Annotated in this window: 57 protein-coding genes and 1 tRNA gene (2 of these 58 cut by a window edge); 27 read left to right on the forward strand and 31 right to left on the reverse strand. The window is 65.1% G+C overall.

Annotated features, from left to right (window positions below):
- Both ACSG06_RS00805 and rdfA read right to left on the reverse strand, forming a co-directional pair.
- Nucleotides 1-1,010, reverse strand: partial view of an archaea-specific SMC-related protein gene (locus ACSG06_RS00805; protein ID WP_440988359.1) — the 5' portion only. It extends 949 nt beyond the left edge of the window; 1,010 of the gene's 1,959 nt are visible here — the first part of the coding sequence; the start codon lies at nt 1,008-1,010; the stop codon falls past the left edge of the window.
- A gap of 156 nt (nt 1,011-1,166) precedes the next feature.
- On the reverse strand, nt 1,167-1,778 hold the full coding sequence (gene rdfA, locus ACSG06_RS00810) for a rod-determining factor RdfA (protein ID WP_440988360.1): 612 nt from the start codon (nt 1,776-1,778) through the stop codon (nt 1,167-1,169).
- Nucleotides 1,779-2,560: 782 nt separating this feature from the next.
- On the opposite strand from rdfA, the gene ACSG06_RS00815 reads away from it, so the two are divergent.
- Both ACSG06_RS00815 and ACSG06_RS00820 read left to right on the forward strand, forming a co-directional pair.
- Complete coding sequence (locus tag ACSG06_RS00815; protein ID WP_440988361.1) at nt 2,561-3,550, forward strand: HNH endonuclease; 990 nt, start codon at nt 2,561-2,563, stop codon at nt 3,548-3,550.
- Nucleotides 3,551-3,608: 58 nt separating this feature from the next.
- Complete coding sequence (locus ACSG06_RS00820) at nt 3,609-4,805, forward strand: hypothetical protein (RefSeq protein ID WP_440988362.1); 1,197 nt, start codon at nt 3,609-3,611, stop codon at nt 4,803-4,805.
- A 35-nt stretch (nt 4,806-4,840) separates the two neighbouring features.
- Here ACSG06_RS00820 and ACSG06_RS00825 read toward each other — a convergent pair whose 3' ends face one another.
- On the reverse strand, nt 4,841-5,299 hold the full coding sequence (locus ACSG06_RS00825) for a hypothetical protein (protein WP_440988363.1): 459 nt from the start codon (nt 5,297-5,299) through the stop codon (nt 4,841-4,843).
- Nucleotides 5,300-5,571: 272 nt separating this feature from the next.
- On the opposite strand from ACSG06_RS00825, the gene ACSG06_RS00830 reads away from it, so the two are divergent.
- Nucleotides 5,572-6,327, forward strand: a complete 756-nt coding sequence (locus tag ACSG06_RS00830; protein ID WP_440988364.1) for a glucose 1-dehydrogenase — start codon at nt 5,572-5,574, stop codon at nt 6,325-6,327.
- A gap of 200 nt (nt 6,328-6,527) precedes the next feature.
- Here the strand turns inward: ACSG06_RS00830 and ACSG06_RS00835 are convergent, their stop codons facing one another.
- From ACSG06_RS00835 to ACSG06_RS00850, 4 genes are all read right to left on the reverse strand, one after another.
- Nucleotides 6,528-7,019 (reverse strand): DUF7995 family protein, encoded by a 492-nt coding sequence (locus tag ACSG06_RS00835; protein ID WP_440988365.1) that lies wholly within the window; start codon nt 7,017-7,019, stop codon nt 6,528-6,530.
- A 110-nt stretch (nt 7,020-7,129) separates the two neighbouring features.
- Entirely contained in the window at nt 7,130-7,477 is a 348-nt protein-coding gene (locus tag ACSG06_RS00840) for an SWIM zinc finger family protein (RefSeq protein WP_440988366.1), read from the reverse strand.
- 339 nt (nt 7,478-7,816) lie between these two features.
- Nucleotides 7,817-8,740, reverse strand: a complete 924-nt coding sequence (locus ACSG06_RS00845) for a transcription initiation factor IIB (protein ID WP_440988367.1) — start codon at nt 8,738-8,740, stop codon at nt 7,817-7,819.
- A gap of 81 nt (nt 8,741-8,821) precedes the next feature.
- Nucleotides 8,822-9,784, reverse strand: a complete 963-nt coding sequence (locus tag ACSG06_RS00850) for a M78 family metallopeptidase domain-containing protein (RefSeq protein WP_440988368.1) — start codon at nt 9,782-9,784, stop codon at nt 8,822-8,824.
- A gap of 670 nt (nt 9,785-10,454) precedes the next feature.
- Between ACSG06_RS00850 and ACSG06_RS00855 the strand changes: the two genes are divergently transcribed.
- The 3 genes from ACSG06_RS00855 (at nt 10,455) to ACSG06_RS00865 (ending at nt 14,993) form a co-directional block, all read left to right on the forward strand.
- Entirely contained in the window at nt 10,455-11,621 is a 1,167-nt protein-coding gene (locus tag ACSG06_RS00855) for a hypothetical protein (protein ID WP_256401027.1), read from the forward strand.
- A gap of 42 nt (nt 11,622-11,663) precedes the next feature.
- Entirely contained in the window at nt 11,664-12,134 is a 471-nt protein-coding gene (locus tag ACSG06_RS00860) for a hypothetical protein (RefSeq protein ID WP_440988369.1), read from the forward strand.
- Nucleotides 12,135-12,746: 612 nt separating this feature from the next.
- Nucleotides 12,747-14,993 carry a TraM recognition domain-containing protein gene (locus ACSG06_RS00865; protein WP_440988370.1) on the forward strand — a complete coding sequence of 749 codons (2,247 nt, stop codon included), beginning with the start codon at nt 12,747-12,749 and terminating at the stop codon, nt 14,991-14,993.
- A 68-nt stretch (nt 14,994-15,061) separates the two neighbouring features.
- Here the strand turns inward: ACSG06_RS00865 and ACSG06_RS00870 are convergent.
- Nucleotides 15,062-15,134, reverse strand: a tRNA-Gln gene (locus ACSG06_RS00870).
- A 114-nt stretch (nt 15,135-15,248) separates the two neighbouring features.
- Nucleotides 15,249-15,839 (reverse strand): homing endonuclease associated repeat-containing protein, encoded by a 591-nt coding sequence (locus ACSG06_RS00875; protein ID WP_440988371.1) that lies wholly within the window; start codon nt 15,837-15,839, stop codon nt 15,249-15,251.
- A 267-nt stretch (nt 15,840-16,106) separates the two neighbouring features.
- Here ACSG06_RS00875 and ACSG06_RS00880 point away from each other — a divergent pair, with 267 nt between their 5' ends.
- A complete protein-coding gene (locus ACSG06_RS00880; RefSeq protein WP_440988372.1) occupies nt 16,107-16,631 on the forward strand; it encodes a hypothetical protein in 525 nt (174 codons plus the stop codon).
- A gap of 1,508 nt (nt 16,632-18,139) precedes the next feature.
- Here ACSG06_RS00880 and ACSG06_RS00885 read toward each other — a convergent pair.
- Together ACSG06_RS00885 and ACSG06_RS00890 are read right to left on the reverse strand one after the other, a co-directional pair.
- Complete coding sequence (locus ACSG06_RS00885; protein ID WP_440988373.1) at nt 18,140-18,442, reverse strand: hypothetical protein; 303 nt, start codon at nt 18,440-18,442, stop codon at nt 18,140-18,142.
- Between the two features lie 237 nt (nt 18,443-18,679).
- Nucleotides 18,680-19,819: a CAP domain-containing protein gene (locus tag ACSG06_RS00890; protein ID WP_440988374.1), complete on the reverse strand. Its 1,140-nt coding sequence runs from the start codon at nt 19,817-19,819 to the stop codon at nt 18,680-18,682.
- Nucleotides 19,820-19,940: 121 nt separating this feature from the next.
- Here ACSG06_RS00890 and ACSG06_RS00895 point away from each other — a divergent pair, with 121 nt between their 5' ends.
- On the forward strand, nt 19,941-20,708 hold the full coding sequence (locus ACSG06_RS00895; RefSeq protein WP_440988375.1) for a DUF429 domain-containing protein: 768 nt from the start codon (nt 19,941-19,943) through the stop codon (nt 20,706-20,708).
- Between the two features lie 459 nt (nt 20,709-21,167).
- Here ACSG06_RS00895 and ACSG06_RS00900 read toward each other — a convergent pair whose 3' ends face one another.
- The gene (locus tag ACSG06_RS00900; protein WP_440988376.1) at nt 21,168-21,374 is read right to left on the reverse strand and encodes a hypothetical protein; all 207 of its coding nucleotides are present in this window, start codon (nt 21,372-21,374) and stop codon (nt 21,168-21,170) included.
- Between the two features lie 123 nt (nt 21,375-21,497).
- A complete protein-coding gene (locus ACSG06_RS00905; protein WP_440988377.1) occupies nt 21,498-21,938 on the reverse strand; it encodes a hypothetical protein in 441 nt (146 codons plus the stop codon).
- 300 nt (nt 21,939-22,238) lie between these two features.
- Here ACSG06_RS00905 and ACSG06_RS00910 point away from each other — a divergent pair, with 300 nt between their 5' ends.
- On the forward strand, nt 22,239-23,048 hold the full coding sequence (locus ACSG06_RS00910; RefSeq protein WP_440988378.1) for a CPBP family intramembrane glutamic endopeptidase: 810 nt from the start codon (nt 22,239-22,241) through the stop codon (nt 23,046-23,048).
- Nucleotides 23,049-24,095: 1,047 nt separating this feature from the next.
- Here the strand turns inward: ACSG06_RS00910 and ACSG06_RS00915 are convergent.
- Entirely contained in the window at nt 24,096-24,512 is a 417-nt protein-coding gene (locus tag ACSG06_RS00915) for a hypothetical protein (RefSeq protein WP_440988379.1), read from the reverse strand.
- Between the two features lie 210 nt (nt 24,513-24,722).
- Entirely contained in the window at nt 24,723-25,976 is a 1,254-nt protein-coding gene (locus ACSG06_RS00920; RefSeq protein WP_440988380.1) for an Aq_097 family APC-type transporter, read from the reverse strand.
- 402 nt (nt 25,977-26,378) lie between these two features.
- Here ACSG06_RS00920 and ACSG06_RS00925 point away from each other — a divergent pair, with 402 nt between their 5' ends.
- From ACSG06_RS00925 to ACSG06_RS00950, 6 genes are all read left to right on the forward strand, one after another.
- The gene (locus ACSG06_RS00925) at nt 26,379-27,017 is read left to right on the forward strand and encodes a hypothetical protein (protein WP_440988381.1); all 639 of its coding nucleotides are present in this window, start codon (nt 26,379-26,381) and stop codon (nt 27,015-27,017) included.
- Nucleotides 27,018-27,023: 6 nt separating this feature from the next.
- A complete protein-coding gene (locus tag ACSG06_RS00930; RefSeq protein WP_440988382.1) occupies nt 27,024-28,016 on the forward strand; it encodes a winged helix-turn-helix domain-containing protein in 993 nt (330 codons plus the stop codon).
- Nucleotides 28,017-28,223: 207 nt separating this feature from the next.
- A complete protein-coding gene (locus ACSG06_RS00935; RefSeq protein WP_440988383.1) occupies nt 28,224-28,829 on the forward strand; it encodes a hypothetical protein in 606 nt (201 codons plus the stop codon).
- Complete coding sequence (locus ACSG06_RS00940; protein WP_440988384.1) at nt 28,826-29,254, forward strand: plastocyanin/azurin family copper-binding protein; 429 nt, start codon at nt 28,826-28,828, stop codon at nt 29,252-29,254. The genes ACSG06_RS00935 and ACSG06_RS00940 overlap by 4 nt, the downstream gene beginning before the upstream one ends.
- Before the next feature lie 318 nt (nt 29,255-29,572).
- Complete coding sequence (locus ACSG06_RS00945; RefSeq protein ID WP_440988385.1) at nt 29,573-30,307, forward strand: cupredoxin domain-containing protein; 735 nt, start codon at nt 29,573-29,575, stop codon at nt 30,305-30,307.
- The gene (locus ACSG06_RS00950; RefSeq protein WP_440988386.1) at nt 30,308-31,468 is read left to right on the forward strand and encodes a VIT1/CCC1 transporter family protein; all 1,161 of its coding nucleotides are present in this window, start codon (nt 30,308-30,310) and stop codon (nt 31,466-31,468) included. It abuts the gene before it with no gap.
- A 145-nt stretch (nt 31,469-31,613) separates the two neighbouring features.
- Here ACSG06_RS00950 and ACSG06_RS00955 read toward each other — a convergent pair whose 3' ends face one another.
- Nucleotides 31,614-32,051 (reverse strand): universal stress protein, encoded by a 438-nt coding sequence (locus ACSG06_RS00955; protein ID WP_440988387.1) that lies wholly within the window; start codon nt 32,049-32,051, stop codon nt 31,614-31,616.
- 314 nt (nt 32,052-32,365) lie between these two features.
- Between ACSG06_RS00955 and ACSG06_RS00960 the strand changes: the two genes are divergently transcribed.
- Nucleotides 32,366-34,579, forward strand: a complete 2,214-nt coding sequence (locus ACSG06_RS00960) for a hypothetical protein (RefSeq protein ID WP_440988388.1) — start codon at nt 32,366-32,368, stop codon at nt 34,577-34,579.
- Between the two features lie 18 nt (nt 34,580-34,597).
- On the opposite strand, the gene ACSG06_RS00965 is transcribed toward ACSG06_RS00960, so the two are convergent.
- Together ACSG06_RS00965 and ACSG06_RS00970 are read right to left on the reverse strand one after the other, a co-directional pair.
- Nucleotides 34,598-34,888, reverse strand: coding sequence for a DUF7521 family protein (locus tag ACSG06_RS00965; protein ID WP_440988389.1), 291 nt, complete (start codon nt 34,886-34,888; stop codon nt 34,598-34,600).
- Nucleotides 34,889-35,248, reverse strand: a complete 360-nt coding sequence (locus ACSG06_RS00970) for a helix-turn-helix domain-containing protein (RefSeq protein ID WP_440988390.1) — start codon at nt 35,246-35,248, stop codon at nt 34,889-34,891. It abuts the gene before it with no gap.
- Between the two features lie 522 nt (nt 35,249-35,770).
- Here ACSG06_RS00970 and ACSG06_RS00975 point away from each other — a divergent pair.
- Nucleotides 35,771-37,507: a carbamoyltransferase family protein gene (locus ACSG06_RS00975; protein ID WP_440988391.1), complete on the forward strand. Its 1,737-nt coding sequence runs from the start codon at nt 35,771-35,773 to the stop codon at nt 37,505-37,507.
- 84 nt (nt 37,508-37,591) lie between these two features.
- Here ACSG06_RS00975 and ACSG06_RS00980 read toward each other — a convergent pair whose 3' ends face one another.
- Both ACSG06_RS00980 and ACSG06_RS00985 read right to left on the reverse strand, forming a co-directional pair.
- The gene (locus tag ACSG06_RS00980; RefSeq protein ID WP_440988392.1) at nt 37,592-38,005 is read right to left on the reverse strand and encodes an OsmC family protein; all 414 of its coding nucleotides are present in this window, start codon (nt 38,003-38,005) and stop codon (nt 37,592-37,594) included.
- A 155-nt stretch (nt 38,006-38,160) separates the two neighbouring features.
- Nucleotides 38,161-38,361: a hypothetical protein gene (locus ACSG06_RS00985; RefSeq protein ID WP_440988393.1), complete on the reverse strand. Its 201-nt coding sequence runs from the start codon at nt 38,359-38,361 to the stop codon at nt 38,161-38,163.
- Nucleotides 38,362-38,585: 224 nt separating this feature from the next.
- Between ACSG06_RS00985 and ACSG06_RS00990 the strand changes: the two genes are divergently transcribed.
- Entirely contained in the window at nt 38,586-39,113 is a 528-nt protein-coding gene (locus ACSG06_RS00990) for a hypothetical protein (protein ID WP_440988394.1), read from the forward strand.
- A 70-nt stretch (nt 39,114-39,183) separates the two neighbouring features.
- Nucleotides 39,184-39,798 carry a phosphoribosyltransferase gene (locus tag ACSG06_RS00995; RefSeq protein ID WP_440988395.1) on the forward strand — a complete coding sequence of 205 codons (615 nt, stop codon included), beginning with the start codon at nt 39,184-39,186 and terminating at the stop codon, nt 39,796-39,798.
- 78 nt (nt 39,799-39,876) lie between these two features.
- On the opposite strand, the gene ACSG06_RS01000 is transcribed toward ACSG06_RS00995, so the two are convergent.
- Complete coding sequence (locus tag ACSG06_RS01000) at nt 39,877-40,857, reverse strand: winged helix-turn-helix domain-containing protein (RefSeq protein WP_440988396.1); 981 nt, start codon at nt 40,855-40,857, stop codon at nt 39,877-39,879.
- A gap of 142 nt (nt 40,858-40,999) precedes the next feature.
- On the opposite strand from ACSG06_RS01000, the gene ACSG06_RS01005 reads away from it, so the two are divergent.
- Complete coding sequence (locus ACSG06_RS01005) at nt 41,000-41,638, forward strand: hypothetical protein (RefSeq protein WP_440988397.1); 639 nt, start codon at nt 41,000-41,002, stop codon at nt 41,636-41,638.
- A 55-nt stretch (nt 41,639-41,693) separates the two neighbouring features.
- On the opposite strand, the gene ACSG06_RS01010 is transcribed toward ACSG06_RS01005, so the two are convergent.
- Together ACSG06_RS01010 and ACSG06_RS01015 are read right to left on the reverse strand one after the other, a co-directional pair.
- Entirely contained in the window at nt 41,694-42,068 is a 375-nt protein-coding gene (locus ACSG06_RS01010) for a rhodanese-like domain-containing protein (RefSeq protein ID WP_440988398.1), read from the reverse strand.
- A gap of 58 nt (nt 42,069-42,126) precedes the next feature.
- A complete protein-coding gene (locus ACSG06_RS01015) occupies nt 42,127-43,509 on the reverse strand; it encodes a hemolysin family protein (RefSeq protein ID WP_440988399.1) in 1,383 nt (460 codons plus the stop codon).
- A gap of 248 nt (nt 43,510-43,757) precedes the next feature.
- Here ACSG06_RS01015 and ACSG06_RS01020 point away from each other — a divergent pair, with 248 nt between their 5' ends.
- Nucleotides 43,758-44,810 carry an NAD(P)-dependent alcohol dehydrogenase gene (locus ACSG06_RS01020; RefSeq protein ID WP_440988400.1) on the forward strand — a complete coding sequence of 351 codons (1,053 nt, stop codon included), beginning with the start codon at nt 43,758-43,760 and terminating at the stop codon, nt 44,808-44,810.
- Between the two features lie 37 nt (nt 44,811-44,847).
- Here the strand turns inward: ACSG06_RS01020 and ACSG06_RS01025 are convergent, their stop codons facing one another.
- The 6 genes from ACSG06_RS01025 to ACSG06_RS01050 all read right to left on the reverse strand — a co-directional run bounded on the left by ACSG06_RS01025 (nt 44,848) and on the right by ACSG06_RS01050 (nt 48,242).
- Nucleotides 44,848-45,867: a S66 family peptidase gene (locus ACSG06_RS01025; protein WP_440988401.1), complete on the reverse strand. Its 1,020-nt coding sequence runs from the start codon at nt 45,865-45,867 to the stop codon at nt 44,848-44,850.
- Nucleotides 45,868-45,980: 113 nt separating this feature from the next.
- The gene (locus ACSG06_RS01030; protein ID WP_440988402.1) at nt 45,981-46,280 is read right to left on the reverse strand and encodes a hypothetical protein; all 300 of its coding nucleotides are present in this window, start codon (nt 46,278-46,280) and stop codon (nt 45,981-45,983) included.
- A 49-nt stretch (nt 46,281-46,329) separates the two neighbouring features.
- The gene (locus tag ACSG06_RS01035) at nt 46,330-46,458 is read right to left on the reverse strand and encodes a hypothetical protein (RefSeq protein WP_440988403.1); all 129 of its coding nucleotides are present in this window, start codon (nt 46,456-46,458) and stop codon (nt 46,330-46,332) included.
- Nucleotides 46,455-47,000 carry a GNAT family N-acetyltransferase gene (locus tag ACSG06_RS01040; RefSeq protein WP_440988404.1) on the reverse strand — a complete coding sequence of 182 codons (546 nt, stop codon included), beginning with the start codon at nt 46,998-47,000 and terminating at the stop codon, nt 46,455-46,457. Before ACSG06_RS01040 ends, ACSG06_RS01035 begins: the two co-directional genes overlap by 4 nt.
- Before the next feature lie 55 nt (nt 47,001-47,055).
- Nucleotides 47,056-47,634: a GNAT family N-acetyltransferase gene (locus ACSG06_RS01045; RefSeq protein WP_440988405.1), complete on the reverse strand. Its 579-nt coding sequence runs from the start codon at nt 47,632-47,634 to the stop codon at nt 47,056-47,058.
- A 62-nt stretch (nt 47,635-47,696) separates the two neighbouring features.
- A complete protein-coding gene (locus tag ACSG06_RS01050; RefSeq protein WP_440990282.1) occupies nt 47,697-48,242 on the reverse strand; it encodes a DedA family protein in 546 nt (181 codons plus the stop codon).
- A gap of 256 nt (nt 48,243-48,498) precedes the next feature.
- On the opposite strand from ACSG06_RS01050, the gene ACSG06_RS01055 reads away from it, so the two are divergent.
- From ACSG06_RS01055 to glnK1, 4 genes are all read left to right on the forward strand, one after another.
- The gene (locus ACSG06_RS01055) at nt 48,499-48,786 is read left to right on the forward strand and encodes a hypothetical protein (protein ID WP_440988406.1); all 288 of its coding nucleotides are present in this window, start codon (nt 48,499-48,501) and stop codon (nt 48,784-48,786) included.
- Nucleotides 48,787-48,869: 83 nt separating this feature from the next.
- Nucleotides 48,870-49,853 carry a porphobilinogen synthase gene (gene hemB / locus ACSG06_RS01060; protein ID WP_440988407.1) on the forward strand — a complete coding sequence of 328 codons (984 nt, stop codon included), beginning with the start codon at nt 48,870-48,872 and terminating at the stop codon, nt 49,851-49,853.
- A 325-nt stretch (nt 49,854-50,178) separates the two neighbouring features.
- Complete coding sequence (locus tag ACSG06_RS01065; RefSeq protein ID WP_440988408.1) at nt 50,179-51,651, forward strand: ammonium transporter; 1,473 nt, start codon at nt 50,179-50,181, stop codon at nt 51,649-51,651.
- The gene (gene glnK1 / locus ACSG06_RS01070; RefSeq protein WP_440988409.1) at nt 51,644-51,997 is read left to right on the forward strand and encodes a nitrogen regulatory protein GlnK1; all 354 of its coding nucleotides are present in this window, start codon (nt 51,644-51,646) and stop codon (nt 51,995-51,997) included. Before ACSG06_RS01065 ends, glnK1 begins: the two co-directional genes overlap by 8 nt.
- 436 nt (nt 51,998-52,433) lie before the next feature.
- Here the strand turns inward: glnK1 and ACSG06_RS01075 are convergent, their stop codons facing one another.
- A complete protein-coding gene (locus ACSG06_RS01075; protein WP_440988410.1) occupies nt 52,434-53,327 on the reverse strand; it encodes a DMT family transporter in 894 nt (297 codons plus the stop codon).
- A 204-nt stretch (nt 53,328-53,531) separates the two neighbouring features.
- Here ACSG06_RS01075 and ACSG06_RS01080 point away from each other — a divergent pair, with 204 nt between their 5' ends.
- Both ACSG06_RS01080 and hemL read left to right on the forward strand, forming a co-directional pair.
- Entirely contained in the window at nt 53,532-54,017 is a 486-nt protein-coding gene (locus ACSG06_RS01080; RefSeq protein ID WP_440988411.1) for a hypothetical protein, read from the forward strand.
- Nucleotides 54,018-54,188: 171 nt separating this feature from the next.
- The gene (hemL, locus tag ACSG06_RS01085; protein WP_440988412.1) at nt 54,189-55,529 is read left to right on the forward strand and encodes a glutamate-1-semialdehyde 2,1-aminomutase; all 1,341 of its coding nucleotides are present in this window, start codon (nt 54,189-54,191) and stop codon (nt 55,527-55,529) included.
- Between the two features lies 1 nt (nt 55,530).
- Here hemL and ACSG06_RS01090 read toward each other — a convergent pair whose 3' ends face one another.
- Nucleotides 55,531-56,111, reverse strand: partial view of a hypothetical protein gene (locus ACSG06_RS01090; protein WP_440988413.1) — the final stretch only. It continues 2,845 nt past the right edge of the window; only the last 581 of its 3,426 coding nucleotides appear in the window; the start codon falls outside the window, past its right edge — the gene reads right to left on this strand; it ends in the stop codon at nt 55,531-55,533.

Here is a 56,111-nt window from a genome sequence, read left to right on the forward strand (position 1 = left end):
CAGCACATCACCGACTCCGATGGCTCGACGAGCTCGTCGGTGACGTTCCCCGACCCCTCGCGCGCCGACGACTCGACGAGGTCTTCGAGGACGCTCTCACCCGCGCCCTCCAGCTGATCCTCGTTGAACTGGATGACGCGCTGGAGCGCGTTCAACTCCGACTGCAGCGACTGCTTCTCCGCGCGGAGATCGTCTATCTGTGCGTCGATCTCCTCGATCTCGCCCGCCGGCGAATCCGGGAGTTCGGACTCGGCTGTCGTCAGTTCGTCGTGGTCAGCCTGCAACGAATCCAGACTCTCCCGCTGGGCCCGTAACTCCTGGCGGACGCTCTCGAGGTCCGACCGGACGTCGCCCAGCTCCGACATCTTCTCGTCGACCGCTCGCTGCTGGCTCCTCGACTCGTCGACCGTCGCCTCCGCGTCCGCCAGCTCCTCGCGTTTGGCTGCCAGCTCCGCTTCGGTCTCTTCGATGCGGTCGGTCAACGTCGCGCGCTCCCCCTCCAGCTTCGGGAGCCGTTGCTGGACCGCCGCCAGTTCCTCCAGCTCCTCGTCGACCCGGAGCTTCTCCTCCTCGGAGGACTCTATCTCGCGCTTGATCGCCGTCGTGTCCACCGGCCGCATGATGATCTCCCGGAGGTCCTGCTCGGTCAGGACTGCCGTTCGTGTCTCGTTCGTCGTGAGCAGGAACGCGAACAGGTCCGCGAGCTCCGGGTCGTCGAGGTAGGGCTCGCCGTCCAGCACGACGCTCCCGTTCACGCGCCGCACCCGTCGCGTGTACGTCTCGCCATCGATATCCAGCTCCACGGAGCCCTCGTCGGCGTCTCGCTTCAGGGAGACGTCGTCGCTCCCGAGTGCAGCCATGATCGCACGAAGCAGCGACGTCCGATTCGTCGCGTTCCGGCCCGAAAGCACGTTCACGCCCCGTTCGAACGTCACCGTCGTCTCGGAGATACCGCCGATGTTCTCGACGGAGAGACGTACTGGCTGTTCCTGCTGCGAAGACTGACTCATACCTCACAACAGCAGGGTTCGCACCTAAAGCCTTCCTACCGACATGTCGACCAGCGTCGAGACCCGATGCCCATCCGATTCCACACTCTCACACCAGTCAGGTGTCCGCTCGCGACGTCCCGACCGGCAGGCCGGCGTGGGTTCGGCGAGCCCCGTTCAGTCCTCGTCCGCGCACCGACAGCCGCCGCGCTCGATGAACGTCGTCACATCGTCGCTCCGACCGCAGTCCTCACAGAGCACCTGGACGTCGTTCAGGACGCTGAACTCCCCGACGTCCACGAGCTCGTTGGCTGCGAGCGACTCCACGGTGCGTTCCGCGACCGCGGTCGTCCGCCCGCGGAGCCGCTGGACGGTCTCGATCGCGTTCTCCACCCGCTCCTCGGCAGATGTCTCGGGTTGTTCCAGCTCGCGATGGTCCTTCAGGTACCGATAGACCGTCTGGTGAGAGACGAAGTCCCCGGTGACTGCGTCCACGTCGACGCCGTGTTGCTCCAGTCGTGACCGCACCAGCGTCGAGTCCCCATCCTCGTCGGTCAACCCGTGGTACAGCTCGTCGACACTCCCCGTGAGCGTGAACGCATCACTCCCGTCCACTGCCGCCGCCAGCACCCGCCTGTTGAAGAACGCCGCCAGCTCGCGGGTGCTTGCCTGGTCACCATCGACCCCGAGCCAGCGCGCCGCCAGTTCGTCCGCGAGACCGTCCAGCCCGTACTTCTCGACGACGCGGTCGACCTTGTTCGACGGCGACCCCGAACCCTCACCAGTCATATGTGTACATCTTCCCGCCCCGAGTTATACCTGTCCACTCCGCCGCTCGACCGCTCCAACCCGGCGAACACAGAAAGATACAGTTCCTGTCTACTTTGGGCTCCAACCAAATTTCTTATCTTTCACCTCCGGCCGAGGTCGAATCGTGTTGATTGACACCTCTCCAACCTCTCACCCGGTAGATACGGGACACTTCCAGCTGCTTCGGGCGGCTCCTGGCCGCCACCGTCGAACCGGCTCGAAGTACGTGGTTTTGGGCCGCTCGCTGTACTCGCGCTACCTCTCCCGTCACCGGCCGCGGTCAGCAAGCACCCCGCGATCGACGGAAACACAGCACGTCGACAGATGCCCCGCCCGCGGGATCGTGTTCCGACGCAGATCGAACGGTGAGGTGTGGCGGTTTCGGATGGTCTATGCCAGCGGACGGCCGCCTCGACGGCTGTATAGACGAGATGGGTTCCGAGTTCGTGGACCGAGAGGCGACACAGCGGCTGCTGATGAAGCCAGGGCTGGTCCGCCGAATAACCAATATACTATATTATCTCAAAGACTGAAACGTTTGCCGTCTGTCGGGTTTGGTCGGCCGTCTACAACTCGGTCTACAGAACCGATGTACAACCCGAAGCTGGACGAGACCCGGATCGAGCTGCGGGCGTATTCTCGGCTTCGACCTCGCACGCTGTCCGTCCGTCAGCATCGTCGACATCGAGTGAGCCGCCCCTGCGTCTGCGAGTGTCCCAGTCGGGCAGAAGGATAATCCGACGCCCGCGTGACCACCCCGTATGCAGGACACGCGCGTCCGCTCCATCGTCCCCATGTTCGGCGGGGCGACCCGGTACGTCGAGACGCTCGACGCCATCCTCGAATTCGTCGACGCCCATACTCCGTCGACCGACGAGCTGGTCGGCTGGCATCGCGGCCAGTTCGCGAACGTGGCGAGCGCTGATTCGATCATGCGCCGTCTCCGGTACCTCCGCAGGGTCGGCTTCCTCGCCGAGGGGCCGGAGGGCTGGAGCCTCGGGCCGAACGGCGAGGCCTACACCGAAGCGCACGACACCGAGACGCTGCTGCGCATCATGTGCGACCGCAACGTCGGCCTCCGCAGCCTCCTCTACGCGCTCGCCGTCGCCCCAATGACCATCCACGAGATCGGCGAGCAGCAGCTCGACACCCACCCCGAACTCGGCTGGGCCCCCGGCGAGACCGACATGCCGAAACAGCGCGCGAACTGGCTCCGCAGCATGGGCCTCGTCGAGAAACGTGGCGAGGAGTACGCGCTCACCGACGACGGTCGGGAGTTCGTCGAGGGTGCCGTCACGGATTGGGCGGGCGCCGACTGGACCGTGGAGGCCGATGAGAGCGATGCGATGACAGCCGGCACGTACGAGACCACTGTCCAGACCCGCTCAGTGGACCCCGAGTTCCGCGCGACCGCGCTGTTCCGGTACGAGCGGACGTGTCCCGTCTCCGGTGTGGACCATCCCGGTCTGCTCGATGTGGCGCACGTCCTCCCCTGGAGCGAGTACCCCGACCACCGTGCCGACCTCTCGAACGTGCTCGTGCTCGATAAGACCCACCACGCCGCCTTCGACCGGAACCTGTTCACACTCGACGAGGAGTACCGGCTCGTCGTCCAGCCCGACTTCGAGACCGAGAGCGAGCTGCTGGAACGGACGATTCTGAACCGCGACGGCGAGCGCGTCGGCGTGCCCGACGGCGCCGTGGATTCGGCGTATCTGCGCTCGCACAACGACGACCTGGCGTGGGTGTGAGCAGGCTGAGGCAGTCTTTTTGGTTCGAGAGGTCGTATCTACTCCTCTGCACTATCCGATGACCGATCCCGTCACCTGTCCCGCCGACGGCTGTTCCTACACCGATCGGCTCGATGCCGTCGTGGACCACGTCGAGACGACCGGCGACGAAAGCCACGACTGGGGAGTGCTGCCGTACGACGACGCCGACGAGTTCAGAGTCGCCCAGCACGTCGAACAGGGAGAACGACTGGCGTCTGCAGGCGTCGAACGAGCGGACAGCGGCCAGTACGAACTGGCTGTCGAACAGCTGGAGGCCGCGCTGGAGCAGTTCCAGCACGCGAGAGCGATTCCATCGTCCGACTCCCGCTCGCTACAGGAGCGCTGTCGCACGGTGCTCGAGACCATCGAACGGGTAGAGGACGAGCGGGCGGCACAGGAACTCGACGACCTGCTGAACGCCGTCGAGAGCCACATCGAGTCCGGGGACGACGACAGGCTGCGTGGCGCGTTCGACTCGGCCGCCGACGAGTACGAGCAGGCAGTCACAGAACTCGAACGCGTCGAGCAGCGTGCGCCAGACGAGCGAGAGGGGGTACACCGTCGTGTAGCCGAACTTCGCGACCGGCTCGAGGGACGACTGGCGAGTCTCGACCCATCGAGCGATCACCGTGAACTGGTGCAGCTGTACGACGAGGCGCTGCAACACCGCGACGCGGGTGACGAGGCGTTCAGGGACTCTGATATCGAGAGGGCCGTCGAAGAGTACCGTACGGCACGTACGGGGTTCGACCAGGTCCTCGAGGCCCTCGACGAATTCACGTTCGACTCTGCGTCGTCGAGCCCGTCCGTCTGTGATATCTGTCGCGAGAAGTTCGACACCGCACTGGAGACTATCGATCTCGACGACAGAACTGAACGGACTGTCTGTCCTTCGTGTACCCTGTTCGCTGCAGACGGGCTCCTTCCGATGCCGCGGACAGTCGCGACCGAACAGCGGTACCTCGCGGAGAACATCGAGAGTCTCGAATCCGGTGACTACGGTCTCACGTGGGCGACGAAACAACGGGCTACGCCCGACGACGACGCGGAACAGACCGGGTCCTTCCCCGACGAACAGCAGTTGCTCGTTCAACTGGTCGGTGTCTACCAGCAAGCCGACGGACTCCCGACCCCTGCGGACCTCGACGAGAAGACCGACTTCGGCTACCTAGCCTACCGTGAGCAGTTCGGGGGTATCGAAGATGCACTTCGCGAAGCCGGGTTCGACGTCTGAGCCCTGTCGTCTGTGCGTGACCCGCGAGAACGTTACTACGAACCCCCCCGCTCAGCGACCGAGAGATAGAGCGCGTAGTTATCGGTCTGCTCCCCAGTGTCTCGGTCTTCCGTCCGTTGGAGATTGATCTCGACCCGCCTGCTGTAGTCCTCCATCTCGACGATCCAGCTGAACAATCCAGCGACAGTCTCGATGAACGAGGGATCGCCCGTGAGTCGAATCGTCGAAATATCCGTGGGGTATGTGCTCCCAGAGAAATCACTCGGCTTCTCGATCACCGATCGCTTGAGCTCTGCTGACGTCGGTCGGTCGAGTTCCTCTAACCACTCCATCGCGTCTGCCTTCTTTACGGCCCCAGAGGATGTCGTGGGGAGTGTCTCTAACTCCGTGTGGGCTGTGGCACTCGTGTTCGTCCCACCATCCGTTACTTCTGCCTTGTCGGCCGAGGAACCGCACTCCGTACACCTGTCTGCACCACGGTCGGGGCTGAGCATCGACCCACATTCACTACAGAACGTCATGTCCAGTAGTCGAAGGTGTCTACTGACAAATATCTAATTGCTATACTCGTCCGTCTGTGACTGGATTCAGACATTCTGGCGGCTATTGCAGGCTGCTTTACGCGCTCGCCGTCGGCCCGATGACGATCCACGATATCGGTCGACCAGCAGTTCCACGATGCCGGCGTCGATGAGCGACGATACACCTATTGCGAGCGGGTGTCAAATGTTACCACGCCGCGCCCAGCTGCGTGGCGATTGATACCATGAAGGGAATACAGGACGGAGTCGCGGTCGTCACTGGTGGCGGCTCGGGTATCGGTCGACAGACATCGCTTCGGTTCGCCGAGGCGGGAGCGAACGTCGTCGTCGCCGATGTCGACGAGGACGGCGGCCACGAGACGGTCGAGATGATCGAAGGTGACGGCGGCGAAGCGACGTTCGTCAGGACAGACGTCACCGACTCCGACGACGTAGACGCGATGGTACAGACGGCACTCGACGAGTACGGCGGGCTGGATTTCGCACACAACAACGCTGGCATCGCGGACGAGGGGACCCGTCTCGCCGACTACGACGAAGCGGCGTGGGACCGGATGATCGACGTGAACCTGAAGGGTGTCTGGCGGTGTCTGCGAGCAGAGATACCTGAGATGATCGAGCGCGGTGGTGGCGCCATCGTCAACACCTCCTCGGTCGCTGGCGTGAGCGCGAACGGGAGTGCACACTACGCCGCCAGCAAACACGGCGTCATCGGACTGACCCGACGGGCCACGGTCGACTACGCCGAAGACGGCATCCGATTCAACGCCGTCTGTCCGGGCGTCATCGACACGCCGATGGTCCAACAGGCCGGTGAGGACAACGCCGAGGAGATGGAACGCATCACCGCGGCCATCCCTGCCGGACGTCTCGGCGACCCCCGGGAGATAGCCAACGCCGTCGTCTGGCTCTGTTCCGAGGAGGCGTCGTACCTCATGGGACAACCGATAATCATCGACGGCGGACTGCTGGCGCAGTAGCAGCGAGCACCAGCACGATTTTCGGTCGGTACTCGCTTCTCGTTACGGATTCGTACGGAGTGTGCCCCTCAGCTGAAATAGGTCGTGGCTGCGCGCGCAGCGAAGCGAGCACGGAGCGGAGGGTGGGGAGGTGGTTGGTGGGTGGTGGACACAAGTGAATAGAGTAACCGCACGAAATCGAATTAGAGGGGGACTTCCCGTCAGTAGTGGACGTCCGCAGGGACGATCCACAGCGAGTCGGCCGAGCTCAGAATTCGGTCAAGATGTGACCGGTTCCTGATCCCGTTTCTGTGGCTGTCGTAGAGGAACAGCGAGGGCCCACGGAACGACCCGATGTTGTTGCAGGCGTGTCGAACGAGCGCCTTGTCGTGCATCATCTCCGCGACGGTCATCTCTTCGAGGGCTTCATCGACTTTCTCGAGGTTACGTTCGAACTCCGCGACGGTCGCATCCCAGCCGCGCTTGAGCAAGCGTGCGCCCTCGTGGGAGTCGACTGGAGCCGCAACCGGGCGCTCACCCCACCGGGACTTCCCGGCGACGGCTGCGTCTTCGTCGTCGAAGGTGACGTAGTAATCGAACACGGGCCGTTCATCCAGCCGTGCGCCGACCAACCGGTCGAACGTCACCGTCGCCTGTTCCAGAGCTTCTTCTTCGGACTCTGCGTCGACGAGCGTGTAGATGATCTGGTGCATGGAATCACACTCGCCAGCGCGTCGACGGGAACTCGGTATCGCGGTGCCCCATCTCGCACGCTGGCACCCCGTTGCCAGCGCGATAAACTGGCTCTGCGCCGAGCCGTCAGTCAGGGAGTGTGCGACGACCGGTCGACCGGGTCAAACGTCGACTCCCCGTCACGGTAGCAGGGCCAGCACGGCACACCGTCGGGAAGCGCTTCGCAATCACAGCCCGGGTCGTCGTCGGTCTCTACGTCCCAACTATCGCCGACTCTGCTCCCGCCGTCCGTCACGACACTGACGTCGACAGCTGCATCGAGGACAGGACTACGAATCGCGACGGCGACGCGGTGTTTGCACGCGCCGTCGAATCGCTCGTCGGCAGGGCAGCTACACGATGCAGGCAGTCCGTCGACGACCCGCACGAGGTACCGGTGCTCGCTCGGGTCGGCGTGGCTGCAGTTGGTCACGAGCACGCCGTCGGGGACGAGTGTGAACTCGAAGGCTTCGTACTCGGCGCGTCGACGGACGCGTTTGGTGAACTTGAGTCTCCGCAGTGGATGTGTTTCGTTGGTAGGAATCAGTTCTCACCTCACCCCTCAGGTGAGCATAAACGAGGGTCGGCAGTCATCGTGAGTGAAGTAACCGGACCCCCTATGACTGGCTGGTGAGCCATCACAACCGATCCGTCTGGCGTGAGTGTCCCGACTGTGGGGAGAAGCAGAAAGTTTCGCAGGGTGGCTGGGCAACCTGTCGTGACTGCGGCACGAGCTTCCACGTATAGCCATCTTCGTCGTTGCTGAGTGTTTGGGCGATTAGAGAACGAACTCAACAAGGGTGTCACGATGGTTCCGCACTGTCGCGGTCGACGTCCCTGCAGCCTCGGCGACCTCGCGCTGCGTCAGCCACTTCGACCGCAGGCCGGCTCTGTACAGACAGGTCGCAGCGAAGCCTGAGGGCTGGACGCCGTTGGTCACACCCGCACGCTCGGCTTCACGAGCGAGTTCGAGCGCACGCTGCTGGAGGCCATCGGGGACCCCCAGTTCGGAGGCAAGTCGGGGAACGAACTCGCTGGGCGTCATCGGCTGCGCTGGGAGTCCGAGCTCAACGTTGAGGGATTTGTACGAATTCTGTACTCGCTCTTGTTCGACACGAGCGACGCTGGCGATCTCGTCGAGCGTCCGGGGCAGGCCGTTACATCGCGCCGAGGCGTAGACACAGGCCGCTGCCATCCCCTCGATGGACCGACCGTGCAGCAGGCCCTCGGACTGCGCCGTCCGGAACAGCGAGCACGCCTGGTCACGGATTGAATCACCGAGCCCGAGAGCGCCAGTGATGCGTCGAATCTCGGTGAAGCCGTACATAAGATTCCGGTCGGCTTTGCTCTCGTACCGCCCTCGGGAGTGCTCGCGACGGAGGCGGTGGAGCTGTCGTCGCTTTCGGTTGGTGAGTCCATTCCCATTACCGTCGCTCCCGTACCCGATCGTCGTCGAGAGGCCTCGGTCGTGTCGTGCCGCCGTCAGTGGTGCTCCCGCCCGTCTCCGCGTGTCCTCGTCGAACGAGCGCCAGTCCGGCCCGCGGTCGAGTCGTTGCTCGGTGACGACGAGCCCGCAGTCCTCGCAGGCACGTTCGGCCGAATCCATGGTGAGTCGGCCATCGCACTCAGGACAAGAGTTCGTGTGTTGGTCGAGTGGGACGTCTTCGTCGAAGGTTCGTGGATAGCTGTTGCTAACTGGCATTTCAGTAGTCCTCCGGAGCGTCGCCGGCTCGACGACACCCCTCACCCCCCAGGGGTCGACAAACTGGCAGGCGGTCTGCACTCAGTCTCGCTCGACTGCGTCGATTATCGCCTGGGCCGTCGTCACGACTCGATTCAACCGTTCTTGGATAGCCTCGGCAGGCTCACCGTCCCACGCGGCGACGTAGAGCGCACTCCGAGACGCATCGAGTCCGAAGTACTGAGAGACGACGTAGGCCGTACTCTCGGCTTCGACCTCTCGCTTCTCGCGTTCGTCCGCGGTGGCGACATCGAAGTGGAGTAGGGCGTGTGCGTACTCGTGCGCGAGGACACTCGCCACCTGGGCCGCGTTGTCGTCGTCCCGAACCTCGATGAATAGCGAATGATCGTCCGCGCCCCGCTCGGTGCAGACACCTGCTGCAGCTCCGTGAGTCCATTCTTCGGGTTCGACGATGTTCACACGAACGCCGAGTTCGGGAGCAGCACCGAGGAGGGCGTCCAGGAGTTCGTCTCCGTCCCCACACGCTGCCGTATCGAGTTCGGGGAGTGGCTCGCCCTCGGTCTGGGAGACGTCGAACACGGGCACAGGCTTGAATCCGACCAGTCCTTTGTCCCACTCCTCGGGTGACGTCTCGTCGTATTCACAGTCGCTACTGGAGTGGTAGGACTGCGAGTTCCCGCAGTCCGGGCACCGTTTCGCGATGATGGGTGCCCAGATCCAGATCGCAGACTCGCCCTCCGTGACGTGTCTGTCGAACTCGTTCTGCCAGGTGTTGTAGCCTGCGACCTTCGTCGCCTCGGGGTACTGGTGTTTGATCAGGAGCGTGTTCCGGTAGGAGTAGTCGTGGAACCGCGACTGAACGTCCAACCACTCCTGGAGTTCTTCGCTGGCTCTCGCTTCGTTCGAGAGTTCGGCGAACTGCTCGACCCACGCTTCGAGCGAATCATGCATCTCGTCGCGACGCGTGTCGGAGTCGTCGAACTGGACCCTCGTCCCGGATCGGTCAGTGTCTGTGCTATCGGTCTGCGTTCTCTGGAACGACATCGAAGTTCTCCGAGGAATTTTCGAATCTCCCTCACCCGACAGGGGAGTGATAAATCAGCTTTCTCAGGGATGCCAGAATATCAGCCCACTACCTTGGTCGTGTGCTGCCGCTGTGCGTCGCTGACGCCTCCAGTATATAACCTACACGCAGGGTTTGTAGGTTAACGTGGGCTCAACCCACCCAACACGCGATGATTCGTTCGCTGAAAGGTCCAACGAGCATCAGAACAAATTAGGTCGGAAGCTGCCACGGCCGTTCGAGGTCGACGGAATCGGTGCCAGCTGGAAGCTCTGAAGCTGGTCGTTCCAGGCGACCCATGATTCCGTCGGCTCGGAAGATTCGAATCTGTTCGTTGCCCGTTGATTGCTGCGCTAATCTCGGTTCGCTTGGTGTGATTAGTTGCGTCCAGATCGGCCGGTATTGGATTTGCTTACCCAGCGAGATACCCAGGAGTATCAAAAGAACGCAAAGAGAGAACTATAATAACAATTCTAGCATTGTTGCTTGAAAATATTTGTTTTCGTTAGGGGCGTACATTAATACACATTTACTGTTTATGTGTTGCCTCTCCAATGCTCTCGTATAATTATTACACTCTATAAAATTGTTGATTTCTAGAATAAAAGTATAAATTATATGCTACGACAAATTTCTGAGTGTACTCAAATTATGACAGAGTACAAGCCAGAAGATGGCGAAGCACAGACCGAAGGAGCAGGTATCGAAACCAATCGACGTGACATTCTGAAAGCCACCAGTGGGACGGTCACTGGAATAGGACTCGTCGCAGGGTCCGGCACTGCTGTCGGCTCGATTCGAGATTCACGGAAGACTGAAATCGTGACTATTCGACAGCGGGACCGGGCAATCGAGACGAAGCGAGTGAGCGAAGACTGGTATCACCAGCTCCAGACCGCCCGTCGTGAGAAGCAACGGATGAGTGAGCTCCTCAAAGACACCAAGGGAAGTTCAATCACGGCGATCGTGCCTGACGGCGATGAGGTCGATGGTCGCTGGAAACCTGTCGTAATGGGGATCGCAGAGGGTCCCAGAGACGATGCCCAGATTGCTGCTGAACGCCACGGTGTCGGTGTTCAGGCTGTCGATCAGATTCCGATCGAGTTCAAAGACTGCTGGCAGCAGGAGTACCAAACGGTACCCGGTGGGGTTGCGCTGAACAGACAGGATATGGTACCGGCAGATTCCTATTACACCGCCACTTGCCGGGTCTATAACAACAGCGACGAGCCCCGGATGTTGACCTGTCGCCATGGCGTTGCACTACCTTGCGACGAGTCGGATCAGGAAGGTACAACCGTAGAGCAATGGGGAGATGACTTCGGGACGGTCGCCGATGCAGACCCGAACCTGGATGCGATGACCATCGAAGTCGGTCAGAACAGTGACCGAGATGGGATATCTAATACGATCGAGGGTCACATCGACGATTATCCAGTTGGGGCATACTATACCCGTGATTCGATCGCCGACGCAGTCAACTCGAGCCCCTGGTCTCAATATGGGTGTTCGACGTGTGACACCAACCCAGAGATTTACGCCCCCGAGGTCGACTTCACGCTTCAATGCCAGGCGCCAGACGGGTCGACTTCCTCGATTCAGATGCAGGACCAAGTCCTACGGGAACAGGTCGCGCAGGGAGGTGACTCGGGTGGTCCCTGGGTTGGAATTTACCCGATTAACATCCCACACACGGTCGTGGCTGGGATGGTGAATGGGAGCACGGTTGTCAATAACACACCAGTGGACTTCGGCACTGCAGCATTCGCAATCCAACGCGATCTTGATGTTAGCTTCGGGCCGTTCAGAGCCCGCTGATTCAGGCATAAAATATTCAGTACTTCGCCACTATTCCTATGTATGGAGCGAAGAACAGTGTTATCGAATTTGGCGGTATTAACTGGTTTAGGTAGTGTTTCTACCGTTTTTCCAGAATCGAATATGGACAACGAGTCAATTAGTGATAATAGTATGAAACAAGAAGGTTTTGTTCGAATCACCGTGTCGAATTCGTTGGGAAGCGACGCACAGACATCACTGACGCTCCGGTCTGGGGATGATGAGTTCCTCTCCGCAGACTTCACCAGCACTCCTGACGAGCCCCAGGACCTCGGAATTCCAGCGCCGACTAATCGAGAGTTTCAACTTCACGTCTCTATCGACGCGACACTCGACGGGCCAGACGAAGTGACGCTCGGACGTGAAACGGTACAGGCCAGCGGTTCGTCATTATCGACCGAAGATAGTCATCGGTTCACCCACAGAGAAACCACAGAGTTGGACGTCTCAATTGGTGATGAACCGCTACTCGACATCGAACAGGTCGACTGAGAAACACCGATACGATAGTAGCGGCCACGTCCAATCACGTTCGCTCTGTTGACCTGACCTCAGAGTTAGTACCCCAGTTCTCTTGGGCGTAGAGGACGCGCCGATTGGTTTAGATCTACGTTCTGGGGGATACAGTAGTGTTTAATCCGCCTCCATCGCACTATGGTGTGTCGTATACTCGTCTAATGCGTTGGCGATACCCTCCAAGCGAGTTCGGGGGAACAGATTCTACACCCGCTGCCCAGTTCTTGATAGACCCGCACACTTACTCACAATCCACCTCAGGAAGATACAATCTGACTTCAAATGAGAAAGGTCGTGGCTGCGCGCACAGCGAGTGAGACGAACGGAGGCACGGAGTGAGTCTCGCGAGCGAGCACGGAGCGGTGGGTGGGGAGGAGGGGACGCGGTGCCAGGGCGACGAAGACCGTCCCAACCGGTTCGATGATGACCCGTCCCCTGACCAGCGAAGCAATGGCAAAAAAAGAGAGCCGTTGGTGGCCAACTGACCCTTCTCGAGCTCAGTCTCTGAGCACGTCCAGCTTCTGTCCCGTTCGCCCACCGCTACACGTCGCGTGGTTCGGGAAGACTGGTTCAGGAAAATCCACAGCGATGACCTCGGCGATCCTCGACAACCATCAGGCCACGGACGGCGCGAGCATCCTCGTCCTCCCGAAGGGCGACGGGATGGCGACGGACTACATGCGGGCGCACTACGCGAAATACGGCCACCTGAACAACGTGCTGTACTTCGACTGCTCGAAAATCCTCCCGGCGTTCTCGTTCTTCGACATCCGCGACCAGCTCGACGCGGGCGTCCCACGAACCACGGCCGTCGAGGACAGCGTCGACCACTACCTCGAGATTCTGGGCCAGGTCATGGGCACGGAACGGTTCGAACGCGCCGTTCGCTCCCCGGACGTGATTCGCTACATGGTGAAGGCGCTCTACGACCCGGTGAACGGCTCCGACGCCTTCTCACATCGAGAGCTACACGCAGCGGTCCGCCAGCTCCACGAACGACAGACTGCACCGGCGGTCTCTGACCCGGACCTCGAACGGATGCTTGCGGGAGTCACGGCGAACCGTGCCCGGTCGTTCGACGAGATCATGCAGGGGGTCGCGAACCGCATCGAGAAGATTCCGATCGACCAGCGACTTGCCGCGATCTTCGACCACGTGCCAGAAGGCGACGACCCACACTTCGACCTTGTCGACTACCTCGACGAGAACGTCGTCATCATCCTGGACACGGGCTCGCTCCGGCCGGCTGCACAGCGCGTGCTCACGCTCGTGATGCTGTCGAACCTCTGGACGGCGCTGAGACGCCGCCTGCGCCGGTCCAACGGCGACCCGCAACTCGCGAACCTCTACATCGAGGAGGCCGCCAGCGTCGCCGACTCCGACCTCCTGCAAGAGTTACTCGCGCAAGCACGCAGCTTCGGCTGCTCGGTCACGCTCGCCATGCAGTTCCCCGCCCAGCTCAAGGAGGACAGACGAACCTACGACGAGATCCTGAACAACGTCTCCACGGTCGTCACGGGCAACGTGCCCCGCGACAGAGAGCTCGCCGCTCGATTAGCCACGGACGACATGGACGCCAGAGACGTGGGAAACCGCCTCCGTGCACTCCAGCGCGGCCAGTGGATGGTGAAACTCCCAGCCGCATACGGTCAACCGGAACCACGGCCGTTCACCGTCGAGTCCGTCGCTCCGCCCGCAGGCCATCCGGCCCACGGCCACAATCCATCCCGGAGAGAGGAGTGGAAGTTCCAGGACGCAAAGCTCGACGTCCACGAACGAACGCTCGAGTCCGCTGGCCTCGTGCTGGACTCGCCCAGTACCACGGTCGAACCGATCACTGACCCCGAACCGGACCCACAACCAGCCGACACCAGCCCCCGTACCGACTCCGCGCTCCCCTACACGAAGCGCATGCCCTCGACCGTCACGTACGACGATTCGATCCACGCCCTCAACTGTACAGAGTGCGAGAACCGCTACGACCCCGACATCAAGGGGATGAAACGCGCCATCGAGTGTTGCTCGTCACTCGACGACACAGACAGGGACGACATCCCCGTCTGCAACCTCAACCTGAAACTCACCGCCGAAGAGCTCACAGACGCCGACTGGAGTATCGAACAGCTGCTGTTCATGCAGGCCGTCTACAACGCACAGCAGTTACGGTACGACCCGCTGGAGTACGACCTGCTCAACGACTCGATGATCCGACTCACGGAGTACGTCGGCATCGATAACGGCGCAGTGCAGGACCTCATCGACGAAGACCTGGTCCGGCACGATACAGACCACCCGCACAGGCTCTATACCGTCTCACCCGAGGGTCGGAAGGTCATCGGCGAGAGCTACCGTCAAGGCGTCGACTACGGCCACGGCGCCGGCGACCTCGAAGAGCCCTCCCTCCACGTGCTCGCCGTCGAGATTGCACGCCGCTACCTCGAACAGGAGTACGTTGCGAACCCCGACTCGCGGGTCACGGAGACCGTTCCGTACCACGACATCGACGAGAAACGCCGGCTCGACCTCGCCGGCGTCGACGACGACGGAGACATCATCGTCGCAGTCGAAGCCGAACGAGTCAATCACGACCTCATCCGCGCCGTCCCGGAGGACTACGACAAGATCGCCGACGCCGACGTTGACGAAGCAATCTGGGTCGTCACGAGCCAGCCCGATGGCCACAAAGTGCTGGCTGCGCTGAACGACCCGCCCGAAGGCGAACCCCGTGTCGAGAAAACCTACGCGACCACGACACCACCACACCAGTTCAGAATCGACACACCTGGACTGACCAAGATGTTCACTGTGAAGAAACTCCGGAGCAAACTGGACTAAGTATATTATTTTGGATAGCTATTGACTATTCCACCAACTACCGTCTAAGGGCTTGAAGGTGTGAAAAGTAGTCCATCCTGGATTCGAACCAGGGTCGTTGCCCCCAGAAGGCAACAGGATTGGCCACTACCCCAATGGACTGACATGTCTCCCGTTCGTCGCTTCGTCCGGGATTACAAAGCATAGTATTGCGCTTGGATATTTGAGTGTTGCGAAACGGTACTGGGCTGGGAGCAACTCACGTACGGCGATTGGTCAGTCGTCCGCGGTCGCCTCGTATCCGTCGGGCACAGCCTCTAGCGGGTCGACGAAGTGCTCTTTGCGGTGGCAGTTTGCGCAGAGGACGTCACATTTGGCGATCTCTTCTTGGAGGGCGTCCATGCCGTAGCCGTAGCTGATGAGCTGGCTGACGTTCATGTCTTTGTCGACGCCGTCGCGGTGGTGGTAGTCGAGGCAGGCGGGGTCGCTCTCGCCACAGTTTGAACAGCCGGCGTCGGCTTTGAGTTCGTTGACCCAGCGTCTGAGCCGCGCTCTCCGGGTGAGGGTTCGGTTTCGGTTGTGGGCGGTGTTTCGGTAGTGCCAGCGCTGGTCGACGCTAAGCGACTCCCAGGCGTCGTCGACGTCGGCAGGGAGATCGTCGGGCTTGGAGCCGACGCGGGTTCCGGAGGAGGTGTGTGTTTCGAGTCCGGCAGCTTCTTTCGCGTCGTTCCAGCCACCCATCGTCCGCATGATCGTGGCCGAGGCGGGACGCAGTCCGAGCTCCTCGTAGGCGGCTTTCGAGGGGGACTCTCCCAGTTTCGAGGCGGCATCACGCAGTGCGTCGATGCATTCTGATTCAGTCGTCATCGGTTCGTCGATGCCGACGAACAAACTGGCAGGAGCCGTTTAGTATCGTGACGCAGGCCGCCTGTGATGTATCATCCAGAGTTTCGCTTCGCTGGACTTCGAGAGGGAGTGGCTCTGGAACCGGTGGGGGGTAGTATGCTAATCCATCTTCCCGGTTCGATATGATTCAGATTCCGTTAGAAATACTCGCCGAGTGGTGCAGATTCCCCACCAACTATACTGATTACACCCATAGATATTTGACACTATGCTGGTTAGGGATTAGATATGGTGGAAATTATTGGAGAACATCGGTTGAGTGAATTCCGGGACAGGGATGAGGAAGACGCGTTCCCTCCAGACGAGTTATCACGGATTCGGGGGGCAATCGAATCGGTCCCTGAAGAAGTGTTTTTGGAGTCGAAATCAGGCGACGAGGTTACTGAATTTGATCGGAGGATTGGACAAGAACTGTCGAACTACTCTCTCGAGGGAGCAGAGGAGTGTGCGTTGTGGGAGGAGGAAGGTTTCAAGCATACTGTTGATCTGTATCAGCCAGAGAAGCGAATCGCCATCGAAGTGGAAAAGTCGGAGCGGAAGTACGTTTGGAAAGATCTCGTAAAGTTCGGAAGAGGAGCACATACCGAGGTTGATGGTGGGAAATCCGTCGAATATGGGTGCCTCGTGGTACCTGACTACTATTCGGGCAGCCCAGTATTCTCTGGAACACGGAAGATGCTCAGGTTCGTAGAACCGATGCTTGGTGTCCGTGAAATCGTAATCCTTGGTTTCAGGAAACCACGCTCCGAGTGACGTTCTGCAGTATCGATTCAGGCAGGTGGTGTGAATCGGGACTGTGTGGCAGTCCCACTCTGTATTCAGTATTTGCCAGAAACTGTCGACGAACCCAGAGAGGGTACTTGTCGAAAGGCGGTCTCTGTATTCATCGAGTGATACCCTGAGCGAGCTCGCCTCAGGGAACGCGGTCGATTCTTCAAAATCGGATTCAGTACTGCGGTTTCGACCAGTTTGACCCACGAACTTGCGACCTGTCTCTGCACCTCGCTACGCGCCCAAGAACCCGACCGATGAACCGATGATCGACGCCTTGGAGGAGATTCCGGGTGTATCCAACATTCGACGAGTCAGGCAGTACCCTTGACAGTTACAAACTCGGATTCCACACCGTTCACCGGCTGAGAACGCCCGAGCAGACACATCGCGTCGTCTCAGTTCGTCCAGAATCGGAAAATCATCCGCAAGTAAGCTGAAATAACCAGTATGGACATCGAACTAGGAACACAAGCGAGAGAATCCAGCGACCACCACTGCCATCCCGCGAGAGCCACCCGTATCCGGGCCGTTCAGGTACACCACGAGATTCAACATTGGTCCAAACCCGCGAAACTAGGAATCCAAAACCGCACGACGAGAGCCGATTATGAAGATTCCAGACACCCGGCTTACAGAATCTCGCGAAGCCCCCCGACAACCACCCGAACTGGAGACTGGCCTCTCAGGGCTCCGAACGACTGTATTCCGGCTACACGACGTTGAAGGGGGTCTTCCACTTCGTCGGATACAACCAGCCACACAGTTCCTAGAATACCCCCGAATCAAGCGAGGCGATCCTTACTTGCGGAGACCCCGACGAATTTGGACGAGCCTAGAGGCCACAAGAGAGACTAATGTCGTTTCTAACCCACTCGATGCGGAATTGCTAGGTATGAATCTGCTGCGGTTGCTTCCGGAACGAGAGGATGACACACATCCACCATCATCGTCCCGAGCATTGTATCACGAACTCCGCTTCAGTATTCGATCCGATGTCCCGGGAATGAGTCGATTCACCAAGCTCGATAGCAGCTTCACGCAGTGCGTCGATGCACTCTTTCTTGGTCGTCATCAGTCGGCCGTGCCGACGAATAAACTGGCAGTTGAAGGCCCCGGCAGTCGGGGTAAAGAGAGTGTCCCTCGCAGGGTCATCGAGCTCCGGCTCAGTTTCGGTCGACGGGGACTGCGACGAAGCAGCCAGTAAGTAGGGTTGCGTATCTAACAGAAGGAACTTGACTCGCTGGTTCTTATTTGTCGTATGCGCAGTCCCCTCCGAGCCCTTTGGAACACTCGCATCATCGGGTCATACCTCCGTTTCCGTGTCGCTCTCTTACTGGCAGGGGGTCTGGCTGTTGGATCCGGCGTGGTCGTGATCGGGATTGGTGGTATCTGGGGGACTTTAGCGATCTTCGCTCTCGTTCTTCTCTTTCTGTTGGTAACGGGACTCATCGTGATGACCCGGTAGTCAACCTGAGCAGTACCGACCCCTACGTCGAACGGTTCGGGGAGTCCCGTTCCGGAGTGGTGACGAAAGCGACAGAGAGGACCACGACGACGGGGAGGATGAATATCCAGAGCACGGCCTGCCAGAAGCCCAGGAGGAGCAACCCGCCTGCCCCGACGGTTGCGAGGAGCCCTCGCTGGTAGATCACTCCGGCTGCGCCCGTCACAGCCAGCCCAGCGAGACCCGCGAACAACGCCGCCCGCGTCCACGTGTATCCCGGCTGACCCAGATAATAGCCCAAGACGCCGAGGAACGCGAGGACGACCACGACGGTCAGTCCATGCACGAGCGAACGTCGCGTGGGGGCCATTATGATAGAGATACGATGTGTCGTTCGGTAAGTGTTTCCACTGTATTCAGTACGCCGTTCTCGTCGGATTCGGAGTCGGGTACGGGCTGGAGTGATCGGTCGTTCCCCGAGTTTCGACTCGGTTCACCTCGACAGGCAAGGCGCTGCACTGGTTGTTCAATCGGGATGGTGATCACACACGCCGTTTCCGCTCTGGCGGTGTTCGAGACAGACTCAGCAGAAGTTTTGCACAGCGTAAACTTTCACCCGTCCATCGACATCGACGAGGACGATACCGATGCCCTGCTCTGAAAAAGACTCGCGGAGGACGTTCTCGCGGTGGCCGCTCGAGTTCATCCACTGACCGACGATTGCCCGTGCCAGCGCTTCCTCGGTCTCGTACACTTCGATACCGGCGTCCGTCCGGACGTTGGCGAAGGCCCAGGTCTGTGCGATGTTCTCGCCGGACGTCGAGCAGCGGATGCCTGCCTCGTCGTACCTGTCTCTGACCGTCTCGCCGGAGGGCGAGACGTGAGCGAAGTAATCGCGTTCGTACATATCTCGACCGTGCTCTCGCGCCACGAGGACGAGCTCGCCGTTGTACTCGAGTTCGTCGAGTCCGCGGCTGGCACGCTCCTGGTTTACGTACTGATGGACCAGTCGTTCGACCCGGGGCCGGTCCAGTTCAGACGACGACCCCGAGGAGTCGGTGTTCGGCTCGCTCGTACTCTCATCACCGCCGCCCACGACGACAGGGTCGCTGGATGGTTCGTTGTCTTCGGTGGCGTTGAGGGCTCCGGCAGTGGACGATTCGATGTCGTCGCCTACACTCTTCAACGACGAATCGAACTCGTGCGCTGCTGGGTGGTCGACGACTGCACCCAGCGCGAGGGGTCCGAACATGACGCCGAGGCCGATCAGGATGACGGTGAGCGTCGTCCCTATGCGATGGCGATTCATCCATCCGAGTATCGTCATCAGCACGGCCCACAGGAGCGCGAACGGCCAGAGGATCGTCCCCAGGGGATCACGCCCTACTCCGGTTCCAGTCGCTGCCCTGCTGCGCTTTTTTTCTTTCGACGCCTGACAGTCCGAACAGAGCGTCTCGTCGGAACCGTCCAGTCTGGTCCCGCAGCGCTTGCAGTGGGGCTGTCGTTCGGGTTCGCCGTCTCCCGACCCCAGGAAGCCGGTGACGGACCCGCCGATGCCGCTGTCGTCATCACTTCTGAACTCCGGGCCCAGAGTCCTCGCCGTACTTCGAGCTGCGCAGTCGTGGTTCTCGGGCAGTCGGTGCTTCGTACAGACTGTCTTCCCACAGTAGTTACAACTCCCTGTGATAGACGAACCGTCGCCACAGACTGCACACCCACCCATACGACCACGTGAACCTCCAGAACTATATGTCCGTTGGCAATTCGAAAACTCGGCGGTTCCGACTCTCGGAGGGCCTCTTCTTGCCCAGGAAAACTATCCGAGGTCCACATGGACATGGACCATGGCTTCATCGACAGTCGCTGGGGTCGATTGGGCGGGTGGACAGTGGCTCGTCGTCCGCTTGCGAGATGGTTCCTACGACACCTGTAGTGTCGAGCCTGACTTCGAGACCCTCTGGCAGGAACACCACTACCTGGACCGCATCCTCATCGACGTGCCGATCGGCCTCCCTGACGAGGGGACACTGGCCCAGCGTGAGAGGCTCGATTCACTTGCCAGGTCGGTGACTGGCTTCTCGTCCAGTGTCTTCCCAGTTCCTTCACGAGGTGCAGCAGACCTTGCAAACGAGGACGAGTCCTACGAGGCGGTAGCTCAACAGAACCAGGGGGACATCGACAAGGGTCTCAGAAAGCAATCCCATCAGCTCGCGAAAGCTGCAGGACAGGTCGACGCCGTCCTGCAGGAGGACGATGAGTCCAGCGAGAAGGTGATCGAGTCCCATCCGGAGGTGTGCTTTCGAGGGTTGCTTGGCGAGCAACTCCAGCACAAGAAATCGTGGGCGCCGGGACTCGGGGAGCGACTCCAGGCGATCGGAGAACAACTAGAGCAACCGGGTGCGCTCCTGGGCTCGATTACAGGTGACCTCATCGGAACGGAGGCCTCCGTCGATGTCGACGACGTCGTCGACGCACTGGCGCTCGCAGTCGTTGCCCAGACAGATGATGACATCCGATATCTTCCTGCCGACCCGAGAGCCGACAGTGCGGGGATACCGATGCGAATGGCGTACTGGGCCGATGAGCGACTCCCACGGGGCGAAGATAGGTGATATCGACTGCTCACAATCGGTTTCAGTCATGCAGTTTCGGGTATTCTGCAATGGGAGTTGCTGCCTGTGCGACTCCCAGGCTGCAGCAACGTGTAGAGATAGTCGTCTGGCTTGGAGCCGATGCGAGTCCGGATGATCGTCGCCGAGACGGGCTGTAGCCCGAGTTCTTCGTACGCAGATCTGGTTGGCGACTCCCCCAGTTTCGAAGCGGCCTCACGCAATGCGTGATGCAGTCTTTCTCGGTCGTCATCAGTCGGTCGTGCCGACGGATACACTGGCAGTCGCGGCACCGGGCAGTCGGGGGTATAGAGTGGGTCGGTTGCGGGGCCTCGAGCACCGGTTCGGGTTCAGTCGACAGGGTGGCCGACGAAGCAGCCGGTACGTAGGAATGCAAACCGAACGAGACCGGACTCGCGGGGCCCCAGGTAGTTCACGACCAATGCGTCTCACCGTGGCTCGTCACTGCTGTGGTTCGTCGTCCTCTCTGGTGGCTGTACGGAAGAGAACGTCTGCTCTCGAGACCGGTTCGAGGATGAGGGCGAGGACGAGCGCGATGAACGCGCCTTGGGGGCCGAAGTAGTGGTAGGCGTTGATCAGGAGACCGAGGATGACGAGGTTCTCGAGATAGCTTAACCTGAACTGCGTGTCCTGATCTTCATCACTCATGTCTCGGAGCGTTACGCAACTGGCTGTAAATAATCGGGGGCTATCAGATGCTGCGTCGGTCGTTACGTGTACACGTTACAGCTATCGTCGCCAGTCCCACGTTCGGTGATCTGACCTGCAGGCTCAACAGGGGGTGATCTCGTCCCCGGAGAGCCGTGTGGTCCCGTTCTCGGTCAGTCGGTAGCGAGCTGTCGAGGACGAGTCCGCCTCTGTGTTGTCCGTGGAGTACGAATACGGGTGCTGGACGGTCACGATGATCCGCTCGGGACTTCGATTCACCACGGTCGCGACTTCTGATGAGGTGGTCGGATAGGTCCCCCAGGTTTCGAGGCAACTCGCGTTCCGGAGGTGCATGGAGAGGTGGCCTTCTTCGGCCTGAAGCGCGATTGCTCCGGCCTCGCTGTCGGAGAGGGCCGACAGATCGGACACCGGTTGCGGTGTGGGTGGGAGTGGAGCCGTCGTCGTTGGTTCGGCAGTCGTCGCCTGACGAGGGAGGTTCAGACACCCAGTGAGGAGCAGGGCGCTCACCACGACCGCGAGGATGGGGGGCTTTCCAGGGCGCATGGCGATATGTCTCTGAGAAGCTGGCAAGTGCTTTTTCCTCGGTTCAGGGTGCTCTTCGACGCCGCCTCGTCGCGCAAGGATGGCGAAACCGTCGACGGGCTCAGGGGCGAAATCAGGGTCTCAACGGGCGACTGTACTGCTGGAACTTCTATCACCCACGGCAAGTGTTTGCCCGGTCGTGTCGAATACAGCGTGCGTCTCGGTCAGCGGTGGAGACAACGAGTACGGTTCACGACGCTGATCACAGGGCGGAACGGCGGTGACACAACTATTTTATCGGCACCACCATTCAGCACCAGTGTGTCTCACTCCGAGCACTCAGCGTCCTTCGCAAAGCGATTCGGCCTGACGTTGCTCGCTGGCATTCCTGGCATCCTCGCCCTCGTGGGGTACATCTATCTCACGACGCCGGCGACGGCAGTTCCAGCCGGACTGTCGCTTCCGCTCCTCGCTGTGTCCTCGGGTCTCAATTCGCTTCTCATACTCGTCGTTGCGTGCCTGCTCGGGACGTACGCCGCCCCACGAGTGGGGTTACAATCGTACCTCACCGACCGGACGGGGAGAGGTGACGAAGTCTGGCGACGCCTCCGTCCCGAGGTCGGCCTCGCGGTCGGCCTGGGCGCCCTCGGGGGCATACTCGTTCTGCTTCTCGACGTCGCCCTGGCACCGTTCGTCGCACAGGACCTCCCCCGGTCCGCAATCGGGGCGTCTGAACCGACTCTGGCGAACGTCCTCGCGTACGCCCCGGTCCGTTTCCTGTACGGTGGTATCACGGAGGAACTACTGCTCCGGTACGGGCTCATGTCGGTGCTCGCGTTCGTCGGCTGGTACGTCACGGGTCGTCGGTCGGAGGGTCCGGGTTCGGGGGTCATGTGGGTCGCGATCGTGATCTCCTCAGTACTGTTCGGGATCGGCCATCTCCCGGCGCTTGCGCAGTCCGTCGGCCTAACTCCGGCACTGATCGCCCGAACGGTCCTCCTGAATGCGGTTGCAGGCGTCCTCCTCGGGTGGCTGTACTGGCACCGAAGCCTCGAGGCGGCGATGGTGGCCCACGCTGCGTTCCACGTCCCGCTGGTGGTGCTCTCGCTCGTACAGGTCGCGCTGCTCTGACGGCGTTTTGGATGGTTGTGATATGCACTCTCAGTCGAGATTCACGACGAGAGTGATCGGTGGTCCTGGAACGGCCCTACTGAGGTGTCTCAGCGGCGAATACGTGGCTCCTCCAGAGACTCAGCTCACGGAACTTGGAAGATTCCGACGAATCCAGGCTTTTACTCGTTGTCCGCAGGAGGGACATCTGAGGGATGTCCAACCGCCCTCTCTGCCAGGCCCGTATGGAGCAAGGAGGCCTCGACCGGTCCGTGCGTCTGTTGGCCGGGGTTCGTGATAGATGTACGACTGATTTTCCACACTCGGCAACCCCCGATTTGACCGCACGAGCGCGCTCCTCCATCTCGCTAGCGCGCGCTGTACGGTTTCACAATCGGCTGAATCACCCGCAAGAATCGCTATGAACGAGTGTGAAAACCGATTGTGGAACCAATTGCGAGCGGAACGCTGGGGAGCGACGAACTCGTGATTCAGCCGAAATCAGTGCAGTAGCCGTTCACAGGTGGCGTCTGTGAATTTCTGGCTCTCGGTGAGTGTGGTTCGCTCGACGGTCGATTCGACACGCTGGATTTCCACAATCGGTTTCCGTCGTGCGGTTTTGTTCTACGAGGCGTTCGCCGGTCGACTCTCAGGCCACATCGACACTCTTCAATCGGCTGAATTCGGGCTGGAGAACCGTTCACGACAGTGTTTGGCTCTCTGTGACCTGGTTCGATTTCGGGGTCATCCGACTTCCACAATCGGATTCACGACCGGGTTACACCGCTACTTGCGGGTGATTCAGCCGATCGTGGAACGATGGAGAACGGCCGAGCGACTCGATGCGCCGTTGTCGAGGCTTCGATGGGGCGATAGCTGAGTGTGGAAACGTGGCCCCATTGCGACACGCGAAGGTGTCGTACTCTCGCCGACGAGAGGGTCAACTGTGGTCGCTCACTCGTTCGAGGGCAAACAACGCGATTGTGACCCACGGTCGGGCCCACGAGGGCCGACTCGGAGCAGCCCAACCTGTCGCGCTCCGTCGTGCGTCCGTCCGGCGTCCAGATGCTACCCGGACAGCTCGTCGGCCCAGTCCGCGGGGAGGACCCATAGCAGGCCGTCGGCCGCGAGGGAGTCTGTGCTCACGAAGAGGATGTCGTCGCCACCGGCGACGGCGGTGCCACCGCCGATGACCTCGTCCCAGTGGTCGAGGATGGCGTCGGGGATGGGGAGCTCGCGGACGTCGGTGCCGATCTCGCTGCTGGAAACGTAGCGTACGCCCGCGCGGTCGGCGATGGCGTCGTAGTCCTGCGAGACGAGGACGGCGTCGTCGCGTGTGCGGATACCCCAGAACGCCTCGGCGGAGTGGGCCAGAAAGCCCTGATTGAACGCCCACTGTGGCGCAGGCACGTTGCGACTCTGTCTATCGAAGGCCGCCGCACCGAGGCGGTCGATGTCCTCGGTCTCGGGTTCGTCGTCCGGCATGGATACTCGAGTCCTATCGTCCCGGTCGCCTCTTTGTAAGGTGGGTGCTAGCGGGCGTATTCGGGGATTTGGGTTGGCGTTCGATGCCGTGGGTGCAGTTTCGGGACGCGTGTGTTCACTGGTGGTGTGTGCGGGTTCGCCCGCTCCAGTTGCTTCGAGCGGGTTTCCGTAGCAACCTGGCTCCGTTGGATTCGCGGGAGGAGACAGACATCACGATGGCAGGCCGAATATCGCAATCGTGAGCATCGCGATCCCGACGAGGGTGATGCCCACGGCTCGCGGCCAGTTCTCGTCGCGGACGGCCAGAATCAGCCCGATGGAACACTGTAACGTGAAGAACGCCGCGAACACCCGTGAGGCCACTGCAACAGCCGAGAGGACGTCGGTGACGAGCACGACTGCGAGTGCCCCCAGCGCGAGCGCAGGGTAGGTGAACCGCTTCGGAACTCTCCCGTTGGTGAGGTCGAGCAGCACCGCAGACCGTGAGGAGATCGCGTTGACGGAGGCCGAGGCCTGGCTGCCGATCGCCAGGGCGAGCACGAGCCAGGGGAGGACGGGGCTCGCGACGGCGGCGATCTGTACGACGGCAAACCCCCTCGGTTCGGGCTGGACTTCGGCGAAGAGCGTCATCGCCGTCAGCGGGAACAACACGAACGCGATGGTGGCGATTATCTGTGCGATTCGCATCGTGGAGATGCGTCGTTTTGCGCTGTACTGCTCGCCGATGTATCGAGACGCCTCGAAGCCCTGGACGATCGCGAAGAAGCCGAGAATCTGACGGAGTCCCGTCGTGGTCAGCGGCGGGTTGTATCGCGGGGTCGTCCAGGTGCCTTCGGCGGCGGTGATGAGGTTGTACGCGACGAACCCGACGATTATCGCCGTGACAGCGGCGAGGTTGAACGCGGTCGTCTTGTTCCCGAGATTGTTCAGCTCCTCCAGGCCGAAGAAGTAGCCGATGGACCCGAGTGCGACGAGGGAGAGCACCGCAACTCCCGCGCCGGTCGAGTCCCGTCCGAAGACCAGGAGGACGTTCTCGATTCCGGACGGGAACACGATGAGGAAGATGACGACAGCGCCCATCAGCTGGAGGTAGTAGGCGACGTTCACCAGCGAGGCAGCGATGAGTGCGAGCTGGGACGTGCGCGAGACGGTGCGGGTGAGGCCCGACTCATCCGCGACGGGCTCGAACCGCTTGATGTTGAGACGCATGACCCAGCCCATCGCGATCCCCAGTAGACAGAGGCCGAGCATCAGCAGGGCCGCTCTGATTCCGACGATGCTCACGATGATCGGCGTCATCGCCACGAACCCGATGTCCATGATGTTCGCGAGCGGGACGACCGTCGCCTGGTACCGCTTCGATTGCTGCACCCGACTCGAGTAGAGCACGGACGCCAGTCCGAGCAGCGTCACGACGACGACGAGCGAGATGAGGGCCGTCCCCGTCGACGAGATGGAAGCCATTACCGGGCTCCTCGGCTGGGCGTGAGCGTCGCAGCTGAGAGTGCACGAGTGGGCACCGGGTTCGAGTGACCGCTGGTCGCGCTCTCGAACGTGTTCGTCTCACAGCAGGGTCGTTCCGGGGGCGTCTCGTGTGGTGGTTTTCTGGGCATCATTGCCGTGTCGAGTGCTGTGGAGCAGACCGTCGATGAAGTGCAGTCCGTCGATACGAAAGACGGGATTCGACCGACCGCTCGCACCGTGGATGGTCAGTGACGAAGCCCTGATAGCGGGTCGGAACGAGGGTTCTCAGTCGTTTTGTTACTGGTGTTCTTCTCTCCGAAAGACTGCCTTACCGATTTCATCGACGGTCCGGGGAAGAATCAGCGACCGAACAGTTATGTGAACTGTCTAACTACCGGTGATATGGTGACGATTCACATGCCTTCGCTCGACAGTCTCGAAGACCGAAGCTCGGCCCTGTTCCTCGTCGCCGGTGTACTGCTTGTCGTGTACGCGACGTTCAACGGGGTACACGCATCCACGGGTGCCGTCTACGAGAGCGTGGAGAACGTGTTCGGTCCCGCTGGATTCGCGCTCGGGTTCCTCGGGCTCCTCGGGCTGTCTCGCCCGCTTCGAGACCGGAGTCCGAGGGTGGTGCGTGTCGGTGCAGTCTGTGCAGTCGCCGGGGCGGTGGCGTTCACCGTGTTCGCGGTGGCCAATCTCGGTGAAATAGCGGGCGTCGTCCCACGGGAGCCACCCGCCTGGGCCGTCGTGTTCCTCGCGCTGGCGGTCGTCGGGATGATTCCGGGCTACCTCTCGGTCGCGCTCGTCACACTCCGCACCGACGAGTACCCCCGGTCGGTCGGGCTCTGTCTACTCGCGCCGGCGGCGATCTTCGGGACGATGTTCACGGGCTCGATGCTGGGGAGCTCTCCGCAGTGGGCGCTGTTCCTCATCAGTGCGGGACAGGCGCTGGCACACCTGTCCATCGGGTATGCCCTCTGGAGGAGTCGGCTCCGGACGGAAGTCGGAACGCCCGCGACGGACGTGAGCGTGAGTTGATCTCCCGTGACTGAGGGGGATGCCGACGACGACTCGCTGGCAGCAGCCGTCGGCGCAGTGGACGGTCATACGACCCGAGCGTTCTCCCTGCTCGGCGACGACACGCGGTTGGCGATTCTGCTGGCACTCTGGGAGGAGTACGACCCGCACGCCGACGACAACGCGGTCCCGTTCTCCGTGCTGTTCGAGCGCGTCGACTACGACAATCCGGGGAACTTCAGCTACCACCTCGAACAGCTCGCGGGGCAGTTCATCCGGCAGCGAGGCGAGCGCGGCGGCTACGAACTTCGGGTGCCGGGCCTGAAGCTCGTGCAGGCCGTCATCGCCGGGGCGGGCGTTCAGGACGTGGTGTACGAGCCGACGGAGATCAGCAAGGACTGTCCGCTCTGTGGCGCGTCGACGACCATCCACTACGAGGAGGGGCTCCTCTTCCACTCGTGCAGCGACTGTGAGGGACCGACACCGGACCGCACGAGCGTCGACGGGTTCCTGCACGCGGTGAAGTTCCAGCCAGCCGGGCTGGCCGACCGAACCGCCGAGGAGATACGGGCCGCGAGCATCATCACGTCGTTGCGGACGGCCCAGTCCATGTTCGACGGCGTCTGCCCGACGTGCTCCGGTGCGGTCGAGAGCTGGCTGGAGTGCTGTCCGGACCACGAAGAGACGGGGGTCTGCGGGAACTGCGGGTCGGAGTTCGCCGCGTGGGCCCGGTTTCGATGCCGGGTCTGCAAGGACCACACCAACCATTCGCCCAAGGAGCTCGCGCTGTTCCATCCCGCTGTGGTCTCCTTCTACGACGACCACGACGTCTCGACGCGATTCCACGCGAGCGACTACGAGAGCCTGAAGCGGGGCTTCGAACTGCTTCATGCGCACGAGATGGCGCTCGTCTCGACGGACCCACCACAGGTGGCCGTCACGGCTGCGCTCGAAGACGACGAGGTCCGACTGACGTTCGACGAGTCGGTGCGCGTCGTCGATGTCGTCCGTCGGTCCTAGCTGTCTCGGGCGCTCGGTCGACCCGGCTCCATCGCTGCCGAACCATTCGTGTCAACCATCTTGTTTTAATGTCATACAAATAATATTTATTCCCCCCCGGGTCGTCGCTTTGCCTGCATTCATGGCACCGAAACGTCGGAGGACGACGGCCCGTATCGGGGACGAAATCACTGTTGAGACTGACTCGGTGTCGAGAGGTGGCGGGCGATGACGGAATCCGAGGGGGCGTTCACGTGGCTCGAAGGGAGGAGTTCGACGCTGTTCCTCGTCGGCGGTGGGCTGTTGGTCGTCTTCGCGGCGAACACGGTCCTCAGGACGTTCGTGGGGAAGTCCTTCCCGCCGGTACAGGGGCTCATCGGTCCAGCCGGGTTCTGCTTCGGTGTCGTCGGCCTGCTCGGGCTGTACTCCGCGCTTTCGGACCGGACGCCCCCCGAAGCGAGCGTCGGAGCGGTCGTGGCCGTGATCTCGGCCATCGGGTGGCCCATGGTCACCGTGCACGGTATCGCCACAGAGGTCATCGGGATGGACCTCCCCGAGGTGCTTGGAGCCCTACCGCTGGTGGTCATCGGATCGACGTTCCTGGCGTTCGCCACGTTCGGCGTCGCGACCCTCCGTGCCGACGTCCACGCACGGAGCGTGGGCGTCCTCCTGCTGATTCCGGCCGCGGGATTCCTTCTCCTGCTGACGAACGCCGCACCGCACTTCGTGATCGACACCGGGCACGCCGTGGGATACCTCGGCGTCGGCGTCACCCTTCGGAGTACGGGCATCCCGACCGAGAGCTCGGACCCGGTCGCCGACGCAACGCCGTGACCCATCGGAACCGCGGTGTTCGGAGCCGTCGTGAACTGCTCGCCATCGGAACTGCCGGTCTCGTCGGCGGTCTCGCTGGCTGCTCGTGGAACGCCTCGTTCCCCGACGCCGACGTGCTCGCCGGACCGGACGGCCGGCTCGTCTTCCAGCCCGCGGAACTGACCGTCTCGGTCGGCGAGACGGTGACGTGGGGGTTCCCGCGGAGCGGGCACAACGTCTGTTGCCGACCCGATGACAGCAGCGACGTGCGGCTGCCGGGCGACGCCGACCCGTTCGCGAGCTACAGCGCTGGGGAGTCGCCGCAGGGGACGGTCGTCCCGCTGGGTGGCACCTACGAGCACACCTTCCGCATGCCGGGCACGTTCGGCTACGTCTGCGTCCCCCACGTCGGCCAGGGGATGCGTGGGACAGTTCGGGTCGAGTGAACTCCGAATGTGGACCGCTGGCTCGGATGCGGTCGGCTGGCTAGTCGTGGTCCGGCCGACGACTCGGCTGAACCGAACGGGTCGAGAGTCGGCGTAAGCTCGTCGTAGCGAGGCGGGATGGGCCAGCAAGGTGGTGGGTGGCGCGCGAGTTCCGTCCCCGTTACGGCCCAACGAGTAGGCTACCACCTGGGAAATATATTCGAACAATAACAACTAACGCACGAGGGCTAGCGACGGGGGATGGAGGACCAGCTTCCGTCGGTGTCGCGTCGAGAGATGCTGGGGACCACCGGAGCGTCGGCCCTGGCCGTGGGTTCGATGCTGCCCACTGGGGGGCGACACTCGGGACGGGACCGCACACGCCAGCAGGGCGACCAGCAGCGGACGGTCCGGGCGTTCGTCGGGTCGTACCACTGGGGCTACTTCGTGTTGGACGAGAGCGGTACGGAACGCGACCGGCTGACGCTCTCGTCGGGCGACGAACTGCGGCTCACGCTCTTCAACGTCGAGGCGGAGGCGGCGGTCGACGCCCTCCCGCAGGCAGTCCGGACGAACATCCTGAGCGAAGCGGACCGAGCGCGGCGCAACGACCAGGCGATTCCCGTTCCTCGAGGGACGTCTCTCGAGACCCTGCACGATGCGGCCGAGGCCGCGTATCCGGACCACGGTCTCGTCATCCTCCGCGACGAGTATCTGGGGCGGAGATCCGCCGGCCCGGGACGGGGACCCGGAGGCGACGGGCAAGTCGGCCCGTGGGGCGGTCACCACGGCCCCCACGGTGGTCCAGCGGGACCGTGGCAGGGCCCCGGCCAGCCGGACGGCCCCGGGCCGATGTCGGGTGACGGTCCCGGAATGGGTGGCTACGGCTGGGGAGGCGCCAGCGGTGTGATGCTCGCGCCCCCGGTGTACCTCTGGCATCACTCGACGGTGCCGACGGAGCTCGGGTTCGTCGTGGACACCAGCGGGTCGTTCGGCTTCGCCTGCCCGATCTACTGCGGGTACGGGCATCCGTACATGGCCGAGCGTGGTCGCGTCGTCGTGACCGAGAGCTGAGTGAGCGAGGATTCCCACGTCCCACCAGTGATGGCTTCCCCCGATGACATCGAACGCTACCGCCGCAATCGCCAGGACGAGGTCGACAGCGCGGCGGTCTACACGGCGATGGCCGACGCCGAATCGCAGCCACAGCTCGCGTCGGTGTACCGGCGGCTGGCCGACACGGAGCGAGCCCACGCGGCTTTCTGGGCGGAGCAGATCCGTGAGGCCGGTTCCGATCCGGGAGACGCTGCCCCCTCTCGAAGGGCAAGCGTACTCGCGTGGCTGGCCCGCCGGTTCGGGCCAGGACTCGTCCTCTCCTCGATGCAGGCGGGTGAAGCAATCGGCGGGAGTGGCTACGCCGCCCAACCGGAGGTCACGGGGACCGGGATGGCCGCCGACGAACGCTCGCACGAGCGCCTCCTGACGGTCATCGCGGAGACGCCCGGGCAGGGGGCGCGGGGAGATGTCCTCGCCCGTCTGGAAGGTCGCCACCGTGCGACCAGCGGCAACGCGCTCCGGGCCGCGGTCCTCGGCGCGAACGATGGGCTCGTCTCCAACCTGAGCCTCGTGATGGGCGTCGCGGGTGCGGTGCTGGATTCGACGACGATCCTCGTCACGGGCCTCGCCGGCCTCCTCGCCGGGTCGGGGTCGATGGCGATGGGCGAGTGGCTCTCGGTACAGAGCTCCCGGGAGCTGTACCAGCGCCAGCTCGGCATCGAGGCCGAGGAGCTCGCCGCGGTTCCCGACGAGGAGGCCGAGGAACTGGCCCTCATCTACGAGGCGAAGGGGCTCTCGACTGACCGCGCCAGGGAGGTCGCCGAGCAGTTGATCGCCGACGAGGCGATGGCGCTCGACACGCTCGCACGCGAGGAACTCGGCATCGACCCGGACGAGCTGGGTGGGTCGGCCTGGGAGGCGGCCGCGACGTCGTTCGTGCTGTTCGCGCTCGGGGCCATCGTCCCGGTCCTCCCCTTCTTCGCGTTGCGCGGACCTGTCGCCGTCGGCGTCAGTCTCGTGTCGAGTGCGGTCGGGCTGTTCGCCATCGGAGCCGGCATCACCCTCCTGACGGGACGCTCCGTGCTCTTCTCCGGGCTGCGACAGGTCGGTATCGGACTCGCTGCTGCGGTCCTCACCTACGGCGTCGGGAGCCTGATCGGCGTGACGCTCGTCGGCTGACGACGGGGCTCGACACAGTCGGTCGCTGGGCACGTGACGTCCGTCGGCCCTCACGGAGATTCGAGGAGGCGGTCCACGGCTTCGGCCGTGGACGGAATCCGACAGCAGGCGTCGAACTCCCCCGGTTCTCCGGTCGGGGAGGCTGTCAGTCGCGCTCGGGCGGGACCGTCCGGACAGTGAGGACGGGCGCCTCCGAGAGTCGGACGACGCGTTCGGCGACGCTGCCGAGGAGCGCGCGACTGACACCGCCGCGACCGTGTGTCCCGAGGACGATGAGGTCGATGTCGTTCTCCTGGGCGTAGTCGAGGATCGCGCGGTACGGCGTTCCGTGGCGGAGGACGTCGACGGCGTGGACGCCAGCGTCGACCGCCCGGTCACGGATCTCGTCGACGGAGCTTCGCCCGGCCGCCTCCAGCTCGTCGTAGATCGCTCGACTGTGGCCATCGAGCGGGACGACGGACGTGTTCACGACGTGGAGGACGTGGAGGGTCGCGTCGTTCTCCCGGGCGATGTGGATGGCGTGTTCGACGATCCGGTCCGTCCCGTCGCTCCCATCGGTGGGCAGGAGGATGTTATCGTACATCGTCACTCGAGGGCGTGGTGGCTGCGCCGACCGAGGCGAGATCGGTCTGTCTCGCTCCTGTCTGATTCGGCCGCGGCATGTGTATCGCTTCGACGTCGACGCTATTGAGTCTCGGTGAGACCGGCCGTCGTCCCGTTCGAACAGATGCACGTCGGGTCCAGGCGTGTCTCCGCCGTGGTGGGAACACGTGAGGCGACTGCGCTCGACGAGTTCCTTCCCACCGTGCTCGTGTGGCTGTGCTCGCTCCCGGTGTGGGTGAAAAACTGGTCGAACCCTTCGGAATCTTTTCACGGCGGTTCGTGGTACTCGGTGCCATGCCTCGCCATCGGACACTCCTCGCAGTCCTCGGGTGCCTCGTCCTCCTCGCCGGCTGTGGTGGCGGACCGGCTGGCGATACGACGACCGCGCCGACGGACGCAGGGGAGACGGACGTGGCGTCGACGACGGGAACCACAGCTCGCACGACCGCCGCACCGACGACCGTCGGCACGCCCGCGACCCGGACGGCGGTGCCGACGCTCGACAGGTCGACCGAGGTCGCGGACCCGCCCGACCCGCGAGCCGTCGCGACGAACTTCGAGCCGAACCGGTCCCTGGACACAATCTACCGGCGCGTCGAGGGCCTCCGTGGGCTCACGGCGCGTGAACGGGTGAACGTCTCCGTCCACGGCATCGACATCGTCAATCCCGAGACCAACGAGCGGATGGAGGTCGGCGACCCGTTCGACTACCCGGACGACGCCGCTGGCATGGACGAGAGCCAGACGCAGGCGCTCCAGTTGTACTCCGCGGAGCCGGTGCCGCTCAGGGGGTTCGCCGCGGCCGGGATGGCGCGAGCGACCACGGTGAACGTGGCGAACGAGAGCGAGTACGAGCGGATCGCCGACGACTCGTTCGAGATCCTCCTCGTCCACGAGTTCGCACACACGCTGCAGGAACAGCACGGCCTCAACGACCGTACGCGAACGCGGGTCACCGAGACGACCGACGCGGACCTCGCGGGCATGATGCTGAGCGAGGGCGACGCCACCCTCACCGCCTACCAGTACTGGCGGGCGTACGACGCCGGCGGGGAGAACCCGCTCGCGCTCCGGAACACGACGACCGAACGCGGCGCGTGGACGCACGGCTTCTACGACAAGACGCGGTACTACGGGGCCCTGTATCTGCAGGCGGTCCCCGACGACCGGCGGAACGCACACGTCGTTCGGCCGCCGGACACGACCGCCGAGGTGATGCACCCGAACACGACCTGGGACCTCCCGGGGCCGTCGGTCGATGCACCTGCGCCGACGGGCTGGACGGTCCAGAGCGAGAACCGCGTGGGCGAGCTCACAATCCGGTACGCGCTCCGGACGAACGGGCTCTCGTACAGCCGGGCGGCCGCCGCGAGTACGGGCTGGTGGAACGATTCGATGCGGGCGTTCAGTCGCCCGGACGGCATGGCGACGTCGTGGTCGACGCGCTGGGTGAGCGAGGCGGACGCCAGGGAGTTCGCGAACGCGTGGCGTGCAGTGCTCGAGAACCGGGACGCGACACGGGATGATGGCGTCTTCAGGGTCCCCGGTACCGAGTACACCCCGGAACTGTCCTACGTGGTCGTCCGTGATGGCCCGGTCGTCCACGTCGCGACGGCGTCCACGACGGCTGACGCACGCGCCATCGCCGCCGCCACTGGGGCGTGGAACCGGTCGCAGACCGACGCCGCGGTGGCAGGCTCCGCCGAGGCGGCGAGCCGGACGGACGCCGTGGACGACCGGGGGACGGAACACGCCGCGGCCGCCGGCCAGCGCCACCACGGTGCGAGCCCGGTGCGCGGCGACACCGACTGGGACGGCATCCCGGACGCCGTCGAGCGCGCTCCCGTCACCGGCCACCACCCGTGGGTGCTCCTCCCCGAACTCGACCCCACCGAGAAGGACGTGGTCGTCGACGTGGTCTACGCCACGTCCGTCGCGGACGACCAGCGTCTGCACGACGGGGAACTGGCGAGTCTGCGGTCGACGTGGGCGGGGTTCCCCGTGGACAACCCCGGCACCACGTCGGGCGTCGACCTCCACGTCCGGACCCACGAGACGACGGCGCTCGACGGCGAGTTCGGCCCGGACTTCGCCCGCGAGGACGTCGACGCGTTCTACGAGCGGCGCTACGGCCAGCCACCGGGTGACGGGGTGGTCAACCTGGTCGTCGTCTCCGCCTTCGACGCCGGGTCGGCGGGCGTGGTCGCGTTCGGGTCCCGCGGCGGGAACGTCGCCGTGGTTCGGGCGAGTGAGGCACGGCCCATCGTCGTCACGCACGAGCTCATGCACCTCGTGCTCGGTCCGATCCACGGCGAGCGCGACTGCGACCTCGCCGACGACAGCGGCCACACGTGCGGTGGCTACCTCGCCCCCGGCGGCCAGGCCGAGCCGCACCTCACCGAGTTGCTCACACGGGCGCTGAACCGACCCTGGTCGGGCACGAACGCGACGGCCGTCGACGAGCGCACCGCCGTGGCGCACCGACAGTCGCCTGTCGTGTCGGCGTAGCAGTGCGAGGGGGCCGCCCTAGTTCGGGCTCTCCGCGGCCGCTCCGGGGACGAGCAGCGAGCCGACGATGCAGAGCATCCCCAGCCCGACGAACCCGGTCTGGACCACACCGGAGAGCAGCGTGGACAGGTCGAGGATGTCGTAACAGACCCCTTCGAGCACCGACCCGACGCTGAGGAGCGTGAAGCCGCCGGCGACCAGCAGCAGCCGCTGGCTCCGTTCCCGTCTCGCCGCCCGATACCCCTGGAACGCGACGAACAGCCCGAGCACCACGATGGCCACCTTCGCGACGAGCAGTCCGACGAACACTCATCGCCACCTCGGTTGCATCGCGTCCCAGATCGTGCGGAGGCGGTCCGCCGCGTCGTCGCGCCGGTCGACGTCGATCTCCAGGCTCCCGTCGTCGAGACGGACGGAGAGCTGGTCCAGGTTCGACTCGAACGTCTTGTGGTGGTTGCCGTCCGGTCGGAGCTCCAGTCGCTCCCGGAGCAGTCCGCTCGCCAGCAGCTCGTCGACGCGACGGTAGATGGTCGCGAGGGACGCGTCACAGCGCGCCTCGAGCGCCTGTGCGGACATCGCCTGCTGGTCCGTCACCGTGAGGATGGTCTTCGCGACGTCGTCGCTGAGGATGCCGAGTACGTCCCGGTCAGGGTCCTGATTCTCGACCACGTGATACTCCCGCTTGTCCCCGCTGGACCTTATTTAGACGGCTGCTAAGGACCGTCTCCGGGTGTCGGTGCCGCCGGGACCGCGCCCGCGTCGGTGGCTGCCCAGGGTCGCGCCGTCTCGGCCAGCTGCCCCCGCACATCTCGGCGTTTGCACGGGCTGCAAACGCACGCTCCCGTATTACTTCGACCGGACCGTCGTCTCGGAGCGTGGATACCCAGAGAGACGCCGACCGTGTTCGCGGTCGTCACGTCGGTACGGACGCGGGAACGACGGTCGACGCCGGCCAGTCTGCGACGTCGCCTGCGAGCGGCCGAGGAACCGGGCGGTTCGAGCGGTCCGGCGACGACGGCAGACGCGAGGAGGACTGCAGGAGTGACAGCCGACCCGACACCGGGGCGGACGCCGCGGCGAGCGAGCGGCCCACTCCCGTGACCCGGTCGGGAGACGGACGCCAGGATGGCGATGGCACCTCGCCGTCGGTTCTCGCGTCGCACGTCCCCGACACGGAGCACTGATCCGTCGATGGCCACGCACACCCTCTCGTTCAAGCCGAACGTCGACATGTACGGCGGCCACGACCCGAGTGCGGCCCTCTTCGAGGACGGCGAGCTGGCGTTCGCCGTCGAGGAGGAACGCCTCAGCCGGGAGAAGCACGCGGCGGACTCGTTCCCGAGCCGCGCGATACAGGCGTGCCTGGACGCACGGGAGCTGGCACTCGGGGACGTCGACCGGCTCCTCGTCCCCCACGTCCCGGACCTCCGGGAGAACATCGTGACCTCCCACTACCTGCCGGACGCCCTGACGGTCCCGGGTGCGCTGAACAAGCTCGTCGCACTCGAGGACCTGGCGAAGACGCTCGTGAAGGCACGGTACCGCCCCGACGCCGTCATCGAGAACCACCTCCGCGAGCTGGGCGACGAGATACCCCCGATCGAGCACCGGAGCCACCACGCGTGTCACGCCGCGAGCGCGTTCCACCCGTCGGGGTTCGACGAGGCGCTCGTCGTCACGGTCGACGCGAAGGGGGAGTACGACTCGACGGTGGTCTGGCGCGGCGATCGGGACGGCCTCACGCGGCTCCACACGTACGAGCACCCGAACAGCCTCGGGCTGTTCTTCGCCGTCGTGACCGAGTTCCTCGGCTACCGGATGTTCAACGGCGAGGGCAAGGTGATGGGGCTGGCACCCTACGGCGAGGAGAACCCCGACATCGAGCGGCGGCTCCGCGACCTCGTCACCACCGGCGTCGACTACGACGTGACGCCGCTGACGAAGCGATGGGGGACCGGGTACGGGGTGCGGAAGCTCGAGGCGGTCTTCGACCGGGACCGGAACGACGAGCCCGGCGAGTTCGACCAGTGGGAGATGGACCTCGCGTACACCGCACAGAAGCTCCTGGAGGAGACCGTCGTGGACATCGTCGAGGCGTACGCCGAGGCGATCGACGTCCACGACGTCGGGCTGGCCGGCGGCGTCGCGCTGAACTGCAAGCTGAACAAGCGCGTCAGGGAGCACGACGCCGTCGAGGACGTGTTCGTCCAGCCGGTCGCCAACGACGCCGGACTCGCCCTCGGCGCGGGCTGGCTCGAACAGGACCACGGGGACGTCCCCGACCAGACCACGGTCTCGTTCGGCCCGTCGTACGACACCCGGGAGATCCGGTCGCTCCTCGACGAGGCGAAGGTCGACTACCGCGAGCCCGACGACGTCGAACGGCTGGTGGCGGAACGGCTCGCCGACGGCGACCTCGTCGGGTGGTTCCAGGGACGCCAGGAGGTCGGCCCGCGCGCGCTCGGCCACCGCAGCATCCTGGCGGACCCGCGGACGGCCGAGTCGCGGGACCGCGTGAACGAGTTCGTGAAACACCGCGAGGGGTGGCGACCGTTCGCGCCCTCCATCCTCGCGGACGCGGCCGAGGAGTACTTCGTCGACGCGGCCGCCTCGCCGTTCATGATCGACACCTTCGACGTGGAACCGGGCAAGCGCGACGAGGTCGCTGCCGTCCTCCACCCCGCGGACGACACCACGCGGCCACAGACGGTCTCCGTCGAACAGAACCTCCGGTACTACCGGCTCATCGCCGAGTTCGAGTCGCTCACGGGCGTGCCGGCCCTCCTGAACACGTCGTTCAACGACCACGGCGAACCCATCGTGACGACGCCGGCGGAGGCGTTGAAGGACTTCTACGCGATGGGGCTGGACCTGCTCGTCCTCGAGGACGTGGTGGTCGAGAAGACGGACGCGGACGTGGGGCGATAGCGCGGGAGTCCACGTGGCTCGCTGACCGACGGTTCTTCCGGTGCGCAGAGTGCGGTTGGGCGTCGGGTGACGGCCCGGTTCAGTTCACTCCAGCGCGACGGTGAGTCCGGTCTCGTTCTCGACGTTGTCGGTGACCGGACATCGCTCTTTCACGGCCGCGAGCCAGGCCTCGAGGTCGGCGTCGCCTGCGGTCTCGACCGAGAGCGACACCTCGAGCCCCTGGAGGCCGGCACGGTCGTCGACGTCCTCGCCGCGGTAGGTCGCGTAGTTCACGTCCCCCTCGATGGACGCCTCCAGCGACGTGATGTCGATGTCCATGTCGCGGGCGACCATCGTCCCGGTCGAGTTGAGGCAGGCCAGGATGGAGCCGAGGAAGTACTCCACGGGGTTCACGTCCTTGCCGACGGTGAACGCCGCATCGCCGGTGTCCACACTGGTTCGCTTCGGGCTGACACGCGATGCACGGACCTCGTAGTGGGTGAGTTCTGAGTCGCCCATACACTACTGTTCCCGTGTCGGGGAGAAGACGTTTCGGTTCGGACGGTCGCGACCCCCGCGCTTGTAGGGCGAGATGGCCGCCCCGGCGATGGGCGCTCGGGTGCCGGAGCCGCGTGCTCGGAACCGAGCCGGTCGCCTGCCTGTCCGTCGGGTTGTCAGTCGCCGACCCGGCGATAACCGCTGCGTACCAGTCTCCCGGCGCCGAACACGGTCAGGACGGCTGCACCGACGACGACGCCGGGCTGGACGAACCCGAACAGGGGGGCCGGGGTGTAGCGGCCGAGGAGGAGGAGGACCACGAGCAGCAGCCACACGACGTACAGTCCGAGACCGGCCCGATAGATCGTGTCGTGCACACGTCCGGGTCGACGGTTTACCCACTTCGACCTGTCGGTCGGGACCGTCGATGGTGTGGGGCTCGGCCGTCGACCGACGGCGGGGGTGTGGCCGCTGTCGGGATGGGTCTCCATGCGCCGCACCGGTCCGGGACCGTGTGGAGCGGTGGGGGCGCGGTTACTCCGCTAACTCCCCGGTAACAATCACGCGGACTGCGGTACCCTGGCGGGGAGGGAGGTACTCGATGACAGCACGTTCCAGGCGGTCGGCGAGTAGAATCGACCGACGACGGCTCCTCAAACTCACCGGTGCGACGGCACTCGGCGGGGCCGCGTTCTCCGGCGTCGCCAGCGCTCACGGCGTGACAGACGGCCCGGTGTTCTGTGGCTGTAGCCAGGTGTGCGTCTGTGGGTGGGGGAGCGGCGCGGAGGTCGTCGTCGCGACCGAGGACGGCGACGACGGCTTCGACTGTGAGCGGGTCTGGCAGGACTTCGACTTCTGCTACGAGGTCGACGAGGGGAAGATCGTCGCCATCGACGTCGAGGGTGAGGTGTACTGCAATCCGAACGTGGCCTGCGCCGGCGACGCGCTCGAGGACTGCGACATCGACTGCGACGGGGACGGGGAACGGGGTGGCCGCCGTGTGAGCATCCCGGACAGGGCAACGGCCCGGACAACGCCCCGGACAACGGTCACGGCCCCCCGAACGGCGGGTAGCCGCCCAGAGAGGGTCCTCGTCGATGCCCGCCTGCAGGGCCCTGTGCGCGGGTGACCGAGCGCGCCGGGTCCCAGGCGACGGCATCCTATTTATCCGCTGGCGGTCACAGGACTAGCCGAGACCGATGCAGTCACCGATCGACGTCCGGGACCGCGAACTCCACGACGTGGCCCAGTTCGACATCGCCGAGGCGTACCGCTCCGACCTAGAGGGTGTCCTCATTCCACGGCCGGAGCTCGAAGCGCGCGTGGCGGAACTCGGCGCGGCGCTCACCGACGAACACCGCTCGAACCCCGACCTCTACCCGGTCTGTGTCCTCAAGGGTGCGATGCGATTCTTCGTCGACCTGCTTCGCGAGCTGGCGCTCGAGGTGCCCTACAGCGAGGGCATCGTCCACTCCTCGCGCTACCAGTCCGGCCCGGCCACCGACATCCCGGACGTCCAGTTCTTCGACGAGGACCGCCTCGCCGGGAAGGATGTCGTGCTCGTCGAGGACATCCTCCACGAGGGGAACACGCTGGCGACGCTCCGGGACCGTGTCGCCGAGTTCGACCCGAACTCGGTCACCATCGTGACCCTCTTCGAGGTCGGCGTCGAGCGGGACGTCGATATCGACCCCGCGTACTCGGGGTTCGTCCTCCCGGACTCCTTCTTCGTGGGGTACGGACTGGACTACGAGGAGCGGTACCGGGACCTCCGCCACCTCGGGGTCCTCGACCGGGCGATCTGGGACGACTAGACACGCCGGAGCGACGGACAGCCGCGTCGGTCGCCGCGTGCGCACCCGGCGTCCAGCGCACCGGGACCGATGCAGCTCCTACCGGTGCTCGTCCGCTGCTGTCGTCCCAGTCCCGGTACCGACCACCGTCAGCTCCTCGTCGACGGTCAACGCGAGGGTGTCGTCGCCGATCGAGAACGTGAACTCGAGTTCGAGTGGGTCGGTCCCGAGTAGCTCCTCCTCGACCGAGGCGGCTTCGAGCGTCGACAGGGACGCACCGCCGAACGGGTCGAGGCCGTGGCCGAAGAGGAACGAAAGCAGCGCCGGCTCGGTGTGGAGGTACCCGATCGCCGAGCCGCCGAGTTCGAACGGGCAGTTCGTACACGCGGAGTGGACGACGGCGGCGAATCGGCGGTCACACTCGTCGCACCGTCCATCGGCCGGTTCGTGCGTCTCACAGATGTCGACCGACTCCTCGACCGGGGCCGAACAACGTGGACAGACACCCCGGTGGAGCGCCTGTGTCTGGGCGACGGTCCAGATGACTGCTGCCTCGGTCATCTCGGCGGGCGTCCGACCGTGGACGCCTGCTGGCGGGAGGTGCACGTAGCCGATGCGCTCCGTGTTCTCCGGCCGGTCCGGCTCGTCCGCGTCGCCCGTCCCGCCGTACTGCCCGGCACACTCCGTGCAGTATATCCCGACCTGCTCCTCTCGGTACTCGACCTCGACCGACGGCGCACCGCAGTGTTGACACGCGCTGTCGATGGCGGTTCGGTCGAGGGAGGGCGCTTCGGTGACGGCCCCCGAGAGCACTGCCTCGACGACGCGGTTCCCGGCCTGCCGGAGACGGTAGCCGTTCTCGGTCTTGTCGACGAAGTGCCCGACGAGCTTCTTGAGGTGGTAGTTGAAGTTCGGGGCGTCGTCGTACGCGACCCGGTCGAACAGCTCCGAGAAGGCGAGTGGGTCGTCCGCTTCTCCGAGCACCTGGAGGATCGTGAGGCGGGTCTCGTCGCCCAGCACCGAGAACGCCGCCTCTGGCGTCAACGTCGACTGCTCGTCGGGGGCCTCGTCGGTCGTCATACCCCTTCTTGTCGGTACAACAGATAGTCTCTCGGGTCACCCAGCTTTCGGCGGGGGTCGCGTTCCCAGAACATATCAATGCATTTGTAGTATCGTCGTACCAATTAGAGCTTTTGTCACCCCCGCCGCTTGTTCGACCGTCATGTCACGCACTGGTGCGATTCCGTGGGGGTCGCTCGAACGGCGTCGTGGGGGGGCCTTCGTCGCTGCCGCAGGACTGTTCGCCGTGTTCGCGGCGCTCTGGGGGGTGGCCGCGGTCACGGACATCGGCCCACGGCCGGCGGTGGACGTGTTCGGTCCCGCCGGCTGGCTGCTGGCGTTCGTGGGGCTGCTGGGGCTGTATCCGGGGCTCGTCGAACGGGTGCCATGGAACAGTCGTGCCGGAGCCGTCTTCGCGGGCGTCGGCGTGGTCGGTGCCACCGTCACCGCCGTCGCGAACCTCGGCCAGCTCGCGGGCATGACCGGGGAGCCGCCGGCATGGTTCGCTGCGCTCAATCTCCTGTTGCTCGTCGGTATCGTCCCCGGATTCCTGACGTTCGCCGTCGCCGTCCTCCGGACCGACGTCCGGGCACGGACACTCGGGCTGCTCCTGCTGGTGCCGGCGCTCCTGTTCGTCGTGAACATCGTGCGCGTCTCGACGCTCGGACCCAGGGCCCCGACTGGTGCGCCGTTCGTCCTCGGTGGGGGACAGGCCCTTGCGCTCCTGGCGATCGGACTGCGCCTCCGGACCGGAGCGACGGCGACCGACCCGGCGCAGTCGCCGGCCGACGCGACACACTGACGGTCGGCATTGGGGGTGACCGCCGACCGTCGCGGGGGTGTTCGCGAACGGTGACCTACCGGAGCCGCCAGTACAGCGACCGGAGTCGGTAGCCCAGCGAGCCGTTCTGGTAGCCGCGCCAGCCGCTCATCCCGCCGCGCAGCGTCGCTGCCTCGTATCCCTCGTCCTCGAGGACGCTCGTCGCCTGTTTCGCGACGATGCCCATCTTGCAGACGACGACCACGTCGCTGCCGGTCGGCACGTCGTCCAGCCGGTCGCGCAGCGCCGACTCGTCGCCCTGGCGCAGCTCGTCGTAGACGGGGACGTTGTGGCTCCCCTCGATGGCGCCGGACTCGAACGCCGGTTCGGGGCGGATGTCGAGCAGGAACGGCGCGTCTCCGGACGGCGAGTCGAGGCGGTCGTCGAGCTCCGTCGGACGGATACGGCTCATCAGGTCGATATTGTCCGGTCGACACAAAACAGTGCTGTTCGCGGGCGTCGGGACGGACCTACTCCGTCGTCGCGTTCGCGTCGTCGTCGTCCGCGTTGTCGTCGTCCGCATCGTCCTCGGTAGTACCGTCCTCGTCCGCCGGCCGGATCCGGAGCGTCGAGATGCGTGCGCCGTCGACGCCCGTCACCTCGACGACGTAGCCGTCGGCCGGGACGCTGTCGCCGACCTCCGGAATCCGGTCGAGGCGCTCCAGCACGAAGCCGCCGAGCGTCTCGAAGCCGTCGCTCGAGAGGTCGGTGCCGAGCTCCTCGTTGACGTCCGAGAGCGTGACCGAGCCGTCGGCGTCGTAGGTGCCGTCGTCCTGCTGGCGGATGGAGTGCTCGCGGATCTCGGCGTCGAACTCGTCGCGGAGGTCGCCGACGATCGCCTCGACGACGTCCTCGACGGTCGCGATGCCCTCGAGCACGCCCCACTCGTCGATGACGGCGGCCATCTGGCGGTGCTCCTCGCGGAACTGCAGCAGCAGGTCGCTGACGGTGGTCGTCTCGGGGACGACGACGACGTCGCGGGCGAGGTCGCCGGCGGTCGCGGCCTCGACGTCGGACTCGGTGGCCCGGAGCACGTCCTTCACGTCGACGTAGCCGACCACCTGGTCGGGGTCGTCGGCGTCGAGGACGGGGTAGCGGGTGTGTTCCGCGTCGAGGACGGTCGCGCGGAGCTCGGACAGCGACAGGTCCGACGGGATGCTCACCACGTCGGGTCGGGGGACCATCACCTCGCGGACCGTGGTGTCGTCGAGGTCGAACACGCGTTCGATCATGTCGACCTCGGCCATCTCGACGTGGCCCTCCTCGCCCGAGCGCGCCAGGACGCGGCGGATCTCGCGCTCCTCGAGCGTCTCGTCTGTCTCGGAGACGGGCGGGATGCCGAGCAGCCGCGTGAAGGCGTTGGCGGCGCCGTTGAACACGACGATGCCGGGTTTGAAGATGTAGTACGAGACCGCCATCGGCGGCGCGAGCAGCAGCGAGATGCGCTCGGCGTCGGCGATGGCGATGGTCTTCGGGGCGAGTTCGCCGAAGACGACGTGGAGGAACGTGATGATGCTGAACCCGATAGCGAACGCCACGAGGTGGATGAGGTCGCCGGAGAGGAACGGCTCGAGCACCGGCTCGATGAGCGCGGCGACGGCGGGCTCGCCGATCCAGCCGAGACCCAGCGAGGCGAGCGTGATGCCGAGCTGTGTCGCTGCGAGGTAGTCGTCGAGGTGGGTCATCACGTCCTGCAGCGCCGCGGAGCCGGCCCGTCCCTCCTCGGCGAGCTGCTCGACCGAGGTGGAGCGCACCCGGACGAACGCGAACTCGGAGGCGACGAAGAAGCCGTTCAGGGCGACGAGGAACAGCGCGGCGAGGACCCGTGCCGTGGAGAAGACGAGGTCTACCATCGCTCCCCCCGACGGTGTCCGTTCGAGCGTCGTGTGTCCATGCCTGGTCCTCGCAGGTCCGGGTATTAAAACGGCGGCACTGACGGTCGTGGCGTGAGGGCCCGCTGCCGTGCCGTGGCGGCGGTCCCACGTGGCCCGGCGTGCGACCGGTCGGGGCCTCGACACACCTTCCCGCCGATATATGGTAATGATACGTCACCGAAACGACGTTCTTACTAACTGGGTCGCGCCGCTCTATGACGTGACCTATGCAAGCGTACGTGATGCGGCAGATCGGGGAGACCGGAACCGTCGAGAAGGACCGCCCGGCGGCCGGACCGAACGACGCCGTCGTGCGACCGACGCTCGGGCTCGTCTGCACCTCTGACGTGCACACGGTCCACGGTGCCATCGGCGAACGGGAGGACATCACGCTGGGACACGAGGCCGTGGGCATCGTCGAGGAGGTCGGCTCGGAGGTCGAGCTGTTCGAGCCCGGCGACCGGGTCGCGGTCGGGGCCATCACCCCCGACTGGGGCTCGCTGGCCGCACAGGACGGCCACCCCTCGCAGTCCGAGCAGGCGCTCGGGGGCTGGAAGTTCGCGAACGTGAAAGACGGCGTGTTCGCGGAGTACTTCCACGTCAACGACGCCGACGCGAACATGGCGCACGTCCCCGAGTCGGTCAGCGACGAGGCAGCGGCGTACGTCACCGACATGATGAGCACCGGCTTCAACGCGGCCGAGCGGGCGGACATCCCGATGGGTGGCACCGTCGCGGTGTTCGCGCAGGGGCCCGTCGGGCTGATGGCGACGAAGGGGGCGGCGCTCCAGGGTGCCGGCCGCGTCATCGCCGTCGAGAGCGTCCCGAAGCGTCAGGAGCTCGCGAAGGAGTACGGGGCGGACGAGATCGTCGACTACAGCGAGGTCGACACTGTCGAGGCCATCATGGAGCTCACGGACGGCGAGGGCGTCGACGCGGCCATCGAGGCGCTGGGCGCGAACGCGACGTTCCGGGACTGCGTCGAGGTGACGAAGCCCGGCGGGGTCGTCTCGAACGTCGGCTACCACGGCGAGGGCGAGACCGTCGACATCCCGCGGGAGGCGTGGGGCGTCGGGATGGCGGAGAAGGACATCGTCACCTCGCTCTGTCCGGGCGGCCGACTCCGTCTCCAGCGGTTGCTGCGGCTGCTCGAACAGGAGAAGGTCGACCCGACCCACATGACCACGCACGAGTTCCACTTCGACGAGATCGACGAGGGGTTCCACCTGATGGAGAGCAAGGAAGAGGGGATCATCAAGCCCGTCATCAGGTTCGAGTGAGCGGGCGCCAGCGGTCCGCCAGCCGGCGGTCCGGCGTTCAGCGCGTCCGCCCGAACGTGACGGACTCCGCCGCGGGGTCCAGTTCGACGTGGCCGCCGATGGGGACCGGGAGCTGCGGGTCGGTGTGGCCGAAGTCGAGGTCGAACAGGATGGGTACGTCGGGCTGGTACGTGCGACAGGTCTCCAGGATTGCCTCGCGCTGGGCCTGCCGGTACGCCGTGCGCTCCTCGTCGCTCCGCGATGCCCTGTGTCTGGTCTTCGGGCGACCGACGACGACGCCGGCAGCCCGGTCGAGGAACCCCCGCTCGCCCAGACACCGGAGCACGGACTGGACGGTGTAGGGCTCCGGCAGCAGCTCGGAGGTCTCCAGTGCGAGGACGAACTCGTCGTCGGGCTCTGGAACGAACCGATCAACCGCGAGGAAGTGCTCCAGCACGACCACGCAGCCGCCCCAGAGCGGGCCTGAGACGGCCTTTTCGGTCGGGAAATCCCACGTCCAGCCGGGGTTCGACTCCCACTCTCTCGGCGCGTCGCCGTCGAAGTCGAAGTGGTCGTCCGTCCACTCGTCGGCGGGCTCGACCGCCCCGAGCGCGTCGTCGAACAGCGCGCGACGGAGGTACCGCTCGGTGTACGCGGGGAGTTCCAGGTCGAGCGCGAGGCCGGGGACGAACTGGCAGCCGTAGTACGAGACGACGCCCGCCGCCGAAAGCGCGAGGTGGAGGATGGTGTTGTCGCTGATGCCGCAGAAGCGGGTCGGATTCGCCCGCAGGCGGTCGAGTTCGAGGTGCCGAAGCAGCCGCAGCTGGTCCTCGCCGCCGGTCACGGCGAAGACGGCGGTCGCGTCGGACGCGAACGCCTCGTGGACCTCTGCTGCGCGTTCGGCTGGCGACAGCTGCTCGTCGGCGTGGACGCTCGGGTAGCAGGTCGGAACGACGTCGAACGTCTCCCGGAGGCGCTCGGTTCCGCGGTCGACGACCGAGGCGGGTAGCTGTCGCGATGGGGCCAGCACCGCGACCTCGTCGCCGGGCTCGACCGCGGGAGGGATGACGCCGTTCATTCGGGTGGAGAGAGGGCGGGGCATCGTATCAAACTAGCTCGGGCTCGACACCGAGTGTCATGGCTGGTGGGACGGTGCAGAAACGAATCGGTGCAGCAGTGTCGCTGGTCGACTCAGGCGGTCAGCTCGACGTCGTCCTCGCCCTCGAGCTCGATCTCGTGCTCGTCGTCCATCTCGCTGCGGCGGCCACGCACGCGGCGCGCGACGGTGGCGACAGCTGCGACGGCACCGACGACGGCACCGAGGATGGCGGCGCGGCGGACGCGGCTCCCCATGGAGCGTCGCTCGCTCGACTCGTCGGACTCCATCTCCATCGACTCGCGGGGCATCGCGTCGTCGCCCTCGATGGGCATCCCGCCGCCGACGTGGGCGTCTTCGACACGCAGCTCTACGAGGGTGAGTTTCTCGAACATTATACCTATACGAACGCTGATATCCGTCTTAACCGTTGCGTGAGGCGTGCTACGCCGTCTCCGAGTCGAGTTCTCGGGCGTAGCTGATGCCGTCGATATCGTCCTCGTCGGTCGTCACTCCCGAGGAGATCGTCCCCGAGAGCCAGCGGTCGATTTCGTCGTCCGAGAGCTTCGTCACCGCCCCTCCCACTCGTCCTCGAGCAGCCCGTAGTACCGCGTGCCGACGTACTCGCCGTCGTAGTACTGGTTCTCGCGGAGGGTGCCCTCCTGGGTGAAGCCGAGCTTCTCCCAGACGTTCGCGGAGGCGTCGTTGGGCTCGATGACGCGGGCCTGGAGGCGGTGGAGGTTGCGCTCCGCGAAGGCGTAGTCGACGAGCAGTTCGCTCGCCTCGGTGGCGTAGCCGTTGCCCCAGTGCTCGGGTGCGATGCTGATGGCGATCTCGCCCCAGCGGGTGCGGTCCTGTATCCTGAACAGTGCGATGTCGCCGACGGGTTCGGGCCCGTCGTCGCCGTCGACGCAGATGAGGAGGTTCACGCCGTCGTCGTCGGAGACGACCTCCTCGAAGAACTCGCGGGTCTGCTCGCTGTTGGCGGGGTCGGCGCTGGTCAGGGGGCGGCGCACCCGGGGGTCGTTGATGTTCCGGTTGAGCAGGTCGAGGTCCTCCTCCTCGATGGTTCGGAGGGTGACGCACTCGCCGGACAGGAAGGCGGCTCCTGGCATGGGCACAGGTCGATGGCCCCAGAGGAAAGCCGTTACGGCGGTGTGTGACGGGTTCTCAGGCACCGCCGCCGTCGAGCCACTCCTCGGCGAGCAGGCCGTAGTTGTGCACGTCGACGTGCTCGCCGCGGACGAACTTCGCGTCGCGGGAGACGCCCTCCTCGCGGAAGCCGAGCGACTCGAGCAGGCCGCGGGAGGCCTCGTTGGTCGAGAGCGCTCGGGCCTCCATGCGGTGGAGGCGACGGCTCTCGAACGCGTAGTCGAGGACCAGCGAGACGGCCTCCTTCGAGTAACCCTCGCCGTGGGCCGCCGGGGAGAGCCAGTAGGCGACCTCGCCGTTGCCGGCGCGCTCGTTCACGTGGAAGAACATCACGAAGCCGATGGGCTCGACGCCGTCCTCGGTGACGAAGCGCTCGTCGTAGCCGACGTCGTCGCCCTCGACGCAGACGAGGAACTGCGCGCCGTCGCCGTCGTTCCCGATGTGCTCGCGCTGCTCGTCGAGGTTCGTCGGGCCGACGAGCGTCATCGGGTCGCGGATCCGCGGGTCGTTCGAGTGCGTGGCGAGGAACTCGGCGTCCTCGTCCTCGGCGGTTCGGAGGGTGACTCGTTCGCCAGTCTCGAAGATGGGACCGGGCATACGAGGACGGTCAATCGAACGACACTAAGCCGTTGCGGGAGCCTGTGTCCCTATCGCACACGTCAGAGGAAGCCGAACAGGTTCAGCTCGACCGCCAGTATCGCCGCGGCCGCGAGCCAGGACTCGAACAGGAGCGTCCCGAGCGCCGACAGCGCGGCGAACTCGCGGACCCGCATCTCGCTCACGCCGGCGGGCACCGTCAGCATCCCCCGGGTGAACAGCAGCGCGTTGCTCACCGGGACCGCGGGGCGGCCGTAGCGGTGGAACCAGCCGTCGAAGCGGTCGAGGCGGTCCTCGCTCACGCGGAACCAGGGCTTCGCGAGCAGCCACTCGCGCCCGCCGCGCTGGGCGAGCAGGAAGAGGAGCGTCTGGCCCACCGTCGCCCCCGCGACAGCGATGGCGAGGATGAGTACGACCATCGCCACGTTGTCGCCACCGCCCGCGAGCACGCCGATGCTCACCGGGACGAGCGCCTCGCTCGGCGCGAAGTAGAGCAGCATCGCCCCTTCGAGCACGAAGATGCAAAAGAGCGCGGCCAGCCCGTACCGGTCGATGAGCGACCGCGCCAGCGCCTCGTCGCCCCAGACGAACAGCGCGATGCCCGCGATGCCCGCGAGGAAGAACGCGCCCGCGACGACGAGCAGGCCGTAGTCCGCCGCGAAGACGCGGAGGCGGCTGCGTGTGTCGGTCGCTCCGGTGGTGTCCGAGTGGCCGGTGTCGGCATCCCCGTAGCCACCGTCCGCGCGCTCGTCTGACATTCGTTCTCGACTGTTCGGTGGGCGGGTAAATCGTTTCCGCACCACGACGACCGCGCCACCGCTGGCGTGGGATTCATCCCGCGGGCGGTGGTAGCGTCGGGGGACGATGGAGCCGAGACAGTGCCACGTCGTCGGCCTCGTGCTGTGTCTGGTCGGCGGGCTCGTGACCGTCGCGAGCCTCGCCCTCGCCGGCGCGTTCGGAATCGCGGTCCTCGCGCTCGCGGCGACGGGCAGCTTCGCGCTCGCGCTCTCGAACGTCTCCGACCGGGAGCCGTTCGACATCGAGCCGACGCTGTCCTACCGTGTGGCGACCTGGGGTGGGGCCGTCCTCTCGCTCGCGCTCGGACTCCTCATGCTCGGGGTCGGGATCTACTCGTTCGTCACGTTCGGGTGACCGTGGGCCGTCCGGTCGTGTGGCACTGCGACCGACGCCCGGCGGACGGTGCGGTTTTTACCCTCGCCGACGGAGGCCCCGGTATGGACCTCACGAACCGACCGCGGCGGCTGCGGGGCGACGGCGTGCGCGGGCTGGTCAGCGAGACGAGCCTGTCGCCGTCGGACCTCATCGCGCCGGTGTTCGTCGACGCGACGACCGACGAGCGGGTGCCCATCGAGTCGATGCCGGGCCACGAGCGCGTGCCGGTCGACCAGGCGGTCGCCCGCGTCGAGGCGGTGCGCGAGACGGGCGTCGAGGCGGTGATGCTCTTCGGCATCCCGACCGAGAAGGACGCCGAGGGCTCGCGTGCCTGGGCGGGCGACGGCGTCGTCCAGGAGGCGACCCGGCGCATCACGGCCGAGACGGACGCCTACGTCGTCACGGACGTCTGCATGTGCGAGTACACCGACCACGGCCACTGCGGGCTGCTGGATGAGGGTGCACGCGAGGGCGACGGCCTGACCGTGGACAACGACGCGACGCTGCCCGCGCTGGAGCGCATCGCCGTCTCGCACGCCCGCGCGGGAGCGGACATGGTCGCGCCGTCGGGCATGATGGACGGGATGGTCGGGGCCATCCGCGAGGCGCTCGACGAGGACGGCCACAGCGAGGTGCCCGTCATGAGCTACGCCGCGAAGTACGAGTCGGCGTTCTACGGGCCGTTCCGCGACGCCGCGGACGGTGCGCCGTCGTTCGGCGACCGCAGGCACTACCAGATGGACCCCGCGAACCGCCGCGAGGCGAGACGCGAGGTCCAGCTGGACGTCGAGCAGGGCGCTGACGTCCTGATGGTCAAGCCCGCGCTGCCGTACCTCGACGTCGTCGCCGACGTGCGCCGGGAGTTCGACCACCCCGTCGCCGCGTACAACGTCTCCGGCGAGTACGCGATGCTGCACGCCGCGGCGGAGAAGGGCTGGCTCGACCTCGAATCGGTCGCCCACGAGTCGCTGCTCTCGATCAAACGTGCCGGCGCGGACCTCATCCTCACCTACTTCGCCGAGGACGTGGCGCGGTCGCTCCCGTAGGAGCCGACGCCCGTCTCGGCCGCCCTGTGGCCCGCCAGCGGTCGCTCCGGTGACAGCTCGGGCGATGCACGACCGTCCGGTTCTGGCCCACGAACGCCCACGAAACCCCGCGATAAACAACCTTGTATGGATTATATTTGCTATTAAGATGGACGAACGCACATTAGGGCGAGATATTATGGACGAACGTCAACGCCAACCATTATATTGTTCTCTCCCATGAGCTGTGACCGTACTACATGAGCACGAGTATGGCAGTATTGGTGGAAAACGTGGACGAACGTGCAGAAAGTGGCAACATTTGCGTGGGGTCGGGGGTGGCGGGATGCTAGAGCTCCTCCCCCTGCAGGCGGAGGCACAGGCCATCGCGGACAGCATCAACTACGTGTGGGTGCTGGTGGTCTGCTTCCTCATCTTCTTCATGCAGCCGGGCTTCGCGCTGCTGGAGGCCGGACAGGTGCGGGCGAAGAACGTCGGCAACGTGCTGACGAAGAACATGACCGACTGGGCGCTCGGCGTCCTGACGTACTTCATCGTCGGGGCCGGGCTCGCGAGCATCGTCGGGATGCTCACCTCGGGCTCGAGCCTCGACGTCATGGCCGCGTTCTCGTACATCGGCGCGCCGGGTGCGACCGGCTGGATCAACTGGGTGTTCGGGGCCGTCTTCGCGATGACGGCGGCGACCATCGTCTCCGGCGCGGTCGCAGAGCGCATGGACTTCCGTGCGTACGTCGTCTTCGTCGTCGTGCTGACGGCGCTCATCTACCCGACCGTCCAGGGGCTCACCTGGGCCGGCGGCCTGCTCTCCGGGCCGAACCCGCAGGGCACCGGCGGCTTCGTCGGTGAGGCCCTCGGCGTGGGCTACCTCGACTTTGCGGGCGCGACCGTCGTCCACATGGTCGGCGGCCTCGCCGGCCTCGTCGCGGCGAAGATGGTCGGCCCGCGCAAGGGCCGCTTCGACGAGAACGGCGAGAGCCAGCCCATCCCGGGGCACTCGATGCTGCTCGCGGTCCTGGGCACGCTCATCCTCGCGTTCGGCTGGTACGGCTTCAACGTCGGCACGCAGGCGACCGTGCTCTCCGTGGGCCCCGACGGCTCGCTCACCTTCATGGGTGCGGCGCTCGGTCGCGTCGTCCTCGTGACGACGCTCGGCATGGGCGCTGGCGCGGTCGCCGCCATGCTGGTCTCGACGTTCTGGCAGGGCAAGCCCGACCCGCTCTGGATGGCCAACGGCCTGCTCGCCGGCCTCGTGGCGGTCACGGGCGCGGTCCCGCACGTCACCTGGTGGGGCGGCCTGCTCATCGGCGCCATCGGCGGCGCGCTGGTGCTGCCCGCCTACCGCTGGACCGTCGACACGCTGAAGATCGACGACGTCTGCGGCGTCTTCGCGGTGCACGGCGCGGCCGGCGCGGTCGGCACCATCCTCATCCCGGTGTTCGCCGCATCCAGCTCCGGCACCGCCATCCTGGGCGACAGCTGGGCGTTCCTCGGCGTCGACCAGCTCGTCATGCAGGTCGTCGGCGTCGCGGTCATCGGCCTCTGGACCGTCCTCGCGACCGGCGTCACCGGTCTGGTGGTCGACGCGACCATCGGCCTCCGCGTCTCCGAGGCGGAGGAGGAGGCCGGCCTCGACGCGGGCGAGCACGGCATCTCGACGTACCCCGAGTTCGTCGGCGACAGCAGCCCGGAGTCCTCGCGGCCGACCGTGAGCGCCGACGGCGGCACCGTCCAGACCGACGGGGGCGTCGACGAGACGACTTCGAACGACCCCGCAGCGGGAGGTGAGACCGATGAGTGAGAGCGGCATCGAGATGGTCGTCGCCATCATCCGGCCCGACCGCCTCACCGATGTCAAGCGCGCGCTGGCGAAGGTCGGCGCGCCCTCGCTGACGGTGACCGACGTCTCGGGCCGGGGGTCACAGCCCGCCAAGAAGAGCCAGTGGCGCGGCGAGGAGTACGTCGTCGACCTCCACCAGAAGGTGAAGGTGGAGTGCGTCGTCGCCGACATCCCCGCCGAGGACGTCGTCGAAGCCATCGCGGAGGCCGCGCACACCGGCGAGAAGGGCGACGGCAAGATCTTCGTCCTGCCCGTCGAGTCCGCGTACCAGGTCCGGACGGGGAAGACCGGCATCGACGCCGTCTGAACGCGGTTCCGAGGGTCGTTTTTCTGTTGGTCGTTGGGGTGGCACAGCCGTGGCTTCGAACCGGACGGAGGTTCCTCCCGCTACGGGAACGACTGGCCTCGACAGTGACCAGAAAGCCCCCGCCGTCTCGGCTCCCGCGGCTCGCTGCGCTCCTCGCTACGCTGCGGTGCCTGAGCGCGACGCGCTCAGACTAGCGAGAGCTCCGCTCTCGCGTCGCTCACGTCGCCGGGGTTCGCCGACACGGAGGCCCCTTTCAGTCCCACCCGCCCGCAACCGCACCGCACCTCACACCTCCCCAACCGATTGCGCTCCTCACTCCGTTGCGGTGCTCATCCCTCGCGCGGATGGCTCGACGCGCTCCCTGCGGTCGCGCAGTCTCGCCAGCCACGCGCCACCTGGTTAGTTCAGCTACCACCGACCGCGGTCCACGAACGTACTAGCTCGCGACCGCGGCTCTGAGCGCCTCCCGTTTCACGAGCACGAAGCCGACGCAGATGACGAGGAAGCCGACCACGGTGTTCGTGGAGACGACCTCGCCGAGCCAGTACCAGCCGACGAGCGTCGCGAACACGGGGGCGACGTAGCCGACGAGGTTGATCTCGACGGGGCCGAGCCGGTCGAGCAGCCCGAAGTACAGCAGGTAGCCGACGGCGCCGGCGGCGAACACGAGGTAGCCGAAAGCGACGACGACGCGGGTGGAGAGGACGACGGTCTGCGGTTCGCCGGCGACGAGGCTCGCGAGGTGCAGCAGCGGCCCGCCGACGAGCATCATCCAGCCCTGCCGGGCGGCGACGCCGAGTTCCGGACTCTCGCGGCGGAGGCCCACGCCGGCGAGCGCGAACGCCGCCGCGCTCGCGAACAGCAGGCCGACGCCGATTGGGTCGGGTGCGTCGACCGCCGTCGGGCCGGGGACGGCGAGGATGGCGGTTCCGACGAGCCCCAGACAGACGCCGGCGACCCGCGAGGGCGTCGGCCGGGCGGTGTCGAGGAACGCCGCGGCGAAGCCGACGCTCCAGATGGGCACCGTCGCGAGCACGACCGACCCGATGGCGCCCGAGACCCGTGCCTGCCCGACGAACAGCAGGCCGTTGTGGACGGCGACGATGCCGACCCCACCGACGAGCACGGCCCGGAGGTCCGCCCGGCCCGGGACGATGGACTGCCCCCGGGCGAGCGCGTACCCCAGCACGACGATGCCGATGGCGTCGAACCGGAGCGCAGCCATGAGCAGGGGGTCGACGCCGGCCTTCGCGGCGCGGATGGCTGGGTAGGAGGCTCCCCAGAGCGCCGCGAGCGCGACGAACCCGAGCAGGTTCTCGTGACGTCTCACAGTTCGGCCGAGGAGAGGCCCGACAATAGCAGTTGCGTGGTGCCAACTATCAACACGATTCGTGCCGGACGGTTCGGAGGGTCCCCGGGCACAGAGCCTGACAGCGGTCCGCAGTCGAGCCGACGTTTTCGGGACAGGAGTCGGGTATCGAGATGTTGATGTCACCCACCCCAGATTGACAGTCTGTCCGACCAGATTCGAGGTATGCTCGAAGCAAAGTTGATGTACGAGTCGGGAACGGGGCCGTCTCGGATTACCGTAGAAGGCGAAGCTGACCGTGAAGCACTGGCTACTGCCGGAGAGATTTACTACGCAGAAGGCCAGAATGGGTGGTTGGTACCGACGGAGCCGGAGTCGCCGGAATCCCGGACCGAACTGTTTGTCCCGACCGAGCGTGTCTACTTCTGTTCCATCAGCAGCACAGAACACGACCTGAGCGAGCAGGTGGGGCCGCTGCTGTCGGAGTGTTCGTTCTCCGTCTCAGAGCTGACGGTCGAGATGCCGTACGACGAGACCTGGGTCAGACCGGAATCAGAGCGACAGGAGTTCCACTATCCCATCTCGTACAGTAGTCGTCTGGACCACTTCGTCTGCAACTTCACGAGCACCGATATGCTCGAAGACGGGACGCCGTTCCAGTACGTCCAGTACTTCCCGCGGTCCCGTGTCTACTCGGCTGTCCATGAGTGACGACACTATCGACGGTTGTTCGTCCTCTTCCGCGACAGTGCGTTTTCCGTCTCGCAGGAACCCACTCGCAGATCAGAGATTTGCTCGCCGTTCCCTCTCGACGAGACACGGTCTCGTCTCGCGGGAACAGCGTCAAGGGTTTTTACCGGCGGGTCCGAATCGCCGATAGCAATGAACGAGGAGAACTCGCGGAACCTGTACGACCGGGCGCTGTCGGTCATGCCCGGCGGGGTGAACTCGTCGGTGCGCGCGGCCATCGAGCCGTACCCGTTCTTCGTCGAGCGCGGCGACGGCGGCCACGTCATCGACGCCGACGGCAACCGGTACATCGACTGGGTGCAGGGGCTCGGTCCGCTCCTGCTCGGCCACGACCTCCCACAGCCCGTCGAGTCCGCGGTACAGAAGCACGCGAGCAACGGCCCGATGTTCGGCGCGCCGACGCCCATCGAGGTCGAGCACGCCGAGTTCGTCACCCGGCACGTCCCGAGTGTCGAGATGATCCGGTTCGTGAACTCCGGCACGGAGGCGACCGTCTCGGCGGTCCGGCTCGCCCGCGCCTACACCGGCCGCGACAAGGTGGTCGTCATGCAGGGCAGCTACCACGGCGCGAACGACTCCACGCTCGTCGAGGGCGAGGGCGCACACGTCCACCCGTCCAGCCCGGGTATCCCGGACGACTTCGCGGAGCACACCATCGCGGTGCCGTTCAACGACCACGAGGCCGCCCACCACGTCTTCGAGGAGTACGGCGACGACATCGCCTGCGTCCTCGTCGAACCGGTGCTCGCGAACTACGGCATCGTCACGCCCGCCGAGGAGTACCACGAGACGCTCGCCGACCTCTGTGACGACCACGGCTCGCTGCTGGTTTTCGACGAGGTCATCACCGGCTTCCGCGTCGGCGGCCTCCAGTGCGCCCAGGGGAAGTTCGACATCGACCCCGACCTCACCACCTTCGGGAAGATAATCGGCGGCGGCTTCCCCGTCGGTGCCATCGGCGGCAAGGCGAAGATCATGCGCAACTTCACGCCGTCGGGGGACGTGTTTCAGGCGGGCACGTTCTCCGGCCACCCGGTCACGATGGCCGCCGGGCTGGAGACCCTCAAGTTCGCCGCCGAGAACGACGTCTACGACCACGTCAACTCGCTCGGCGAGCAGCTCCGGCGGGGGCTCACCGAGATCTGCGCCGACCAGGCCCCCGAGTACACCGTCGCCGGCCTCGACTCGCTGTTCAAGGTCATCTTCACCCGCGAGGGCCCCGACGACCTCGACGGCCAGTGCGAGGCGGGCTGTCGCCAGCGGCCCTCCTGCCCGCGCTACGACTACTGCCCGAAGAACGGCGGCGACGTCGCCGCGGGCGAGACCGACCGCTGGCGGCGCGTCTTCTGGCCACAGATGAAGGAACAGGGGATCTTCCTCAGCCAGAACCAGTTCGAGTCCCAGTTCGTCTCCTACGCCCACACCGAGGCGGACGTCGAGGAGACGCTCGAGGCGTACAGGGAAGCGCTGTAGGTCAGGGCGCTTCGACCGTGGCCGTCGTCGACGCCGTGCTCCCGTCGCTGTAGACGACCTCCAGCCGCACCTCGAACGTGTCGGCACGGTCGTACTCGTGGTGGACCGGCCCCTCGGAGTACGACGTCGCGCCGGGTCCGTCGCCGGGATGTGCGAACTCCCAGCGGAACTCCTCGGCATCCTCGGTCCGGGCGGAGTTCCGTGCCGAGAGCCAGACGAGGTGGTCGGCGTCCTCCCAGAAGGGGTCGCCACCCGTCTGGACCCACTGGAGTTTCCAGTCCTGAACGGTGTCGTCGCCGGACGTTAGCTGTGTAATCTCGGCGTTCGTGGTCCCACCACCGATGGACACCTCCTGGGTCGTCGTGGCCGTCTCACCGCTGTCGTAGACGAGCTCCAGCGTCACATCGTACGAGCCGGGCTCGTCGAAGATGTGGTACACCGGCCCAGCGCTGATCTCCGTCGACTCCTCGCCGTCGATGGTCCAGCGGAACTCGTCGACGCCGGCGACGAGGTCCGACTCGCCGGCGGAGAACCAGGCAACGTACTCCTCGTCCTCCCAGAACGGCTCGCCACCTCTGTTGA

The organism is Haloarchaeobius baliensis (assembly GCF_052060055.1).
Taxonomy (GTDB): Archaea; Halobacteriota; Halobacteria; order Halobacteriales; family Natrialbaceae; genus Haloarchaeobius; species Haloarchaeobius baliensis.

Coding starts and splice junctions, on each gene's coding strand:
- ACSG06_RS00955 (WP_440988387.1), bottom strand. CDS start 32,051: ATGTACGATAACATCCTCCTGCCCACCGATGGGAGCGACGGGACGGAC.
- ACSG06_RS00850 (WP_440988368.1), bottom strand. CDS start 9,784: ATGTCGTTCCAGAGAACGCAGACCGATAGCACAGACACTGACCGATCC.
- ACSG06_RS00975 (WP_440988391.1), top strand. CDS start 35,771: ATGGCCACGCACACCCTCTCGTTCAAGCCGAACGTCGACATGTACGGC.
- ACSG06_RS00925 (WP_440988381.1), top strand. CDS start 26,379: ATGGTGACGATTCACATGCCTTCGCTCGACAGTCTCGAAGACCGAAGC.
- ACSG06_RS00845 (WP_440988367.1), bottom strand. CDS start 8,740: ATGCCAGTTAGCAACAGCTATCCACGAACCTTCGACGAAGACGTCCCA.
- ACSG06_RS00945 (WP_440988385.1), top strand. CDS start 29,573: ATGCTGCCCACTGGGGGGCGACACTCGGGACGGGACCGCACACGCCAG.
- ACSG06_RS01025 (WP_440988401.1), bottom strand. CDS start 45,867: ATGAACGGCGTCATCCCTCCCGCGGTCGAGCCCGGCGACGAGGTCGCG.
- ACSG06_RS00825 (WP_440988363.1), bottom strand. CDS start 5,299: ATGCTCAGCCCCGACCGTGGTGCAGACAGGTGTACGGAGTGCGGTTCC.
- ACSG06_RS00935 (WP_440988383.1), top strand. CDS start 28,224: ATGACGGAATCCGAGGGGGCGTTCACGTGGCTCGAAGGGAGGAGTTCG.
- ACSG06_RS00900 (WP_440988376.1), bottom strand. CDS start 21,374: ATGAGTGATGAAGATCAGGACACGCAGTTCAGGTTAAGCTATCTCGAG.
- ACSG06_RS00875 (WP_440988371.1), bottom strand. CDS start 15,839: ATGACGACTGAATCAGAATGCATCGACGCACTGCGTGATGCCGCCTCG.
- ACSG06_RS00905 (WP_440988377.1), bottom strand. CDS start 21,938: ATGCGCCCTGGAAAGCCCCCCATCCTCGCGGTCGTGGTGAGCGCCCTG.
- ACSG06_RS01065 (WP_440988408.1), top strand. CDS start 50,179: ATGCTAGAGCTCCTCCCCCTGCAGGCGGAGGCACAGGCCATCGCGGAC.
- ACSG06_RS01045 (WP_440988405.1), bottom strand. CDS start 47,634: ATGCCCGGTCCCATCTTCGAGACTGGCGAACGAGTCACCCTCCGAACC.
- ACSG06_RS00915 (WP_440988379.1), bottom strand. CDS start 24,512: ATGCCGGACGACGAACCCGAGACCGAGGACATCGACCGCCTCGGTGCG.
- ACSG06_RS00995 (WP_440988395.1), top strand. CDS start 39,184: ATGCAGTCACCGATCGACGTCCGGGACCGCGAACTCCACGACGTGGCC.
- ACSG06_RS01030 (WP_440988402.1), bottom strand. CDS start 46,280: ATGTTCGAGAAACTCACCCTCGTAGAGCTGCGTGTCGAAGACGCCCAC.
- ACSG06_RS00860 (WP_440988369.1), top strand. CDS start 11,664: ATGGAGCGAAGAACAGTGTTATCGAATTTGGCGGTATTAACTGGTTTA.
- ACSG06_RS00980 (WP_440988392.1), bottom strand. CDS start 38,005: ATGGGCGACTCAGAACTCACCCACTACGAGGTCCGTGCATCGCGTGTC.
- ACSG06_RS00960 (WP_440988388.1), top strand. CDS start 32,366: ATGCCTCGCCATCGGACACTCCTCGCAGTCCTCGGGTGCCTCGTCCTC.
- ACSG06_RS00830 (WP_440988364.1), top strand. CDS start 5,572: ATGAAGGGAATACAGGACGGAGTCGCGGTCGTCACTGGTGGCGGCTCG.
- ACSG06_RS01040 (WP_440988404.1), bottom strand. CDS start 47,000: ATGCCAGGAGCCGCCTTCCTGTCCGGCGAGTGCGTCACCCTCCGAACC.
- glnK1 (WP_440988409.1), top strand. CDS start 51,644: ATGAGTGAGAGCGGCATCGAGATGGTCGTCGCCATCATCCGGCCCGAC.
- ACSG06_RS00865 (WP_440988370.1), top strand. CDS start 12,747: ATGACCTCGGCGATCCTCGACAACCATCAGGCCACGGACGGCGCGAGC.
- hemB (WP_440988407.1), top strand. CDS start 48,870: ATGGACCTCACGAACCGACCGCGGCGGCTGCGGGGCGACGGCGTGCGC.
- ACSG06_RS00815 (WP_440988361.1), top strand. CDS start 2,561: ATGCAGGACACGCGCGTCCGCTCCATCGTCCCCATGTTCGGCGGGGCG.
- rdfA (WP_440988360.1), bottom strand. CDS start 1,778: ATGACTGGTGAGGGTTCGGGGTCGCCGTCGAACAAGGTCGACCGCGTC.
- ACSG06_RS01000 (WP_440988396.1), bottom strand. CDS start 40,857: ATGACGACCGACGAGGCCCCCGACGAGCAGTCGACGTTGACGCCAGAG.
- ACSG06_RS01080 (WP_440988411.1), top strand. CDS start 53,532: ATGCTCGAAGCAAAGTTGATGTACGAGTCGGGAACGGGGCCGTCTCGG.
- ACSG06_RS00890 (WP_440988374.1), bottom strand. CDS start 19,819: ATGGGTGGGTGTGCAGTCTGTGGCGACGGTTCGTCTATCACAGGGAGT.
- ACSG06_RS00880 (WP_440988372.1), top strand. CDS start 16,107: ATGGTGGAAATTATTGGAGAACATCGGTTGAGTGAATTCCGGGACAGG.
- ACSG06_RS01005 (WP_440988397.1), top strand. CDS start 41,000: ATGTCACGCACTGGTGCGATTCCGTGGGGGTCGCTCGAACGGCGTCGT.
- ACSG06_RS00990 (WP_440988394.1), top strand. CDS start 38,586: ATGACAGCACGTTCCAGGCGGTCGGCGAGTAGAATCGACCGACGACGG.
- ACSG06_RS00855 (WP_256401027.1), top strand. CDS start 10,455: ATGACAGAGTACAAGCCAGAAGATGGCGAAGCACAGACCGAAGGAGCA.
- ACSG06_RS00920 (WP_440988380.1), bottom strand. CDS start 25,976: ATGGCTTCCATCTCGTCGACGGGGACGGCCCTCATCTCGCTCGTCGTC.
- hemL (WP_440988412.1), top strand. CDS start 54,189: ATGAACGAGGAGAACTCGCGGAACCTGTACGACCGGGCGCTGTCGGTC.
- ACSG06_RS00820 (WP_440988362.1), top strand. CDS start 3,609: ATGACCGATCCCGTCACCTGTCCCGCCGACGGCTGTTCCTACACCGAT.
- ACSG06_RS01015 (WP_440988399.1), bottom strand. CDS start 43,509: ATGGTAGACCTCGTCTTCTCCACGGCACGGGTCCTCGCCGCGCTGTTC.
- ACSG06_RS00895 (WP_440988375.1), top strand. CDS start 19,941: ATGGCTTCATCGACAGTCGCTGGGGTCGATTGGGCGGGTGGACAGTGG.
- ACSG06_RS00835 (WP_440988365.1), bottom strand. CDS start 7,019: ATGCACCAGATCATCTACACGCTCGTCGACGCAGAGTCCGAAGAAGAA.
- ACSG06_RS01010 (WP_440988398.1), bottom strand. CDS start 42,068: ATGAGCCGTATCCGTCCGACGGAGCTCGACGACCGCCTCGACTCGCCG.
- ACSG06_RS01055 (WP_440988406.1), top strand. CDS start 48,499: ATGGAGCCGAGACAGTGCCACGTCGTCGGCCTCGTGCTGTGTCTGGTC.
- ACSG06_RS01020 (WP_440988400.1), top strand. CDS start 43,758: ATGCAAGCGTACGTGATGCGGCAGATCGGGGAGACCGGAACCGTCGAG.